Source organism: Specibacter sp. NPDC057265 (assembly GCF_042668835.1).
Classification (GTDB): Bacteria; Actinomycetota; Actinomycetes; order Actinomycetales; family Micrococcaceae; genus Specibacter.
The window spans coordinates 401,094-457,277 of sequence record NZ_JBHUYE010000001.1; the positions used below are offsets into that span (position 1 = coordinate 401,094).

Sequence of the window (56,184 nt, forward strand, 5' to 3'; positions counted from 1 at the left end):
GCCAGGACAATGGTGCGGCTGGCCTCGGGCCCGGTGCCCCGGTCGGCGGCCGTGGCCGGGATGGTTCCGGCAGTGACGCCCTGCACCTGGAAGGGCCCCGTCAGGGCGGGCTGCGCGGGCTGGGAAAACTGCTGCGCGCCCCACAGTCCCAGGGAGGCAAGGGGGGCCGCCAACAGCAGCACCGAAAGCACCACCGAGATTGTCCTGGCGCCGCGGCGCGCGGTGGCGCCGTCGGCTGAGCCTGCCGTGGTGCCGGCCGGGGCGTAGGCCCTGCGGTGGACGGCGTCGAAGGCTGTCAGGGCAGCGGCCAGCAGGGCGAAAAAGGCAAGGGAGACGGCGGGGCCGCTAAAAGGCGTGACCAGGGTGCCGCCGTCGAACGCCACGGCAATGAAGGCGCCGGCATGGGCGCCCAGCAATGCCAGCAGCGCCACCAGCCACATGGTGCGCACGGTTGCCGCGCGACGCAGGGGCAAAAGCAGGGCCGCCACAGCCGCCGCCACCACGGGGGCGCCAATGACAAACGCCGCCACCGGCGTCCACCAGGAAGCCGCAAACACCGAACCCAGCTCCAACAGACCGTCACCGGCAGCCAGCTGCTCGGGGAACCCCAGCAGCTGCTGCCAGAGCGGGCCGGCGGTTGAGGGCAGCGGCAGGCCCGGATCGGCCAGCAGCGCCCGGGGATTGCTGCGCGCGGACCACGCGAACGGCACAAAGAGCGCCACCGGCGGCACCAGGGCCCACCAGATGGTCCTGCCGCGGCGGCGCAAAAGCAGGGCGGCGGCCAAAATGCCCAGCAGCGCAATGGGCAGCAGGCTCGGAGCCGCCGCCGTCACCGCCGCCAGGGCCAGGCCCGCCGCCGCCGCGGCAGTCCACGAGGGGTTGCCGTCCACGCCGGGGCGTCCCAGCTTGGCCACGGGGGACGCCGACTCCACCACGCCGGGCACACCCAGCGCCGCGGGCCGGGGGCCAATGGCCCCGCCGGCTGCACGGACCAGGCCCAACATGACCAGCGGAATCAGCACATGGGCCAGCAGCGCGCCCAGCCGGCCCTGGCCCATGGCCACGAGCAGGGCCGGCGCACCGGCCCAGGCCAGCGCCGCCACAATGCGCGGCCAGCGCTGCCGGGTGAAGGCCCCGGTGGCCAGCCAGGCGGTCAGAGCGGACAGCGGCAGGGCGAGCAGCACCAGCCACAGCGCAGAAAGCGAACCGTTGCCGCCGGCGCCGGCCAGCAGCGCCAGCACAAAGTTAAAGGGGTTCCCGCGGCCCGGCATGCCCGAGCCCAGGGACACCCACCAGTCGGTGGCGTGGCGCCACACTGCCGCGCCCTGCTCAGTGACCGGCAGCAGGGCGCCGCCTGTCAACGCCGGGGCGGTGAGAAAACGGCCCAGCGCCAGCAGGGAAAACACGCTCAGCAAAGCCACCAGGGCCAGGGCACTGACAACGGGCGCCGTCTTGACGTGGGCCAGCGGCGCCACGGTCTCCTGGTGGCTTTCACCCGTGGGCTCCACGAGGGAGGGGCCAGCGGTCACTTCCGTGGGCGCCTCCACATCGGGGCCCACGGTTTCACGCAACATCTTTAAATGGGCGCGGGCTGAACGGTTGTCCACCAGCACGCCCTTGTGCACCGAACGCGGCTTGGTGCGCTGGGCGGCCAATTCACGCCGGGAACGCAGCAGCTGCCGCGGCCTGGCCAAGCCGGCCAGGGTGGCGGCAAACATGCGCAGGGCGTGGCCGGGGGCCTTGAGCACAAATCCGGCAATGAGCCAGTAAAAGGCCGCCACAAAAGTGCCCAACACCAGCACCGGCACCATGGCGGCCGGTGCGTGCTTCAGGCGCAGGAACACGCCGGCCTTGCGGGCGGCCACGGCCGAACCCAGGCCGTGCGGGCGGTCCACCACGTGGTGCATGCGGGCCGCAGGCACCACCAGGACGCGGCCACCTGTCAGCCGGACGCGGGCACAGAAATCCAGGTCATCGCCCGGGCCGGGCACGGCAACGTCGAAGCCGCCCAAGCGGTCAAAAACGTCGCGGCGCACCAGCATGCCGGCGGTATTGACGGCGAACACATCGGCCCTGTTGTCATACTGGCCCTGGTCCTGCTCGTCCAGGCCCACCAGCGTGAAGCGGTCAAAGTGGTTGTTGGCCCACAGACCCACGTCCACCAGGCGGCGGCGGCTGTCCCAGTCCAGCTGCTTGCAGCCCACCACGGTGGCCGTTGTGGCCCGCTCGGTGGCTTCGAGCAAAAGCTGCAAAGCATCCGGGGCGGGCGCGGCGTCATCCTGCAGCAGCCAGATCCACTCGGCGCCGCCGTTTTCGCCGCCAACGGCATCCGCGCCGTCGTGGGGGGCGGCGCCGCCGTGCGGGGCCGTTCCGTCGTGGGGGGCCGTGGCGGCGGCGCCGTCGTGGGGGGCCGTTCCGTCGGCGGCGCTGGAGCTGCGCACCGAGGCGCCCTGATGGGCCAGTTCCAACTTGCCCTGCTGCGCCAGCACCGCGTCCACGGCCGCGCCGTAGCTTTTGACGCCGTCCAGGTAAATGACATGGCGTTCGCCCAGTTCCCTGCGCAACAATTCCCCCGAATTGTCTGTGGAAGCCAAATCAGCGGCCACCACGTGGTTTGCTGGACGGGTCTGCGCGGCCACTGCGGCCAAAACGCCCGGGAGATAGGCACCACCGTTATGGGCAACCAAAACGGCAGTGACTTTTACTGCATCAAGAATTAGACCGCTCGCTTCCGCAGCCGCCGGCGCTCACGCTCGGACAGGCCGCCCCAGATTCCAAACCGCTCATCATTGGCCAGAGCGTACTCAAGGCACTGCGCCTTGACGTTGCATGCACCACACACCTTTTTAGCATCCCGGGTGGACCCGCCCTTTTCAGGGAAAAAGGCCTCAGGATCGGTCTGCGCACACAAAGCATCGCTCTGCCAGCCTAGTTCACCTTCGTCGGAGAATTCGTCGGGACGGGATTTCAGGCCTATCCAAATGGCCTCCGCGGCCCCCCGTTCAGGCGCCGGCGCATGGCTGGGCTGGGACCCGGCGTCGTCTTCGGAGTCCAAAAACGCCGTCGCGGCAGCGTCCAGCAGACGCTGGTTTTCACGCTCATGGAACTCGGCAGCAGTGGGGTCCGCCGGATCCACGTACCAGTCGGTGGGGATGCCCCGGGAACGATACGTGGCCGCTGCTTGTGCCTCCATTGACATTGCTGATGTTGAATCCTCTTGCACAGCAGTCACACTTGGACGCACCTGCCCCATAACTGTCCTCCTGAATGTTGCCGCCGTTGAAGCCCTGGTTTCGTGACCGCGCGGTGCGGCCGGGGCAGTGTCATTTTGTACGGTTCGTGCGTCTAATTACATCGATGTAATCCGCGCGCGTCAAGCGGCGGCGAATCATAACCAGTGCAGGGCGTGAAATTCAGGCACGCCACGCCCGACACTTTCATGGCAATACATTCCCTCCATGGCGGCGGTGGGGCGCCGCAATGGTGAAAACGTTGGCGTTCTGGGAATTAATGGCCCCATTTTCCGCTCCGGCCGGCACCGGGGGTAATGCAGATCACTGAAATTTTTTCCGCCGGCGCAGGAAACCGCCGCGGCGGGACCGCGCCTGCGCCCCGGCTGCGCCCCGTCTGCGGCAAGGCCCCTGGCGGCCACCGGCGTGGAATGATGGGGGCCATGGATACGCCGCCCCAGACCCCCGCCGAACTGCTCCATGCACTGCGCACCGTGGAGCCCACCTCCCCCCGGTTGACCTGGTACGGACCAGGGGGCGAGCGGGTGGAATTTTCCGGGCGCGTGCTGGAAAATTGGGTGGCCAAAACCGCCAACTACCTGGTGGATGAGCTCGACGCCGAAGCGGGGACCCTGGTGGCCCTGGAAGTTCCCCTCCACTGGCGTTCCCTGGTGTGGCTGCTGGCCACCTGGGCCGTGGGTGCCACCGCCGCGACCGCCGACGCCCCCGGCGTCCTTCCGGCCACCGGGGAACTGCCGCAGATTGTGGCCACTGTGGATCCGGCGGCAACGCAGCAGCAGCTGGCGGGGATGAAGCCGGCGCCGCTGGTGGTGGCCGTGGCACTGCCGGCCCTGGCCATGCGCTGGATGGGGCAGCTGCCTCCGCGCACCCTTGACTATTGCGGAGAGGTGCGGGCGCATGCCGACGTCTTCTTCGCCGACGGGCAGGCCCCACCCAGCGACCTTGCCTGGCGGCACGGGGCGCACACGGTCAGCTATGGGCAGCTGCTGGACCAGGAGCCCGCCACGGACGGACCGCAGCGGCTGCTGCTGCAGGCCGCCGGCGGCTGGACCAAGGTGGTCGGCGCCGCCTTGGGAACCTGGGCGGCTGGCGGATCAGTGGTGCTGCTGGCCGACGGCGTTGCCGCCACGGAGCAGCTGCGCAGCAGCGAAAAGGTCACCGCCGGATAAGGCGGCGGGCGCCGTCAGCTCTTCGGCGCACCATTGACGGGCGCGGGCTCCACATCAAGGAGTTCGTGGTCCTTCTCAAAGCCGGGCTCCTGATCGAGCTCTTCGCTGAAGACCCAGAAGCGGTAGGCAAAGAAGCGGAAGATCGTGCCAAGGATCAGGCCCACCACGGAGCCGGCGATGATGTCGGCCGTGGCCGATTCAAAGCCCAGCACCCAGTGGGAAATGTACACGCAGGCAGCCGCGATGCCCAAGCCAATGCCGTTCATGATGATGAACAGCACCACTTCACGCAGCACATTGGCCCGGCGGCGGTGGCGGAACGTCCAATAGCGGTTGGCCAGCCAGGAGAACACGGTGGCCACGGCAGCTGCAATGATCTTTGCCTTGGTGGGGTGCCCGGCCATGCTGCCGGAGAGCAGCCAGACGTAGATGCCGGTGTCAATGACAAAGGCCACGCCGCCCACGACGCCGAATTTGGCCACCTCACGCCAAAAAAGGCCCATCAGGCCCTTAACGCGGTCAACTAATTTTTGGTACATGTTCCTCCGTTGGGCAATTGGCCGCAAAACGGATAAACCACGCCACAGCCTCGCTAAAATTCTAAGCCCATTATTCACTGCCCCCTTCGCAAAATGCCTTCGCACGGCTGGCAATTGGCCCTGCATAAGTGGGGAAAGGGCGGGGAAAACTGCGTAAAGGCAGGGTATTGGGCAGACTTTCGGTACGCTGGGCACTGTGACTTTTCCTATAATTGGTGTGGTGGGCGGCGGACAGCTGGCCCGCATGATGGCACCGGCCGCAGCGGCCCTTGGTTTTGAACTGCAGGTGTTGGCCGAATCGGCCGAGGTCTGCGCCGTGCCCGTGGTGGCGAAGGCCCCCGTGGGCGACTACCGGGACTTGGAGGCGCTGCGTGAATTTGCCCGCGGCGTGGATGTGCTGACCTTTGATCATGAACATGTCCCCACCGGGCACCTGCGCACACTCATTGCCGAGGGCGTGAATGTCCAGCCGCGGCCCGATGCACTGGTCAACGCCCAGGACAAGTTGGTGATGCGCGCGGCCATCGCGGAGCTGGGCCTGCCCAACCCGGAATGGGCCGCGGTGGACTCCCCGGCCGGGATTGTCGGCTTTGGCGACAGGCACGGCTGGCCCGTGGTGTTGAAGATGCCCCGCGGCGGCTATGACGGCAAGGGTGTGCGGGTGCTGCACTCCGCCGCACAGGCCCAGGACACCGGCGATTGGTTCGCCGCCATGAGCCCGCTGCTGGTGGAGGAGATGGTGGACTTTTCCCGCGAACTTTCAGCCCTGATCGCCCGCACACCCTCCGGGGAAGCCCGCGCCTGGCCGGTGGCGGAGTCCATTCAAGTCGCCGGCGTCTGCGATGAGGTCATTGCCCCGGCCCCCGGGATCCTCCCGCAGGTGGCCGCCGCGGCGCAGGCCGCCGCATTGCAGATTGCCGACGCGTTGGGCGTCACCGGCGTCATGGCCGCCGAGCTCTTTGAGACCCCTGGCCGCGCGCCGGGATTCCTCGTCAACGAACTGGCCATGCGCCCCCACAACACGGGCCACTGGACCATGGACGGCGCCGTGACCGGCCAGTTTGAACAGCATTTGCGCGCCGTGCTGGACCTGCCCCTGGGAGACACGGCAGCCCTGGGCGGGATTGTGGTCATGAAGAACATCCTGGGCGGAGCCAACGCGGACTTGTTTGCCGCCTACCCCGCGGCCCTGGCCGCCGAGCCCACGGCCAAGGTGCACAGCTATGGCAAGTCCGTGCGCCCGGGACGGAAAATTGCGCACGTGAACGTCATTGGCTCCGCGCACGACGACGTGGCCGCCGTGCGCGCCCGCGCCACCACTGCCGCCACCATCATCCGAGACGGAAAGTAGCATCCCTTGAACAGCTTCAGCGCCCCTGTGGTGGGCATCGTAATGGGTTCGGACTCCGATTGGCCCGTCATGGAGGCCGCCGCCGCCGTTTTGGCGGACTTTGGCATTGCCTTTGAATGTGATGTTGTCTCCGCGCACCGGATGCCCACGGAAATGATGGCCTATGGCAGCGGCGCCGCAGCCCGCGGCCTGCGCGTGATCATTGCCGGGGCAGGCGGCGCCGCGCACCTGCCCGGCATGCTTGCCGCCGTGACCACCCTGCCGGTGGTGGGCGTGCCGGTGCCGCTGAAAACCCTCGATGGCATGGACTCGCTGCTGTCCATTGTGCAGATGCCCGGCGGGGTCCCGGTGGCCACGGTCTCCATTGGCGGAGCCCGCAACGCAGCTCTGCTGGCCGTGCGGATGCTGGCCGCCGGCACCGACGCGCCGGCCCAGGAGCTGAGCCAAAAACTGGCGGACTTCGCCCAGTCGCTCAATGATGAGGCAACCGCCAAAGGTGCAGCCCTGCGGGCCAAGGCCGACGCCGGCTACCCGCTCTCCCGCAGCAACGCCGCGGGGGCGTGATTTACCCACCATGAGCTTCAGCAGCCCCAAAGTCAGCCACGCCTCAAACCGTCCGCAGGTCCTGACCAACCCCGTGCGGTTCCCCGAATCGGCGTCGGCCCCCGCGCGCTCCAAGAGGGCCTGGCTCCTGTTGCTGCTGACACTTCTGGCCCCCGGATCCGCCCAATTGGTGGCCGGGGACAAACGGTTTGGCCGCCTGGCGCTGCGCGTGACCTTCACGGTGTGGGCGGTGGCGCTGGCCGGCGTCGTCCTGTTTTTCCTGCGGCGCGAGACGGTGCTGAATTTTTTCACCAACCCGCTCACTTCCATGGTCATCATTGTGGCCCTGGCGGTGGCGGCCCTGGGCTGGGCGGTGGTGTTTTTAAACACCCTGGCCATCATCAAGCCGGGGCTGCTGGCGCCGGGAATGCGTGCCCTGGTCAGCGGCGCGCTGGTGGTTCTCATGGTGCTCACCAGCGGCACGCTGGCCTATGGAGCGTATTTGATAAATTCCGGACGCAACGCCATCACCTCCATCTTTCAGGCCGGACCGGAAATGGATCCCGTGGATGGGCGCTATAACTTCCTGGTCATGGGGGGCGACGCCGGCGAGGAGCGCACCGGCCGGCGCCCGGATTCCATTGTGGTCATCAGCGTCGACGCCGCCACAGGGCAGGCAGCCACCATCAGCATCCCCCGCAACTTCCAAAACGCGCCGTTCTCCCCCGGCTCGCCCCTGTGGGAGGTCTACCCCGACGGTTACAGCTGCGGGGACGAATGCATCATCAACTCCCTCTACACCGACGTCACCGGCCAGCACGCCGAGCTGTATCCGGATGCTCCCGATGTTGGCGCCGCGGCCATGATGGATGCCGCCGGCGGCATTTTGGGTCTGGAAATCCAGGGCTATGTGCTGGTGGACATGGCAGGCTTCTCCGAGCTGATCGACGCCCTGGGCGGAGTGAAAATCAATGTTGGCGGCTGGGTCCCGCTCAGCGGCGACGACGTGTACGGAACCGGCGATCATTTGCCGCCCACCGGCTGGATCACGCCCGGGGTGCAGACCCTCGATGGCTACCACGCGCTGTGGTATGCCCGTTCGCGCGAATGGGTCACCGATTACCACCGCAGCCAGCGGCAGCAATGCATCCAGGCCGCCATGCTCGCCCAAATGGACCCGGGCACGGTGCTGACGAAGTTCAATGCCATTGCCGCCGCCGGTTCCAAGGTCATTGAATCCGACCTGCCCTCCGGACAGCTGGGAAGTTTTGCCTCCCTGGCGCTCAAATCCAAGCAACAGCCACTGAGCCGCCTGACCCTGGGCCCCCCGGACTTCCCTTTGGAGTTCTCCACCTACCCGGACTTTGAACTCATCCACACCCGGGTTCAGGAACTGCTCAACCCCGCCCCCGTCGAACCGCCGGCCACGGCCGATTCCACCACCGCGGCGGACCCTGCCGCACCCGCGGACCCCGCCACACCCGCGGACCCCGTCGTTCCCGGCACGGATGACACCGGCGTCGAGGCGGACTCCGGCGCGCCGGGTGCACAGACACCGGCACCGCAGCCCAGCAGCTCCCCCGAAATCACTGCCGAATACCTGCAGGCCCTGGCGGTCGCCGGCGATGAGGCAACCCTGCTGTCCCTGCTGGACAGCAATGGCAACTGCTCGGTGGGTTAGCTACCCGCACCGGACGTTGATGGGTAGGCTGGTTGCTTTATGGGCAACCGGCCTGCTCGCCATGAATTAGGAGAACCTCCCCATGTTTGCACTCACCAACGTCATGCGTGACTATCCGTGGGGCTCCAGCACCGCCATTGCCCAGCTGCTGGGAACCACCCCCGGGGGCGGTCCGGAAGCCGAACTGTGGATCGGGGCCCACCCCGACTCGCCCTCCACGGCAGCCACCGCCGACGGTCCTGTGCCCCTGGATGAGCTGATAGCCGCACACCCCGGGTCCACCTTGGGCGGGGGCGTGCATGCGGCCTTTGGCGCCAAATTGCCCTTCCTAATGAAACTGCTTGCCGCCGATCAAGCCCTGTCCTTGCAGGTCCACCCCACACTGGCACAGGCACGGGAGCGGTTCGCGGCCGAGGAGGCCGCCGGCATTCCCCGCGATGCCGCGCACCGCAACTACAAGGACCAGAACCACAAACCGGAAATGATCTTTGCCCTGACCCCCTTTGAGGCATTGTGCGGCTTCCGTCCCAGCGCGGAGTCGGCGGCCCTGTTCCGCGCCGTGGCGGCCGCCATCACTGCCACGGGGGCACAACCGCCGTCCCTGCTGGGCCGCGTGGAGATGACGCTCAATTCCCGCATCGAGGAGTCCACCGCGATCCGCCAGGTCTTTGAAGCCCTCATGGACGGCGGAGACCAGACCGCCGCCCTGGTTGGCTTGGCAGCCCAGGCCCTTGGCGGGGCATTGGAGCACAGCCCGGAAGCCGGGGTGGCCGGACTCGCCGGGATTGCCGGGGGCGGGCCCCTGCCAGGCAACGCCGAGGCGGCCCTGCGCACGATGGTTGATTTGGCCAGGGACCATCCCAAGGATCCCGGTGTGCTCCTGTCCCTGCTGCTCAATCGCGTGTCGCTGCAGCCAGGCGAATCCATCTACCTGCCGGCAGGTAATATTCATGCCTATCTCAGCGGCTTGGGACTGGAAGTCATGGCGTCCTCGGACAACGTGCTGCGCGGGGGTTTGACCGGCAAGCACGTGGATGTGCCGGAGTTGTTGGCTACGGTGAACTTCTCCCCCGGCAGCGTTCCCCAGGTGCCCACGCGCGTGACGGACCTGGGCCAGCACGTCTGGGAGCCGCCCTTTGCCGAATTTGCACTGCAGCGGGTGGAGATCACTGCCGCCTCCGGCCCTGTGCCATTGGTCCAAAACGGCCCGTTGCTGGTCCTGGTGGTGCAGGGATCGGTGCTGCTGGACACGCCCCGCAACGACATGGCTCTCAGCCGCGGTGGCTCGGCGTTCATCCCGGCCATGGAAAGCCCGGTGCTTGTGCACCCACACATTGATGAAAACGAACAAGCACCAGGCAGCGCAGTGCTCTTTGCCGTGACCGTCGCAGGCTGAACCGCCGCCGCCGCGAACCGCCGCCGCGGCGAACCGCCGCGAACCCGTAGATAATGTCCCTTTGATCGCCTTGAGGGGACATTATCTGCGGGTTGGCGACGAAGAAGCCGGGGGCAGCGTAGAAGTTGTCCACAGATTTGGCTAAATGGGAGCATTTGGGCCGTTTCGACGTCTCTAATTTGTCCTAATGGAACCATGAAGACTCCCAAACCGCTTCCGGTGGCGCTTTCCCGGGCTCCCTTCACCTTGGAGACGGCCCGCAGCCTCGGCATCACGGGTGGCCGTGTCCGGGCGGCGGATCTGAGCGTCCCCAGCAGGGGCATCCGGGTGCCCAAGGACGTTCCTGTTGAGCTTCTGGACCATTGCCGGGTCCTGACGCAGATCACTCCAGGTGGGATCATCAGCCACATCACCGCGGCAAAAATCTACAACTTCCATCTGCCCCGTAGATTTGATGCCCAGAGCGCCATTGACATTGCCCGGCACGCCGGCCAGGACCTTCCCCGGCGACGAAACGTCAAGGGCCATGAATTGCATCTGGGTCCACAGGATGTTCAAAATTATGCCTTCCCCATCACCAGCATGCTGCGGACGCTGCTCGATATTGCTCCACTGTTGACCGTGGACGAATTGGTCATCATTATGGACCAGCTTGTCTGTGAGCATCACCGTTCCTTCGGCAGACACGTGTATCCACGGGTTGCCTTGGACTCGCTCAAGGACCACATAGTGCAGCATCCTGGAAACCGCGGAGTGCGCAAGCTGCGCGCCGCCGTGGATCTGGCTCGCATTGGTTCGGACTCCCCGCGCGAAACCATGCTGCGATTAATCATTGAGCGCTCCACGCTGCCACGCTTCGAACACAATGTGGAGATTCTTGATTCCCTGGGTAGGGGAAAAGTCAGTCCGGACCTTGCCTGCAAACAGTACAGGACGTGCGCCGAGTATGACGGTCTGCATCATTTCACTGCATCGCAGCAGGTGAAGGACCATGACCGTGACTTCATTACAAAGTCCTTGGGCTGGCACCAAGTGCTCATCAATGCCGATGACATGCGGGCCGGCGAGCAGCTGGTCATTGCCAAACTGGCCCGGGCCTTGAAGCTGGGTGGCTGGCCCGATCCCGAAAACCTCGCAAACCGATCGCTCCATGGCCTGTTGCCTGCACGCAAAGACTTCAGCTGAAGGGACGGACCACCCCATGGGCTCGTCAAACCCGCAGCTAATGTCCCTTTCCCAACGTCAAAGGGACATGTGCTGCGGGTTCGGCGCAGCGACGGCGCGCGGCGCGCTCCGTTCGGCGCAGCGGCGGCGCGCTCCGCTCGGCGCAGCGGCGGCGCACCCACCCCGCGCAGCGGTCCTAGCGTTTGAGCGCGCTGCGGAGCCGGCGCACCCCGCGGCGTGCCAGGGGCAGCGCCTTGGCGAACACCGGGTAGAGCGGGGAGAGGGCCAAATCCCAGGTTCCGGCAAGCATGTCCTCGTGGTCGGCAAAGCCGAACTTGAACTTGGACACCCCGTCATTGAGCAGGCCATTGAAGTCATAGCGGGTAATGCCGCGGGCCTTCATCTCCTGGATGGCCAGCCACTTCAGGGCAAAGTTGGCGCGCAGCCGGCTGCCTTCCTCGCTCATGCCGCCGTACAGTTCAAACGCCGTGGAACCACTGGTGGCAAGCCACAGGAAGGAGACCAGCGTGCCGCCGTCGAACGCACCGTAAATGGGTGAATTGTCGCCCAGGTTGCGTGCAATGTCGGCGTAGTAGCTGTCCTGGTGAATCCCGAAGCCGGCGCGTTCGGCCGTGTCCTTGTAGACGGCCATAAGCTGCGGCAGCTCGGCGGCCAATACGGGCCGGTATGTCAGCGCCTCCCGGCCGGACTTGCGGATGTACTGGCGCGTCTTTTTGGACATGGCGCCGAGCAGTTCATCCTCCGTGCGGGTCAAGTCCAAAATCAAGGTCCGCGGGATCAGGATCGTTGAGGCGCTTTTGACCCAGCCGGCCGCCGGCAGGGTGGCCACTGCGACGGTGTCGGCGGCCCAGTCGGGTTCAATGCTCAGGGCCACGGATTTGTGGTTTTCCCGCACATAACCTCCGACGGCGGCCAGCACCTCATGTTCCCGGCCCGCCTCGGCCTGGGGTCCGCGGGGCAGATAGGCGAGCGAGCGGAACGGGAACGGCAGCGTGCGCACCAACACCTGGGCGGAACCAATGAGCTCCTGACCCTCCTTGACCAGCACGCGGTCCACGCGCCAGTGGTGGGCCGCCTTGGTCTCTCCCCAGCCCCACAGCTGCATGGGGTGCCCTTTGTGGGAATTCACTGCGGCATCCCACTGGTCACGGACACGGCACGGCACAACGGTTAAAGTCATGATTCAACCCTACCGGGGCGCACGGCCGCTCCACACCGCTTAGCCGAGGCGGGCGTACGTCTCCCACTTGTGGGCCTGGTGCTCGCCCTCGACAAAGCGGATGGTGCCGGACTTGGAGCGCATGACGATGGACTGGGTCAGGACCCGGCCCTTGTCGTAGCGGACCCCGCGCAGCAGGTCGCCGTCGGTGATGCCGGTGGCCGCGAAGTAGCAGTTGTCGCTGGTGACCAGGTCGTTGGTGGACAGGACGCGGTCCAGATCGTGGCCGGCGTCAATGGCTTTTTGCTTCTCGTCATCGGTGGTGGGCCAGAGCCGGCCCTGAATGACACCGCCCAGGGCCTTGATGGCGCAGGCCGTGACAATGCCTTCGGGCGTTCCACCAATGCCCATGAGCGCGTCCACGCCGGTGCCGGTGCGGGCGGCGGCAATGGCGCCGGCCACGTCACCGTCAAGGATGATCTTGGTGCGGGCACCGGCGTCGCGGATTTCGCTGATCAGCTGGCCGTGGCGGTCGCGGTCCAGGACCATGACAGTGAGCTGGTTGACCTTCACACCCTTGGCCTTGGCGATCAAGTGCAGGTTTTGCTTCACGGGCAGACGCAGGTCCACCATGTCGGCGGCTTCGGGACCTGTCACCAGCTTCTCCATGTAAAAGACCGCGGAGGGGTCGAACATGGTGCCGCGTTCGGCAACTGCCAGCACCGACAGGGCGTTGTTGATGCCCATGGCCGTCAGCCGGGTGCCGTCAATGGGATCCACGGCCACGTCGCACTCGGCGCCGGAACCATCACCCACCACTTCCCCGTTGTACAGCATGGGGGCTTCGTCCTTCTCGCCTTCACCAATGACCACGACGCCGTTGAAGTGCACGGTGGAGAGCAGGGAGCGCATGGCGTCGACGGCGGCGCCGTCCGCCAGGTTTTTCTCGCCAAAGCCCACCCAGTGGCCCCCGGCAATGGCTGCGGCCTCGGTGACGCGCACCAGTTCAAGGGCAAGGTTGCGGTCCGGCTCGTCGTCGCCCACGGCAAGTGAGCGGGAGAGCTGCGAATAATCCATCTGTGCTGCTTTTTCAGCCACGTGAAAACCCCATTGTTCGGGTAGGCGCAGTGATTCACCTGCGCGACGGTGCGCAGCCTGCCGTTTTTGCCTACTTTGCCATCATAGGGGAACAGCGCCCGTGAACCCGCGTGAGCTGCGCCACGGATGCCCGGGGGCGTGAAATTTTGCCCGCTGCGGATCTGGGAAGATGGAGAAGTGAGTGAACCCACCCCTGCCTTCAAACCCGTCATTGCCCCCGGGGCTGCCAAGCGCGCCAATGCCTCCATTGTGGGCATGCTGCTGGCAGTGTTTTCCACGGTGGCCATTGTCTTGACAATTGTGTGGCTCAACCCGGAGCCCAAACCCGGCGCGTACCGCCAAAACGTGGACGTGGCGCAGGTGGCCGGCTACGCCGCGGACACCGCGGGATTCGTTCCGGTGGCTCCCATGCCTGAGGGGTGGAGCGCCAACTACGCCCGGTGGAACCCGCCCGGATCCGACGGCGTGTCCTATTGGGACGTGGGCTATGTCAGCGCCAACAACAGCTTCATTGCCTTGCGCCAGTCCATTACGGCAAACCCCACCTGGACGGCGGAGCAGGCACAAAATGCCCCGGTGACGGGCGTGCGCACCATTGCCGGGCGCGACTGGGAGCTGCGGGACAAGCCCAAGGGCGAACGCAGCCTGGTGTTGACCAGCGGGCCCGCCACCATCATTTTGACCGGCGCCGCCGGGTTCGAGGACTTCGACGTCCTCGCAGCCGGCGCCGCGGCGCAGCTGGATGCCGCAGCCGCCCCCTCCAGCGCCAGCACAGCCAGCAGTTCCCCGACAGTTACGGAAGGTAAACAGTGAGCGTTTCAGTACACCCCAGCACGCCTGCACAGGCATTTTCCACCTTGATGGACGGCAATGCCAGATTCGTCGGTTCGGAGTCCAACCACCCCAACCAGGACGCTGCCCGCCGCACCTCCCTGGTCACCACCCAGCACCCCTTCGCCGTGATCTTTGGCTGCTCCGACTCACGCCTGGCTGCCGAGATCATTTTTGACCTGGGCCTGGGCGATGCTTTTGTGGTCCGCACCGCCGGACACGTCATTGACAACACCGTGCTGGGCTCTTTGGAATACAGCGTCGATTATTTGAACGTCCCGCTGATTGTGGTGCTGGGGCACGACAGCTGCGGCGCGGTCACCGCCACCAAGGAGGCCGTTGCCACCGGGCAAATGCCCGCCGGCTTTGTCCGCGACCTCGTCGAACGCATCACCCCTTCCGTGCTGACCTCGCTGCGCAGGGACCAGGACAGCGGCTTGAGCGACATGATTGAAGAACACGTCAAGCAGACGGCCGCCCGCCTGGTGGAAAACTCCCCCATTCTGGCCAGCGCCGTGGCCCGCCAGCGCACGGCCGTGGTGGGCCTGACCTACCGGCTCAGTGATGGCCGCGCCGATCTGGTCTACAGCAACGGCTCCATCGGCTGACGGCCTGGACCACGCCCGCGCCAAGGAATGCAAGGAAGTTTTTTGGCTCGGGCCGTGGCGGCGATATGGTGGAGGGCATGACTGAAACTGCCGCGAACCCCGCACAAGAATTCCGCATTGAACACGACACGATGGGCGAGGTCCGGGTTCCGGCCAAGGCCCTCTACAGCGCGCAGACACAACGCGCAGTGGAGAATTTCCCCATTTCCGGGATGACCTTGGAATCGGCGCACATTGCCGCCCTGGCCCGGATTAAAAAGGCTGCCGCCACCACCAACGCGGAGCTGGGGGTGCTCGACGCCGAGCTGGCCCGCGCCATTGAAGGCGCGGCGGACGCCGTGGCCACCGGGGAATACGACGGTGACTTCCCCATTGACGTGTTCCAGACGGGTTCGGGCACCTCCAGCAATATGAACATGAACGAGGTGCTGGCCAATTTGGCCAACCAGGCCCTGGCCGCGGCCGGTTCAAGCAAAAAGGTCCACCCCAACGACCACGTCAACGCCTCACAGTCCTCCAATGACGTGTTCCCCACCTCCGTGCATGTGGCGGCAACCTCCGCCCTGGTCAATGACCTGATCCCGGCACTGGCGCACCTGGCTGAATCCCTGGAGCGCAAGGAAGCCGAATTCGCCTCCATTGTGAAGTCCGGACGCACCCACTTGATGGATGCCACCCCCGTCACCCTGGGCCAGGAGTTCGGCGGCTACGCCGCCCAGATCCGCTATGGCATTGAGCGGGTTGAATCGGCGCTGCCCCGCGTCGCCGAGGTCCCCCTGGGCGGCACGGCCGTGGGCACGGGCATCAACACCCCCGCCGGTTTCCCCCAGCGCGTCATTGCCCTGTTGGCACAGGACACCGGCCTGCCGCTGACCGAAGCCAGGAACCACTTTGAGGCCCAGGCCAACCGGGACGGACTGATTGAGGCCTCGGGCCAGCTGCGCAACATTGCCTACTCGATCATGAAAATCAACAACGACCTGCGCTGGATGGGCTCGGGCCCCAACACCGGCCTGGGCGAAATTTCCATTCCGGACCTGCAGCCCGGCTCCTCGATCATGCCGGGGAAGGTCAACCCGGTGATCTCCGAGGCGGCCATCATGGTCGCCGCCCAGGTCATTGGCAATGACACCACCATTGCCCTGTCCTCCACCAACGGCGCCTTTGAGCTCAATGTGGGCATCCCGGTCATGGCGGCAAACCTGCTGCAGTCCATCCGCCTGCTCACCAACACCTCGCGCGTGATGGCCGACAAGATGATTGACGGCCTCAGCGCCAATGTGGAACGGGCACGCTTCCTGGCCGAGGCCTCCCCCTCAATTGTGACTCCGCTGAACAAGCACATTGGCTATGAAAATGGCGCCAAGATTGCCAAGCACGCAGTGGCCCACGGTTTGACCATCCGCGAGACCGTGCTGGCCATGGGTTTTGTGGACCGCGGCGAAATCACGCTGGAGCAGTTGGACAAGGGTCTGGACGTGCTCGCCATGACCCGCCCCCCGCAGTAGACTTCCCTCTCAGGCGACCGCCGGATCCGGCGGGTCCACGGGCGCAACGCCCCTTCAAGCAGTGCAGCCGGCAGCTGGTGCCGGCCCTGTGCGAAGGGGCGTTTTGCGTGGCCCCGGCAGTTGGCGGGTCGGGGTGATCAGCATTACTGCGCCAGAAGTTTGCACTTTTCATTCCATAGTGCAAAATTGTACTTCGTGACCGAAAGTGCAAAATGTCAAGCTTCAGGCCTTCGCGCGCGCAAACGTGCCGCGACCCGCTCCGCCATCACCACGGCAGCGCGGATCCTCACTGCCCAAAATGGCCTCAACGGCTTCACCATTGAACAAGTGTGTGAAGAAGTGGGCGTCTCCCGGCGCACCTTCTTCAATTACTTTCCCAGCAAGGAAGACGCCATTTTGGGCCATTTCCAGGATGACTTCCCCGCACAGGCGCTGGAGGTCTTCCTCCATGGTGCCGGGCGGGGCGTCGACGCCGGACATGGCCGCCAGGAGCCCGGTGAGTCGCTCATGCAGGCCTTGTTCCGGCTCACGTGCGCCGTGGTGGAAGAGATGTCACTGACCCGCGCCGACCAGCAGGACCTGATAGCAGTAATGCAGAAGGAACCCCAGCTGATCATGAAGATGCTGGGCAATGTGGAAAACCGTGAGAAGGAATTTGCCGCGTTGATCGCCCGGCGCGAGGGTCTTTCCGCCCACGATCCGGCGGCTGCCCTGGCCGCGGCTTTTTTTGGCCTGTGCTCGCACAAGGCCGGCCAGGCCTTCTTCCGCGCGGAGAACACCTCCACTTTTGCCGACCTTTTGGCCAGCAACCTCCAGTACGCCCAACAACTTTTCAACTCTGCATCCGTAACCATTGAAGGACCCCGATGAGCACAGCACTAAAGGCAGGGCAACCGCTCCTGCTGACCCAAAAGAGGATCTGGATCATCTTCTCCGCCCTGATTGCGGGCATGCTGCTTTCCAGCCTGGACCAGACCATTGTCTCCACCGCCATGCCCACCATTGTGGGTCAGCTCGGCGGTGTGGCGCATCAAACCTGGATCACCACCGCGTACCTGCTGGCCACCACCATTGTCATGCCCATCTACGGCAAACTCGGTGACGTGTTTGGGCGCCGGCAGTTGTTTCTTGCCGCCATTGCCGTGTTCACTTTGGCTTCGGTGGGCTGCGCCTTTGCCACCGACTTTTGGGGCTTCGTCATTTTCCGTGCCATCCAGGGTCTGGGCGGAGGCGGCTTGATGATCCTTTCCCAGGCCATCATTGCCGACATTGTCCCGGCCAATGAGCGCGGCAAGTACCTGGGCCCGTTGGGCGCCATTTTTGGACTTTCCGCAGTGGCCGGCCCGCTGCTTGGCGGCTACTTTGTGGATCACCTGACGTGGGAGTGGGCCTTCTACATCAACATCCCCATTGGCATTGCCGCCTTCGTGGTGGCCTACTTTGCCTTGACGCTGCCCACTAAAACGGCCAGCAGCAAAATTGACTACCTGGGTGTGGTGTTCCTGTCCATTGCCACCACCTGCCTGATTTTCTTCACCGACTTTGGCGGCAAGGTGGACGGCTGGACCTCGCTGACCACGTGGACCTGGGGCGCCGGCATGCTGGTGGCCATTGCCCTGTTCATCTTCACCGAGACCCGCGCCGAAGATCCCATCATTCCGCTGAGCTTGTTCAAGAACCCCATTTTCCTCAACACCACCGCCATTGGCTTTGTGCTGGGCATGGGCATGTTTGCCGCCCTGGCGTTCATTCCCACCTTCCTGCAGATGGCTTCGGGCACCTCGGCCGCCGAATCCGGCCTGCTCATGCTGCCCATGATGGTGGGCTTGATGGGCACCTCCATCTACTCCGGCATCCGTCTGACCAAGACTGGCAAATACAAGTCGTTCCCCATCATTGGCGCCGTGTTCACCATTGTGGCCATGCTGTGGATGACCACCTTGTCCGCGGAGACGCCCATTTGGGTCATTTGTGCGCAGCTGTTTGTCTTTGGTGCCGGCCTCGGTTTCATCATGCAGATTGTGGTCATTGTGGTGCAGAACTCCGTGCCGCCGGCCCAGCTGGGCACGGCCACCAGCACCAACAACTACTTCCGTGAGGTGGGTTCGGCACTGGGCGTGGCGGTCTTTGGCGCCATGTTCACCACCCGCCTGTCCGAGTCCCTGACAGGCGTGTTTGCCGGGGCCGGCGCTTCCCCCGAGGAGGCCGGCAATGCCATGGCCACCCTGGACCCCAAGGCCATGTCGGCACTTCCCGCCGAAATCCGGGACGGCATTGTCAATGCCTACGCCGATTCGCTGGCCCCGGTGTTCTGGTACTTGATCCCGTTCATGGCCATTGCCCTGGTGCTGGCGATCTTCCTGAAGGTCATTCCGCTTTCCGACGTGGCCGGCATGGTGGCCCGCGGCGAAGCCGTCGGCGGCGAGGAGGCCAACCGCCTCGAAGCCGAACGCCTGACGGGGATTTCAGCGGGCGCCGATGCCGCTTCGGGCCAGGACACGGCCGTGAAGGATCCGGCAGGCAAAGCCTAGAAACCCCAATGGCGCGTGCCGCCGCCGTGCTGTTGCGCACGACGGCGGCACGCGCCTTTTGCGTCCCTTCGCACCGGGCGCCGCGGCGGTCACCTTTGAAAATGTGCCGTGCCATCGTAGGTCAGGGCGCGGTGGATGCACTCCAAGTGCCCCGGGCGCAGCGGCGGGAGGCTGTCCACCTCAAACCAGCCCACGGCAAGGGATTCGTCGTCGTTCACCCGCGCCGTGCCGCTGACGTGGCGGCAAATGAACTCAATGTTTAAAAAGTCGCACACATCGCCGTTGGGGAAAGTCACCGGACCCACGGCGGACACCCCCAGCAACTGCTCGATCCGGGCCACCACAGCCGTTTCCTCAAGGATCTCCCGCAGCAGTCCGGGCCCCGGCTCCTCCCCCGGTTCCAGGATCCCCGTGATGAGGGCCCAGCCGCCGGTGTCGGCGCGTTCACCCAGGAGCACGCGGCCGGCGTCGTCAAACACCACCCCGCGCACGCCCGGCAGCCACAGTGGATCATGGCCGATCTTTCCGCGCAGCTTCACAATGAATTCCGGTGATCCCATGACCTCACCCTAGCGGGCGGCAAAACGGGCAACAATGCGGGCCGGGTCCGCCACTGCCTTCCGTAGCGGACCCGGCCCCGCGGTGGTGCGCCTAGCCCCAGGGAACCACGCCGATGCCAATGGCCACCACCAGCATCACCAGGGACACCACCAGCGCACGCCAAAGCACCAGCTTGTGGTGGTCGCCCAGCTCCACGCGGGAGAGCGAGACCAGCAGCAGGATGGCCGGAACCAGCGGGCTTTGCATGTGGACGGGCTGGCCGGCAATGGAGGCCCGTGCCATGGCTGCCGGGTCGATCCCGTAGTGTGCCGCAGTTTCACTGAGCACGGGCAGAACCCCAAAGTAGAAGGCGTCGTTGCTCATGAAGAACGTCATGGGAATGCTCAACAGGCCGGTGATCACTGCCATGTACGGCCCCATGGAGGTGGGGATGACGCTGACCAGCCACGCGGCCATGGCATCCACCATGCCCGTGCCGCTGAGGACGCCGGTGAGGACGGCCGCGGCCATGACCATCGACACAACGGCCACAATGCTGCCGGCATGGGAGACCAGGGCATGGGCCTGGTCCTTGACCTTGGGGAAGTTCACCAGCAGCGCCACGGCGGAGCCCACCATAAACACGTACGGCAGGGGCAGCACGTCCATGACCAGGACCACCATGACCGCCACTGTCAACAGCAGGTTGAACCAAAATAGCTTGGGGCGCAGGGTGGAGCGGTTGGGGTTCAGCTGGGAGTCGGCAAGGCTCGCGTCAACGGCATCGAGATCCTGGGCGGCGGCCGCGTGGACCTGCGCATCAAAGCGGGCCTGGGCTGCCGAGCGCGGCTTTTCCACAGCCAGCACGGCCACGGAACCGCCGGAGCTCCCGCCACCGGCCTTGCTGCCGGCCTTGGCGAAGCCGGCCTTGGAGCCGTTCCCGGCGCCGCCCTCGCTCCAGACGCTGCCGGCCACGGCCAGGCGGCGGCGTTCACGGATGCCCAAATGCCAGGCGAAGAGGAAAATCACAATCATGCCGGCCAGCAGCGAGGGGACCATGGGCACAAACACCTCGCTGGGCGAGACCTTCAATGCCGCGGCGGCGCGCGCCGTGGGTCCGCCCCACGGCAGGATGTTCATGGTGCCGTTGGCCAGGCCGGCCACGCAGGTCAACACCACCGGGCTCATGCCAAGACGCAGGTAAATGGGCAGCATGGCCGCGGTGGTCAGGATGAACGTGGTGGAACCATCGCCGTCCAGGGATACGACGGCGGCCAGCACGGCCGTGCCCACCACCACCTTGGCGGGGTCGTTGCCCAGCGTCTTCAAGATGAGCTTCACCAGCGGGTCGAACAGGCCCACGTCGATCATCATGCCAAAGAAGACAATGGCGAACATCAACAAGGCAGCCGTGGACGTCAGGCTCTTCATGGACTCCATGACCATGTCGCCCAGGCCCAGGCCGGCGCCGGCGAAGAGGCCGAAAATGGTGGGCACCACTATCAAGGCCACCACGGGCGTCAGCTTTTTTGTCATGATCAATGCCATGAACACCGCAATCATGGCGAATCCGAGGATTACCAGCATGTGAACTCCTTTGTACAACGGCCGCATCCACGGCCTGCACTTATGAGACTAAAGTGGCGTGGATCACTGCCGGGGGTTTATCCCACTTGCCCCAACTAGTGCCCATTGAGTACGTTTAACCCGTTAAGCCCACGGATGTTCACTGCGGGCCATGTCCGTTGGAGGCTTCCGTTGGCGCAGGCCCGCACCACCCCCAGGCTGCGTTTTTCCACGCGCGTGCTGCTGCTGCAATTGGCGGTGGTGTTTGCCGTGGTGCTTTTGACTGCCGGCACCTTTGCCGCCCTGAGTTACCAGTGGCTGGGCCACCAGGCCGAAGAACGTGCCCTGGCGGTGGCCCGCACCGTTGCCTCCGCCGAGGATGTGCGCCGCGAAACGGCGGCGCTTGCCCATGCACCCGCCGCTTCGCTGACCCAGGCATCGCTGGCGGGCGGGCCGCTGGAGGATTTTGCACGCTCCGCCCAGGACCGCACGGGGGCCCTGTTCGTGGTCATCACCGACGACGCCGGACTGCGGCTTGCGCACCCCAACCCGGCCCTGCTGGGCCAAAAGGTGTCCACCGATCCCTCCGTGGCCCTCTCCGGCGGTGAGGAAACGTCACAGCAGCGGGGCACGCTGGGACGATCGGTACGGGCGAAGGTTCCCGTCCATGCCCCCGGTGCGGGCCAGGCCGTGGTGGGGGAAGTCAGCGTGGGTTTTTCCAGTGATGACATCATTGCCGGCATGGCGCGCAACATTGTGCCGGTGACCTTGATTGCGGGGGTTTCCCTGGCCTTGGGAGCCGCCGCTTCCGCGGCCATGGGTGCCCGCCTCCGGCGGCTCACCCTGGGGTTGGAGCCGGAGCAGATCTCCGCGCTGGCGCAGGACCAGGAAGCAGTGCTGCGGGGAGTGGACGAAGGTGTCATTGGACTCTCCGGCAAGGGCATCATCACCGTCTTCAACGAGGGTGCGCGCCGTTTGCTGGTCCCGGATTCCACTGTTGACTACGGTGGCCTCGCCCTGGCCGGCAGCGGACTGCCGGAAGTCCTCACCGCTGCTGCGGCGCCGGGTGAATACGGTCCTGCCGAACACGTGGTGGGCGACCGGGTGGTGATTGTCTCCGCCCGTCCCGTGCAGGCCACGGCTGATGGATCAGCGCCGCCGGGGCGGGTGATAGTGGTGCGGGACCGCACCGAGGTGCAGGCGTTGACGCGGCAGTTGGATGCCGTCAATGCCCTGGGCACCGCCCTGCGGGCGCAACGGCACGAGTTCGCCAACCGCCTGCACACCGTTGCGGGCCTGTTGGCGATCGACCGTGCGGCGCAGGCGCGCAGCTACCTTGCCGAGATCATGGACAGTGGCCCCCTGCAGTACCCGGTGGGCAAGCTGGGCCTGCTCAATGACCCGTATTTGGAGGCCTTCATTGGCGCCAAAAGCATCGAAGCCCACGAGCGCGGCGTGCAGCTGCGGATCGGTGACGGCACCTCCATCCGCGGCCATGTCACCGACCCCCAGGATGTGACGGCCGTGCTGGGCAACCTTTTGGACAATGCCATGGCCGCGGCGGTCGCCGGGACTTCCCCGCACCGGTGGGTTGAGGTGGAACTGCTGGATGAACACACCCCGGCAGGCAGCGCCCTGCACCTGGTGGTTGCCGATTCCGGCGACGGCCTGGCCGGCGGCGCAGGCAGCGGCGAAGCCACCGACGCCGAGCTGGTCTTCACGGCCGGCTATTCAAGCAGGCCGGCTGATCCGGCAGGCGGAGATCCCGTCAACGGCCAAGGGGTGGGCCTGGCCCTGGTCAGGCATTTGGCGCGCCGCCGGGGCGGCGAGGTATGGCTTGCCGATGCAGGCTCCCCCCACAGCCAAGGCGCCGTTTTTTGTGCCCGCTTGCCCGGCGTTGTTGCGCTGGCGCCCCCCATCAAGGAGCAGCCATGAGCGGAGATTTCAGTGTCCTGATCGTTGAGGACGACTTTCATGTGGGGCGCCTGCATGCCGGCTTCGTGGACGCCGTTCCGGGTTTCCGGGCCCTGCCGCCGGCTCCCACCGCGGCCCAGGGACTCAATGCCATCCATGCCGGGCGCCCCGATTTGGTCCTTTTGGACGTGTACCTGCCGGATGCCTCCGGATTGGATCTGCTGCGCACGGTTGATGTGGATGCCATGATGCTCAGTGCGGCCTCCGATCCGGAAACAATCCGCAAGGCGCTGCGGCATGGAGCCCTGGCGTACTTGATCAAGCCCTTTTCCGCCGAGGCACTGCAATCGCGGCTGCGCGGCTATGCCTGGTACCGGCGCCTGCTGGCCGAGTCCGGCGCGGTGGGGCAGGACCGGCTCGAAGGCGCCTGGCAGGCCCTGCATCCGGGCGCACCGGCTGCAGGGCCGAAGACCGGATCGGCCACGGAAGCGGCGGTCCTGGCGGCCCTGGCCTCCCGCGGGGACCAGTCAACGGCTGACGTGGCGGCCGCCGTCGGAATTTCCCGGACCACGGCCCAGCGCTATTTGTCGGTACTGGCCGACGACGGCGCCGTGGCCATTTCACTGCGTTACGGCACCACAGGCCGGCCCGAGCACCGCTACAGCGCAGCTCCCGGGCAGGGCTGACGCGGACCGGCCAAGGCTAGAGGCGTCCGGCCACCAGCGCCCCCGCCCGGAACACCGGACCTGCCAGGTTCATGCCGGGCCGGTAGGCCAAGTGCGCCACGGCCGGGGCATTGAGCAGCTGGATGTCGGCCCGTTTGCCCACCTCAAGCGAGCCCACCAGATCCTGCACACCCAGCGCCAGTGCTCCCCCGTAAGTGGCGGCGCTGATGGCTTCCGCAATCCCCAAATGCATCTGCAACACCGCCGTGGCCACACAAAAGGCCATCGATGAGGTGTAGGAGGTGCCGGGGTTGCAATTGCTGGCCAGCGCGATCTGCACCCCAGCATCGAGCAGTTCGCGTCCGCGGGCCAGCGGCTGGCGGGTCGAGAGGTCGCAGGCCGGCAGGCAGGTGGCCACGGTGCCCGGCGTCCCGCTGCGGGTTCTGGGATCCCACTGGCCCCAGGAACCGGCCAATGCCGCCATGTCCGCCTCATCCAGGTGGTTCACGTGGTCCACGCTGCTGGCGCCGAATTCCACCGCCAGCCGCACTCCCGGACCTTGGCCCAGCTGGTTCCCATGCACCCGCAGGCCCAGTCCGGCATCCCGTGCCGCGGCGAGCACCTGGCGGGACTGCGCTTCAGTGAAGGCGCCGCGTTCACAAAAGACATCGGCGAACTGCACATAGGGCAGCACAGCTTTGAGCATTTCGCCGCAGACCAGCTCGGTGTATTCCTGCGCATCCATGCCTGGTGGCACCAGGTGGGCACCCAGGAACGTCACCTTGTCCACCACGGTGGAGGCGATGCGTGCGTGGCGTGCTTCCTCCTCGACCTCCAGGCCATACCCGGTCTTGGTTTCCAGGTACGTCGTCCCTGCGGCCAGTGCCTCCGCGGCCCGGCCCAGCACCAGTCGCGTCAGCTCGTAGTCGCTGGCTGCGGTGGTGGCAGCTGTGGTCACCGCGATCCCGCCGGCGGCGTAGTCCTCCCCCGCCATGCGGGCGGCGAATTCGCGGCTGCGGTCCCCGGCGAACACCAGGTGGGTATGCGAATCCACCCAGCCCGGCAGTGCCGCCCTGCCCCCGGCGTCAATGACGGTGCCGGCTTCCGGGGCGTCGGCTGCCTTTCCGATCCAGGCAATTTTCCCGCCCTCGAGAAGAATCGCCGCGTCGGTGATGAGGGTGCCGTTGGCATCGGCGGTGTAGGCCTCGGACAGCTTGGTGATCAACGTGGTGCTCATGAAAACTCCGGGTTCGCTTTAAAGAAGGCCGCATAGAGCCCGGCCGGGTCCCCCAGCCTGAAGTGGATGCCGTCGCGGGCCACCAGCTGGCCGTTGATGTGGACCTCGGTGATGTCCGCGGCCGTGGCGGTCAGTGGAAGCTGCGCGGCGCGCGAGCCGGCGGTGCGCACGCTGTCGGTGCGCACTTTTAGATAATCCTCGTTCTCCCCCAAGCCCAGCGAGCGCAGGCCGCCGGTGCGGGCGGCGGCGGAGAGCTCCGTGGGCGAAAAACACCCGCGCTCCCCGCTGCGCAGCCGTGCGCCGTGTTCCAGGGCGCGCTGCTCCAGGTAGGGGTCAAGCACCGCGTGCTGGTCGCTGCCCAGGGCGATGACGGCCCCGGCGTCGGCCAGTTCGCGGGCCGGGCCGATCCCGTCGCCCAAATCCGCCTCGGTGCTCGGGCACATCACAATGCCCGCGCCCGCCGCGCCGAGGGCGGCGATGTCGGCCCCGGACAGGTGTGTGGCATGCACGGCCGACAGCCGCGCCGTCAGCAGGCCGGCGCGTTCCAGCAGCCCGGTGGGGCTCAGCCCGTAGGCCGCCTGGCAGGCTTCGTTCTCGGCCGGCTGCTCGGACAGGTGCACGTGCAGGGGCAGGGCCGGATCCAGGCCGGCGGCGATGTGTTCCAGGGCGGCCGGCGGGACAGCGCGCACCGAGTGGATGGCCGCTCCCAGGCCCACCAGCCCCTCCCCCGCATCAACGGCGGCCAACGCCGCTGCCAGTCTGCCGTGGCGTTCCAGCCAGCGGGCCGCATCGCCATCGGAGAAGCGTTTCTGGGTTTCATTCAGCTCCAGCACGGTGCCGGAAGCAGCCAGGCCGCCCTGCAGATAGCAGCTGTCCAGCAGCACCAGGCGGATTCCGGCGGCCTGCGCGGCACGGGCCAGCGCGAGCTCCATGCCGTGTTCGGCCGCCCCCGCATACGGGGCGCCATCGACGTCGTGGTGCACGTAGTGGAATTCGCCCACCGCGCTCCAGCCGGAAACCACCATCTCGGCAAACACCGCGGTGGCCAACTGCTCGTAGCTGGCCGGGGTGAGCCCGGCGGCGGCGTGGTACATTTGCCCGCGCCAGCTCCAGAAGTTCCCGGCCCCGCCGGGCGCGCCCTGGTGGGTGCGCCCGCGCAGGATCCGGTGGAAGGCGTGCGAGTGCGCGTTGACGGGGGCCGGGACCCGGGCAAAAGACCTGCTCACAGCAGCTCTGCCAACGCGTCGGCCAGTGCCAGCACGCCGGCGGCGGCGTCGTCGTCCTCAACGTGTTCCTGGGGCGAGTGGCTGATGCCGGAGGGGTTGCGCACATAGAGCATGCCTGCGGGGACTTTGGCGGCGAGCACCCCGGCGTCGTGGCCGGCCCCCGTGGGCAGCAGCGGGGCGTCGGGGACCTGGCGGCGCACCGAGTTGGACAGCGAGCGGACCAATCCGGAATCGAAGTGCACGGTGTTGGAGAAGGATTCTTCGGTCAAGTGCACGCTGCAGCCCTCGAAGGCGGCCAGCTTTTGCGCCTGTCCGTGGATCTTCTCCACCAGCATCGCGGTCACGGCGTCGTCGGGGTGGCGCACGTCCAGCCACATGTCCACGCGGGAGGCAATGGCGTTGGTGCCCCCTGGCACCGGCTCGATCCGGCCCACGGTGGCCCGGGCGTCGTCCTGCGCTGCGGCGATCCGGCGCACCGCGACGATGGCCTGTGCCGCGGCGACCATGGGGTCGGCGCGGTCGGCCATGAGCGTGGTGCCTGCGTGGTTGCCCTGCCCAAAGAAGGACAGCCGCCAGCGGCCATGGCCCAAAATGCTGCCGCCCACCGCGACGGCCGGGCCGCGGCCGGCGTCATCGGTGTGCGCTGGGGAGTTCAGGCCCTGGCCCTGCTCCACGTGCAGCTCGATGAAGTCCCCGATGCGGGCCAGTGCTGCATCGTCGCGGCCCATGCGGGCCGGGTCCAGGCCGTTGGCGGCTGCAACCTCGGCGAAGGTGTTGCCTTCGCCGTCGCGCAGCTGCAACGCCCGTGCCGGGTCGATGGCGCCGGTGAGCAGTCGCGAACCCAGGCAGGCCACCCCGAAGCGCGAGCCTTCCTCCTCGGGGAACACCGCCAGGGCCAGGGCACGGTTGCGCACCAGGGAGCCGGTGGCAACACGCCCGGCCAGCTCGTCGTAGGCGGCCAGCGCGCTGGCGACACCCAGCGGGCCGTCGAACGCGCCGCCGCCGGGCACCGAGTCAAGGTGGGATCCGGTGACCAGGGCGCCGCGGCGCGAGGCCTCGTCCTTGGCCGAACCTGGCAGGTCCCACCAGGCCCAAATGATGCCGTTGGCGTCGGTGGAGACCTCCAGGGACCGGGCGGCGGCCTCAGCGGTGAACCATTCGCGCAGGGTGGTTTCGGCGCTGGAGTGGACCGGGCGCGTGTAGCCTCCGCGTCTGGCGTCCTTGCCGACGCCGGCGATGGCGCCCAGCAGGGTGTTGACGGTGTGGGTGTGCACGTTCATGATTCCTCTCTGCCGGTGCCGGCTGCCATGTTTTCCCTACTCCGACATGGGAATGCGCACGCCGCGTTCCTTGGCGACGTCGACGGCGCGCTGGTAGCCGGCATCGGCGTGGCGGATGACCCCCATGCCCGGGTCGTTGGTGAGCAGGGCTTCGAGCTTGGCCGCGGCCAGCGCGGTGCCGTCGGCCAGTCCGACCTGTCCGGCATGGATGGAGCGGCCAATGCCAACACCGCCGCCGTGGTGGATCGAGACCCAGCTGGCGCCGGAGCTGGTGGCGGTCAGGGCGTTGAGCAGGGGCCAGTCGGCAATGGCATCGGAGCCGTCCAACATGCCCTCGGTCTCGCGGTACGGGGAGGCCACCGAACCGGAGTCAAGGTGGTCGCGGCCAATCACGATGGGGGCGGAGACCTTGCCTGCGGCCACCAGCTCGTTGAACAGCAGGCCGGCCTTTTGGCGTTCGCCGTAGCCGAGCCAGCAAATGCGTGCCGGCAGGCCCTCGAACTCGACGTGCTCCTGTGCTGCATCCAACCAGCGGTGCAGGTGCCCGTTGTCCGGGAAGAGTTCCTTCAGCGCCTCATCCGTGACGCGGATGTCCTCCGGATCGCCGGAAAGCGCCACCCAGCGGAACGGGCCAAGGCCCTCGCAGAAGAGCGGGCGGATGTAGGCCGGGACGAAGCCCGGGAATTCGAAGGCGCGGGCAAAGCCGCCCTGGCGTGCCTCGTCGCGGATCGAGTTGCCGTAGTCGAAGACCTCGGCGCCTAGGTCCTGGAAGCCCACCATGGCCTCAACGTGTGCTGCCATGGAAGCCTGGGACTTCTTGGTGAAGCCCGCCTCGTCGGCCCTGGCTTCGGCATCCCACTGCTCGAGGGTGCATTCCACCGGCAGGTAGCTCAGCGGGTCGTGCGCGGAGGTCTGGTCGGTGACGATGTCGACGTCGATGCTGCCCGCCTTTTGGCGGCGCAGCAGCTCCGGAAAGACTGCGGCGGCGTTGCCGACATAGCCCACCGACAGGGCGCGCTTCCCGTTCTTCGCCGCGGTGACCTTGGCGATGGCCGCATCCAGGTCCAGTTCGACGTCGTCCAGGTAGCGCTTGCCCAGGCGGCGGCGCAGGCGGTCCTCGGAGACGTCGACGATCAGGCAGGCGCCGCCGTTGAGGGTGACGGCCAGCGGCTGCGCGCCGCCCATCCCGCCGCAGCCGCCGGTCAGCGTCAGGGTGCCGGCCAAGGTGCCGCCGAAGCGCTTCGCCGCAATGGCTGCGAAGGTCTCGTAGGTCCCTTGCAGGATGCCCTGGGTGCCAATGTAGATCCAGGACCCGGCGGTCATTTGGCCGTACATCATCAAACCTTCCGCCTCGAGCCTGCGGAACTCGGGCCAAGTGGCCCAGTCGCCGACCAGGTTGGAGTTGGCGAGCAGGACCCGTGGTGCCCACTTGTTGGTGCGGAAGACGCCGACCGGCTTGCCCGACTGCACCAGCAGGGTCTCGTCCTCCTCCAGGCCGGTCAGCGTCTTGATGATCGCGTCATAGGCTTCCCAGGAGCGGGCCGCGCGTCCCGTGCCACCGTAGACAACCAGGTCCCCGGGGCGCTCGGCGACCTCCGGGTCAAGGTTGTTCATGAGCATCCGCAACGGCGCTTCGGTCTGCCAGCTCTTGGCCGTCAATGTGGTGCCGCGGGGGGAACGGACGAGGCGGGAGGGATCATGTTGCGTAAAGCTCATGGCTGGTTCTCCTGTTGCTGGGCGGCCAATACCTTGCGGGCCTCGGCGGCGACCAGTTCGCCGATGGCGGTGATTTTCCCGGGGTTCATGCGGTAACTGGGGGCCACGACGCTCAGGGCCGCGATCACCCGGGTCCCGGTCACGGCACCGTCGGGGGCGTGGGTCTGCACGGCAATGGGTGCGGCAATGGCTGTCACGTCAGCTTCGACGCCGCGGTCAACAACCACGTACCCGGTCTCCGGCGTCCTGCCCGACAGCACGGCACCGGAGGCGCTTCCCGCCAGCGGGACTGTGCGCCCGACCCAGGAGGAATGGCGCACCGAATGGGTGCCTTCGCGCATGGCAATGTACAGTCCGTTCCCGCCTCCGGGCCCGTGGTGGGCGCGGACGTTGACGTAAGCCGATTCCCCGGTGGCCAAAACGATCCTCTCCAGCACGGACTCGGTGAGGGAGATGATGGATTCGTGGCTCAGCGCCTGGGCACCGAGCTGCACGATGCGCAGCCCCGGCCGGTAGGCGCCGTCGTCGTCCCTGCGGAGAAAGCCGGCGGATTCCAGGGTGCGCAGCAGCCGCAGCGCGGTGGATGCGGAAAGCTCCGTGCCGCGTGCTGCATCGGCAAGCGTCAGGGAACCTGCATCACAGACGGAGCCCAGCAGCTGCAGGGCCCGTTCGACGGTGCGGGTGGACGGTTCGGCCACGCTGGACTCCCGGTGGTTGAAATTGGAGGCTGGAACTGCCTCGGCGGCTTGCCCTTTGACACTGCTTGCGTTTCACTTATTGAAACGTGTATTTCACTCGATGGCAAGGTTTCGTCACCCGTGCGGGCGGAAACCGCTCCCGAAAGGACACCATGACCGTCACCGTCACCACCACAGCCCTAAGCCCCGCCGACGTCGTCGCCGTGGCCCGCCACCTGGTCCCGGTCGAGCTGTCCGCCGGGTCCCTGGCGGCCATGGCCGATTCGCGCGCCGTCATCGAGGCGCTGGTCACCGACACGGTTCCGCACTACGGGGTGTCCACCGGCTTCGGCGCCCTGGCCACCAAGCAGATCCCGATCGGGCTGCGCACCCAGCTGCAGCGCTCGCTGATCCGCTCGCATGCAGCGTCCTCCGGCACCGAGGCGGATCGGGAAATCGTGCGGGGGCTGATGCTCAACCGGCTCTCCACCATGGCCACCGGCCGCACCGGGGTACGCCCGGTGGTTGCCCGGAGCTACGCGGCGCTGCTCAATGCCGCCATCACCCCCGTGGTGGGGGAATACGGCTCGCTGGGCTGCTCCGGGGATCTGGCCCCGCTCTCGCACTGCGCGCTGGCCGTGATGGGCGAGGGCAAGGTGCGCAATGCCGAAGGCACCTTGCTTGATGCCGCCGATGCCCTGGCCGCCGCGGGCATCGAACCGCTCGTGCTGGCGGAAAAGGAAGGCCTGGCGCTGATCAACGGCACCGACGGGATGCTGGGCATGCTGCTGATGGCCGCCGCCGATCTGCACCTGCTGGCGTCCACCGCAGACATTGCAGCGGCCATGAGCGTCGAGGGCCTGCTGGGCACCGACGCGGTCTTCGCCGCCGAGCTGCATGCGCTGCGCCCGCACCCGGGGCAACGCGACTCGGCAGCCAACATGCGCGCCGTCTTGGCCGGCTCGCCCCTGATCGCCGCACAAAAGGCCGACGCCCACACGTTCACCCGGGTGCAGGATGCCTACTCGCTGCGCTGCGCCCCCCAGGTTCACGGTGCCGTGCGCGCCACGCTCGCCCACGCAGAGTCGGTCGCCGCCATTGAACTGGCCTCGGCCATCGACAACCCGGTGGTCACCCTCGACGGCCGGGTCGAATCCAACGGCAACTTCCACGGCGCCCCCATCGGCTACGTGCTGGACTTTTTGGCGATCGCGGTGGCGGATCTGGCCTCGATCTCCGAGCGCCGCACCGACCGTTTCCTGGACACGGCCCGCAACCACGGCCTGAACGCCTTCCTGGCCGACGACCCGGGGGTGGATTCAGGGCACATGATCGCCCAATACACCGCCGCCGGCATCGTCTCGGAGCTCAAGCGCCTGGCAGTGCCGGCCTCGGTGGACTCGATACCCTCCTCCGCCATGCAGGAGGACCACGTCTCCATGGGCTGGCATGCGGGGCTGAAGCTGCGCAAGGCAATTGACGGATTGGCACGCGTACTGGCCATCGAACTGCTCACCAACGCCCGCGCGCTGGACATGCGCGACGGCGGCCTGGAGTTTTCCAAGTCCTCGCCGGTGATCACCGCGGTGCGCTCGGTGATCCGCGGGCAGGTGCCGGGCCCGGGCACCGACAGGTTCATCGCCCCGGAAATCGAGGCAGTGCGCCTGCTGGTGGCCAATGCCGCCATTGTGGACGCAGCGAACTCCGCGCTGGAGACCCCGCTGGCCTAGCGCCGGCACCACACCACCCACTGCCCCGGCACCCCGGCCGGCCGGCAACAGTGCGCAGGCGGCGTGGGAGGCGTGGCGGAATTTAGCCGGGCGCCGGCAGCAATGCCATGACCATTCCTGCGCCCACCAGCATGGCGGGGCCAAAGGGGATGGCAGTCTTTGCCGTGCCCCGCCCGCTGGCCATGACGGCCACGCCCCACAGCCCGCCGGCCACAAAACCGGCCGCGGCCCCCCACAGCACGTGGCTCCAGCCCAGAAATCCCAGATAAAGCCCCAGCACCCCGGCCAGTTTAACGTCCCCAAAGCCCATGCCCTGCGGGTAAAGGGCCCACAGCAGCCAGTACAGGGCCCCGAGGGCCAGCGCGCCGCCAGCGGCATTGAGCGCGTGGTGCGGCTCTTTGGCTGCGAGCGCCGCAGCCAGCAGCAGCACCCCTGCCAGCGGATAGGCCGGCAGCACCAAGCGGTCGGGAAGCCTGTGGGTACGGATGTCAATGACGCTCAGCACCAGGGCCAGCCACAGGAAATATCCGCAGGCGGCAACGGCGCACAGCAGCGCCAGGGTGCTTTCCTCCCACAATTGAGCCAGGCGCGTGACCATAGCGCGATGCTACGCCACGTGGGCCGGCAGCGGGAGGGCGGCGGCACGCCTGGGGATAAGCTTGGAGCCATGAGCGCCGCCTTCATGTCAGTGACAGCCTTTAGGAACCTGTGCCGCTCATCGCCGTGGCGCTGGGAATCGCTGCGGTTCGAACTGCACCACACGGGCCTGGCCACCCCCGCCGTGCACTGCTGGGTGCGCCGGCCCGGAGCCCTGCGCGTGGAAGCTCCGGACGGCACCCTGCTGGCAGGCACCACCGGCATCAATGCCTCCAAAGGATCCCTGTACATCAGCGGCAGCCGCAAGCCGTGGCTGTTGCCGCCCGCCCTGGTCAACCCCATCAAGGACGACGACGGCTATGTGGTCCGCCGCCCCGAGGCCCTCTACGGCGAACCGGCCTACGGCACCGGCCGCGCCTCGGCGGCACTGGACCCGGTGGAACTTTCCGGCGAGCATCCCGTGCCCCTGGAAACACCCTTCGCCAACCCGGCGGACGTTTCGGCCATTACCGCTATCAGCCACTATGGCAGGGATGCCGTCGAGGCCATCCTCACCCCCGGCAGCAGCTACCGGCCGGTGTTTGCCGACGCCCCGCTGCTGTTTCCCGGCCGGACAAAAGTACGCATTGATCTGGAAACCGGCGTCTGTGTGGCGGCAACGTCACTTGAGGGCCCGAACCAGGGTGCCGGGCACTGGATGGTCTTGGTGGCTGTCAATGAATACATGCCCGATGAGCTCTTTGAATCCGGCATCGATCTGCCGTCCCCAGGCCGGGGAGGCTCTTGGTCATGAGCTGACCTGGACGCCGCCCCGGTCCGCCCACAGGTGGGCCAGGGTTGCGGCTCCGGCGCGGAGCATTTCCAAGGACACGCTCTCATCGCTGTCATGCCAGTTGTCCTGCACCAGCCCGGTGCCGAAGAAAATCACCGGGATGTCCAATGCCTTGGACAACAAGTCTGCCGGGCCACCCCAAACCCTTTGGCCATGGCTTGGGACAGTGCCTGCGAAAAGGGTTCTCCGGTGTGCGGCAAAACTCCTGGGCCGTCTCCATTGACACTGAAAGACTGTGGCCATAGCCGTCGCTGATGTTGCCCTCGACCCAGCGTCGCAATTGTCCGGCCACCCTTTCCACCTTTTGCCCCGCGACCGTGCGGAAGCCCAGCTCAGCGGCCGCCATGGACGGCACGGCTGCCCGGGCCACCCCGGCGGGGCCCCGCCGCCAGGGAAATGACTCTGACCGCCGGGCGCTCCCACAGTCGTTCCAGGACACTGCAGCCCTCTTCGCCCTCAATGCTGCGGGTGTGGGAGCGCACCATCGAGTCCTCCTCGTCAAAAGGGCAGCTGCGCCAGTTCAGCATGCCTGCGCCCGCCCACAGACGCAACGTCGTCGTCAAAGCCCGGAAGCGTGATTGCGCGGCGCCCGTCGTACAGCAGGCCCGGCAGCCTGCCGCGTTCAATTGCCGGATGGGGCGCGCTGCCTGAAACGGCCCCGCTGTGGATTTTCAGCCGGCACCGTCGCCAAGCCCGTACAGGACTTCCACGAAGGGAAAGACAATTACACGCAGCCCGGCTGCCAGCCAGTTCGCCGACAGGCGCAAATGAAGGCGCTCTGCGCTGTTCAGCTATTTCCTGTCATGGCAGCTTCACCACCTTTCATCAGCAAGTGGTCGTTGGCCGGCCGGCTGCTGAACTGAAAGGAAGACCTCCCCATTCCGCCGTGCCCTGCGGGCGTTGGTAAAGGGGGGCGGGTCTACATTTCGCTGCGCTCGAGCATGTCCGAAACCAGCGCGGCAATTGCGGAGCGTTCCGAGCGCAGCAAGGTCACATGCCCAAACAACGGGTGGCCCTTGAGGATCTCCACCACTGCCGCAATCCCGTCGTGGCGGCCCACCCGCAAATTGTCCCGTTGGGCGACGTCGTGGGTCAGGACAATCTTGGAGCGCTGGCCAATGCGGCTCATCACCGTCAGCAGCACGTTCTTCTCCAAAGACTGCGCCTCGTCCACAATGACAAAGGAGTCGTGCAGGGACCGGCCGCGGATGTGGGTCAGAGGCAGCACCTCCAACAGCCCACGCTCCACCACCTCCTCCATGACGGTGGCTGAGACCAGGGAGCCGAGCGTATCAAAGACCGCCTGCGCCCAGGGGTTCATTTTCTCGTTCTCGGATCCCGGCAAATACCCCAGCTCCTGGCCGCCCACCGCATACAGGGGCCGGAACACCACCACTTTGCGGTGTTCATTGCGTTCCAGCACCGCCTCCAGCCCCGCGCACAGGGCCAAGGCACTCTTGCCCGTCCCGGCGCGCCCGCCCAGGGACACGATCCCCACCCCGGGATCCATCAGCAGATCCAACGCCAGACGCTGTTCGGCGGAGCGCCCGTGCAGGCCAAAGACCTCCCTGTCCCCGCGCACCAGGTGCACCCGCTGGTCCTCCCCCACCCGGCCCAGGGCCGAGCCGCGGTTGCTGGCGATGATCAGGGACGTGTTGACGGGCAGCACCGCCGCCTCGGGAATCGCCACGGCTTCATGGTTGTACAGGGCGGCCACCTCGATCTCCGTGGCGTCAATGTCGGCCACGCCCGTCCAGCCCGAATCATGCACCAGTTCGCTGCGGTACACCTCCGCCGTCAACCCCAGCGCCGATGCCTTGATGCGCAGCGGCACATCCTTGGAGACCACGGTGACGTTTTGGCCCCCGTTGGCCAGGTTTTTGGCCACCGCCAAAATGCGCGCGTCATTGTCGGTGCCGCGCATGCCGGCGGGAAGCACTTCAAGGGATACGTGGTTCAATTCCACCCGCAGGGTCCCGCCGTCGTCCCCCACCGGGATGGCTGTGCTGAGGCTGCCGTGGCGTTCACGCAGTTCATCGAGCAGCCGCAGCGCAGCACGGGCAAAGTAGCCCAGCTCGGGGTCGTGGCGCTTGCCCTCCAGTTCCGAGACCACCACGATCGGCAACACCACGTGGTGTTCGGCAAAGCGCGTGATGGCGCGGGGATCGGCGAGCAAAACCGAGGTGTCAATGACAAAACTGCGCACTGCTGTTTCCAAGCGCGGGGTGTGCGGGAACTGCCCAAGGTTCAAGGTGTCGACCACGTGTGCTCCAGCCCTTTTCCGGACCGTTGCTGCGCCCCGGAAAATTCAGTCGGTGCGTTCAGGCGGGGTGCCTGAGCGATGACACCAAGCTACCCCTGTTCCTGCTCCTTAAGCAGGGCTGTGCCCGAAAAGTTGCAGTGAACTTTGCGCGGCGCCGGCCTTAACACCTTGGCCGCCACGGCTTGGCGGCGGCGTTCAGCTGCCAAAGCGGCGGCTGCGCCCGGCATAATCACGCAGTGCGCGCAGGAAATCAATTTTGCGGAAGGCGGGCCAGAGCGCCTCACAAAAATAAAACTCGCTGTAGGCGCTTTGCCACATGAGAAAGCCGGAGAGGCGCTGCTCGCCGGAGGTGCGGATGACCAGATCGGGATCAGGCTGCCCGCGGGTGTAGAGGAACTGGGAAATGTCCTCAACGGTGAGGCTCTCCGCGACGTCCATGATGGTGCGCCCGGCCGTGTTGGCGTCGCAGAGCAGCTCCCGGACGGCGTCGACAATTTCCCGCCGGCCACCGTAACCTATGGCCATGTTGACGTGGATGCGCTCCCGGGCCGGAACCCGGGCCGTCAGGGACGACAGCCGGGCAGCCAAGTAGTCAGGCAGCAGTTCCGGGGCGCCCATGGCGTGGACGCTGATGTCGGCGTCGGCATCCAACAGGTCCATGGTGTTGGCAATGATCCCCATCAGCTCGTCGAGTTCCTCCACCGAACGGTTCATATTGTCCGTTGAGAGCATGTACAGCGTCACCACCTTGATGCCCAGTTCCTGGCACCAGCCCAAAAACTCCAGGATCTTGTCCGCACCGGCCTGGTGGCCGTGGCCGGTGGGGGCATTGAACTGTTTGGCCCAGCGGCGGTTGCCGTCCACCATGACGCCAATGTGCGCCGGCACCTTCGCAGCGTCCAAGGATTTGCTCAGGCTGCGTTCGTAGAAGTTGTACAGAATTCTGGGCATCCGCATGGACGCGGTGGAAAACCGCATAAACGTGCACCGGACCTTTGCCAATCATGGCCCTGCGGCCGTACGAAGCTTGCTCGTTCCAGAGTACCCGCCTGTCCCGGAAAAAATATGCACGGCGGGCGCGGCAGCCAGTTACCGGTCAGTAATAAAGGAGCTGGCGCACGTTATGCTGTGTGCATGAACCCGACCCCCGATCTTGACCTGAAGCCGTCCTGGCGTGGTTGGCTCCATGCGGGCATGACGCCGGTGGTGCTCATTGCCGGGACAGTGCTGGTGCTGTTGGCCCCGGGAACGGGCGTGCGGGTGGCCTGCGCGATCTACGTGGTCACCGGGGTCCTGCTCTTTGGCACCAGCGCCCTGTACCACCGGGGAAGCTGGCAGCCCCGCACCCGGGTGCGGCTCAAACGGCTTGACCACAGCAACATCATGCTGGTCATTGCCGGGTCCTACACGCCCCTGTCCTACCTGATGCTGCCCCGTCCCACCGCAACACTGCTGCTGTGGATGATCTGGTCCGGTGCCGTGGCCGGGGTGTTGTTCCGGGTGCTGTGGGTGGGGGCGCCACGCTGGCTCTATGTGCCCATTTACGTCCTGCTGGGCGTGACTGCCCTGTTTTTCCTGCCCGATTTCTGGGCCGCGGGCGCGGTGCCCACGCTGCTCATCTGCGCGGGCGGGGCGATGTACATTGCCGGGGCCGTGATTTACGGCATCAAAAAACCCAACTTCAGCCACCGCCACTTTGGCTTTCACGAGCTGTTCCACGCACTGACGGTGGCAGCCTTCAGCACGCACTTTATTGCTGTGGTCCTGGTGGTCCTGGGCTAACGGCCGGGACTTAACGGCTGGCCAAACGGCCGGACCTTACGGCAGGGAACCCGGCGCACGGACGCGCCGGGTTCCCTGCCGTCCGGTGTGGGGTCCGCTATTTGCCCTCTGCGCCGGGGGCGCCTTTCCCTGCGCCGGGGGCTGGAAAGTCATCTTCAAAGGTGTAGCTGGCTTCCTGCATGGCGGATTCGCTCATCATGGGAATGCCCAGGTGGTCGGGCCTCTGGTTTGCGTCGCCGGGGCCCACCAGCTGCTCGCGGTAGCGGACCCGGCGGATGCGCTTGACCATGTCACGGATCAAGAACACCATGACGGCCACAATGAAAAAGGTGATGAGGAAGCCCAGCAGGCCCGGAGTGACCTGGTCTTCGGTGAGTCCCGGGCGCAACCCCGGGTCACTGGGAATGGCGGGGTCGGTGGCGGCAATTAAAATCAAAGTGTGCACAGTGGTGTCTTTCCTTTGCTCCCCGGCAGGCTGGGTGCCGTCCGGGTAACGTTCACTATCTATCGTAGGCCAGCAAAGAGGTCATGTTCCGGGGTCTGCGTGGGGACGCGGGATTCAATCAATGAATAGTCCTCCCAGGGCCACACCTTGCGCTGCAGCTCGGGGGTGACGGCAAAGAAGAAACCTTCCGGATCCACCTGGGTGGCATGGGCCCGCAGGGCGGCGTCCCGTTTTTCAAAGAAGTCGCCGCAATCAATTTGGGTGGTGGTGGGATGCGATCCCTCCAGGGGCGTGTGGCCCTCAGGGTCCGCTTCAAGCCAGTTGGCCAGCCGTGCGGCATACGGGGAGGTCAGGCCCGCTTCCTCCAGCGCAAAATGCAGGGCGCGGAAACGCTGCGGGTTGAAGGCCAGATCGTAGTACAGCTTGGCAGGCTCCCAGGGCTCCCCGGTGCCGGGGTACTGCAGCGGATCCCCCGCTGCGTGGAATGCCTCCACGGCAACCTTGTGCGCCATGATGTGGTCCGGGTGCGGGTAACCGCCGTTTTCGTCGTAGGAGACAATCACGTGCGGTTTGAACCGGCGGACCAGGCGCACCAGGGGTGCTGCGGCAATTTCCAAGGGCTTGAGGGCAAAGCAGTTCACGGGCAGTTCCGGCAGCGGATCACCCTCGGGCAGTCCGGAATCGGTGAATCCCAGCCACCGGTGGGAGATGCCCAGGATGTGTGCGGACTTGGCCATTTCCAGGTGCCGTGCACCGCCCATGTCGCGTGCGGAGTGGGGATCGCCCACCATGGCGGGATTTTGAATGTCCCCGCGCTCCCCGCCAGTGCAGCTTGCCACCATCACTTCCACACCAGAGGCGGCATAGGAGGCCATCATGGCCGCACCCTTGCTGGCCTCGTCATCGGGGTGGGCATGGACGGCCAATAGTCGCAGGCTCTGGCCGTCGGGGCTCTGGCTGGTGTTCACGGTGCTACCTTCATTTCTGTGAATCGCTGTGTACCGGGGGAAAACAGGTGGTTCAAAAAACGCTAAACTGGTGGCAGTCCAACGCCTCCAGCAAAGAGGCGCCCAGGCCGCTGCCAGCGGCATAGACATTAGTGGATGCAGTGACAACTTCTGATTCTCCAGCCCCTACCAGCCTAGTCAATCGTTACGGCACACCCAAGCGGGGACTGTCCAAAAAAACCCGCAACATTTGGCTAGTGGTGGCCGCTGCGCTGTCCGTGGGCTGGGTGCTGTGGGTCGTTGCAGGCTCCACCACGGGGGTTAGCAATAAACTCCTGGGCTACAACGTGGCGGACAGCACCATGACCACCGTGGAACTGACTGTGACCAAGGACCCGGACGCCACCGCCCGCTGCGCCCTCAAGGCCATGAACGGCAGCTACGCCGTGGTGGGCTGGAAGGTCATCACCATTGGTCCCAACGCCAAGGATGTGGGCAGCGAAGGCGGCCGCACCACAGTGGTCCGCGGCGAGGTGCGCACCGACTCCCTGGCCGTCACAGGGGTGGTTGAAGAATGCTGGATTGCGCAGGGCCCGTAACACTGGATTGCGGCTTTCTTGGGTTTATCGCCCGCATTGACTAAACTGGTTCCTATTACCTTCTGCCCCGCCGGGTGGATCTAAGGAAATTTCAGCGTCGGATTGTGCACCCGTTACACCGTGTGCAGGCCTGAGCTTCTCTGGATCACTACCTGCGGGGCCTTTGCTTTGTACATTCAAGGAGAACTACGTGCCTACAACCAACAGTGCGCCCTCTGCATGGCTGACGCAGGAAGCATATGACCGACTGCAGGCGGAGCTGACCCAGCTCTCCGGCGCGGGCAGAGCAGAGATTGTCAGCAAAATTGAGCAGGCCCGCCAAGAAGGCGACCTGAAGGAAAATGGCGGCTACCACGCTGCCAAGGACGAGCAGGGCAAGATTGAGGCCCGGATCCGTCAGCTCAGTGAAATGCTGCGCAACGCCCGTGTGGGCGAAGCACCGGCCGACGACGGCATTGTGGAACAGGGCATGGTGGTCGTTGCCACGATCGCGGGCGATGAAACCACCTTCCTGCTGGGAAGCCGTGAAGTGGGTGCCGGTGAGCTTGAGGTCTACAGTGAGCGCTCCGCGCTTGGCGCCGCGATCATGGGCCACAAGGTGGGCGACAAGCTCAGCTACCTGGCCCCCAACGGCAGGGAAATTGCCGTGGAAATTCTTTCCGCAAAGCCGTACGAGGCCTAACTGCCGGCATTGACGCGAAAAAGGCCGGGTGGAAAACCCCGGCCTTTTTCGTGTCCACCGTCAGTGCACCACGATGGGTTGGAAACCTTCGGAGCGCAATGCAGTAAGCACCAGTTCGCAGTGTTCATGGCCCTTGGTTTCAAGGTTCACGGTGATGGAGACGTCCCCCATGGAGATGGAACCGCCCACCCGGGTGTGGTCCAAGCCAGTGACATTCGCGTCGTTTTCGGCAATGATGCGCGAAATGGTGGCCAATGACCCTGGCCGGTCGTCCAGCATCATGCGCACCGTCATGAACCGGCCCGCTGCGGCCAGACCACGCTGAATGACCTTGAGCATCAGCATGGGGTCAATGTTCCCGCCGGAAAGGATCACGGCCGTGGTGCCGGGGTTCTCAATTTTGGCTTCCATGAGGGCCGCCACGCCCACCGCGCCGGCGGGCTCCACCACCATTTTGGCGCGCTCGAGCAAAAAGATCAGCGCCCGGGCCAAGGATTCCTCACTGACGGTGACCACGTCGTCGACAAGTTCGCGGATGATGGAAAACGGCAGCTGGCCGGGCCGTCCCACGGCAATGCCGTCGGCCATGGTGGACACCTTCTTCAGCGGCACCAGTGCGTCAGCTGCCAGCGAGGGCGGGTAGGCGGCGGCGTTCTCGGCCTGGACCCCAATGATGCGGATCTCCCGCCCCAGTTCCTTGGCCCGGGCCTTGACCGCCACCGCCACGCCGGCAAGGAGCCCGCCCCCGCCCACCCCCATGACAATGGTGTCCACGTGGGGAATCTGCTCCAGGATTTCCAGGCCAATGGTGCCCTGGCCGGCCACCACGTCAACATTGTCGAAGGGGTGCACAAAGACCGCACCGGATTCATTGGCGTAGCGTTGCGCCTCGGCCAGGGATTCGTCGACATTGAAGCCGTGCAACACCACTTCGGCCCCGTGCCCGCGCGTGGCGGCCAGTTTGGGCAGCGCCACGCCCATGGGCATGTAGATCCGCGCCTTGATCCCCAGGGCCTTGGCGGCCACGGCCACGCCCTGGGCGTGGTTGCCGGCCGAGGCTGCCACCACCCCGCGGGCCCGCTCGTCCAGTGACAATTTGGCCATGCGCACATACGCCCCGCGGACCTTGAAGGATCCGGCCCGCTGCAGATTTTCGCACTTGAAATACACCTCGGACCCGGTCATCCGGCCCAGCGCCCGCGAATTTTCAATGGGCGTGAGCGCAATGATCTCCTGCAGCAGTTCCCGGGCCTCTTCAACGGCGTTCAGGTTTACGGGCAGCTCGGGGGAGGCGTTCACAATACAGTTCTCTTTCTCATCACGGGTGGGAGGTGTTGGGGCAAGGTGGCGCATTCCGGCCACCGCCTTCAGGTGGGGTGCCGGCCGGTGGCTACTTGGCATCCCCGGCAGCAGGGGCATCGGACAGGGGCCGGGGCAGTCCGTAAATGTCCGGAAGCGCCGGATCGTGCTCCCAGCCCCGGTCCACAATGTAGCGGATGAAGGAGTTGGCCACGGCCAGCAGGGGCACCGCAAAGAGGGCGCCAAGAATGCCGGCGACGCTGGAGCCGGCGGCGACGGCAAGGATGACGGCCACCGGGTGCAAATTCACGGCGCGGCCCATGACCAGTGGCTGGAGCAGATGGCTTTCGGCCTGCTGGACCAGGAGCACAATGCCGAGCATGATCAGGGCGTTGACCCAGCCATTGGCCACCAGGGCCAGCAGCACGGCCACGGCACCGGTGACAAGGGCACCCACCACCGGGATGAAGGAACCAATGAACACCAAGACCGCCAACGGCAACGCCAAGGGTACTTGAATGATGGCCGCACCGGCACCAATGCCGACAGCGTCGACAGCGGCCACGAGGATCTGCACACGCACGTAGTTGCCCAGGGACAGCCAGCCGCGGCGGCCTGCGCCGTCGACGGCCGGACGGGAGCGGCGCGGCATCAGGTGCACCACAAAGGTCCAAATGCGCCCGCCTTCGAGCAGGAAGAAAATCAAGATGAACAATGTCAGGATCAGCCCCACGGCAAAGTGGCCAAAGGTGCTGCCAATGCCCACGGCCGAGGAGGCGATCGAGCCGCTGTTGTCCTGCAGGGCCTTCAAGGCATCGTCCAGGTAGCCGGAAATCTCATCGGTGCTCAAACTCAGCGGCCCCGATTTCAGCCATTCCTCAATTTGAATCAACCCGGTGATGGCCTGCGCGCTGAGCTCACGGATGCCTGAAACCATTTGACGGCCCACCAGGAACAGTCCGCCCACCACCACCACAATCAGGCCAAGCTCCGCCACGGCCACGCTCAATCCCAAGGGCAGCCCAATGCGCCTGAGCCCATAGACCACCGGGCTCAGCAGTGCCGCCAGCAGGGCGGCCACCATGACGGGGATCAGCAGCACGGTGATCTTGCCCATGATCCACACGAGGATGCCAACGGCCAGCAGGATAACGACTATCCGCCATGACCAGGCACCTGCCACGCGCATGCCAAAAGGTACCACTGACGAGTCGTTTTGGACTTCGCGCTCGGGGCGCAGCTGTTCGGGCGTCATAGCCCAATGATTCCCTATCTGGAAAAAATACGGTAACCGAAGTTATTGCCCCCGCATGCGCGCGTGCCGGCGTTCCTGCCGCGCCCTGCCGGGCAAAGAAGGGGCGGGGGTTTAGATCCCCGTGGAATCTATGCCCCAATTCATGGTGAAGGACTCCCCCGGCTCCAGCCAGCGCAGAGACTCCCCGGAATTGAAGGCGTTTGCCGGGCCCGTCATGGGTTCCATGGCCACGGCCACCGAACGGCCCGGAAAAAGGTCTGTGACATAGACGTGCAGGTACTGCACTGTGGCGTCATGCCACAGTCCCACGCGGCTGCCGTCCGGGGCCGAAAGCGTGTGCCAGGCTGCGCCGTCGTCCGTGATCAGTCCGGTGAAGGTGGCATCCATGTGGGACTCGGCCAGGGCCCTGCCGGCACGCAGATCGAAGGGACCGGCCACCGGCGCGCTGAAGGTGGGGATCATGCGTTCGTCCGCGCCCAGATACTGGTTGGCATGGACCTGCAGCATCAAGGTTTCCGGTTCCTGTCCGCCCAGGGTGAGGTAGGGGTGGGCGCCCAACACCCCGGGGGCGGACCGGGCGGAATCATTGATCAGCGTCTGCGCCACCCGCAGATGGCCGCCGGCAGTGAGCTCGTAGCGCACCTGGTGCCGGGCCAGAAAGGGGTAGCCGTGCTGCGGGTGGATGACGGCCTCCAGCAGCACATGCCTTGGGCTGCTTTCCAGCGCCTGGTAGCCGGTGTTGCGCAGCAGCCCGTGGATGGCGTTGCGCAGCGGAACCTCGGTGATGTCCAGCTGCTGCGGCTCGCCGTCCAAATGCCACAGGCCGTCCGCAATCCGGTTGGCGAAGGGAGCCAAGGTGATCCCGGCACCGCGTGGGGCGATGGCATCCTCCGGGTAGCCGGCCACCAGCTCCACCCCGTTGCGTTCGTAGTGGCGCAGGCCGGCGGCCAGCGAGGTGACAATGGCGGTGGCCCCGCCGTGGCGCAAGACATGCTGGGCGCCGGTGGCGGCTGGACGGGGGGCTGCAGGAGAAGTCATGGGCCCAGATTACAGGGCAGCGGCCCGCCACACTGCGCAAACCCCCGCCGAACGCGCCATTTTGTTCCACATAATGTAATATTTTGTTTGAAAGTGTTTATTTCAGTGCAAGTCCCTGTCAGCGGATTGGAGGAGAAGCCATGTTGGCCCCGGAACGCCAAGCCCGCATCCTGAAGGAGCTGCAGCTCCATGAAGCCGTGCGGGTGGCTGACATAGCCGCCTCGCTCAATGTCAGTGAAATGACCATCCGCCGGGACATTGAAGTCCTGGATCAAAGCGGCCTGGCCCGCAGGATCCACGGTGGGGCCACGCGTCTGGCCCGGCTGAGTTCGGTGGAACCGGGATTCCTGCTCAATGTGGATAAGGAGCTGGAGGCCAAACTGGCCATTGCCGAACAGGCGCTGGCCCTGGTCTCCCCCGGGATGACTGTGGCGTTCACCGGCGGCACCACCACCTATCAACTGGCCGTGCGCCTGGCCCCGGAACTGGACCGGCTGCGCGGCTTGACGGTGGTGACAAACTCCCTGAAAGTTGCCCAGCTGCTGTATTTGCAGCAGGGCGACCCGGATTTGAAGGTCATTCTCACCGGCGGTGAACGCACGGTGTCCGAGGCCCTGGTGGGTCCCGTGGCCCGCATGGCCCTGGACCGGCTCAACACCGACCTGTGTTTCATGGGTGTCCACGGCATTGACGCCGACCGCGGCCTGACCAGTCCCAACTGGCTGGAGGCGGAAACCAATGCAGCGTTTGTGCAGGCCAGCTCACGGCTGGTGGTGCTCGCCGACAGCACCAAGTTCCATGTCCGTTCGCTCGCCTCCATTGCCCCCCTGGCGGCGGTGGAGATCATCATCACCGATGCCAAGGTGGGTGCCGCCACGGGCACGCTGTTCTCCGGCCTCGTTCCCCGCTTCATCCAAGCCCCCCGGGCCGCCGCCACTGCAGGCCAGGCTGCCGGGACCATCCCCGCCCCCTCCACCAGGAAGACCTCATGACTACCGCTACCAGCACCCAACTCGCCGATGGCCGGGAGCTTATCTACTTTGACGACGGCGGTGTTGCCAAGGTTCACGGCGCCCCCGACACCCGGCCCCTGGATCCGCGTTCCATTGAGAACACCGGCGAGCTGCGTTTTGATGCGCTGACAGGTGACTGGGTGGCCATTGCCGCGCACCGCCAAACGCGCACCTACCTGCCCCCGGCCGATCAATGCCCGCTGTGTCCGAGCACCGGCAGCAACCTCTCAGAAATCCCGGACTCCAGCTACGACGTGGCTGTCTTTGAAAACCGCTTCCCCTCCCTGGGTTCGGCCACCGGAGAAATCCCGCCGGCCCCCGCCTGGGGCACCATGGGGCGCGCCTTTGGCCGCTGCGAAGTGGTGGCCTTCACCCCGGAGCACACAGCGTCCTTTGCCTCGCTGTCCACCGAACGGGCCCGGACCGTCATTGACGCCTGGGCACACCGCACCGAGGCGCTGAGTGCGCTGCCGGGGATCAAGCAGGTGTTCCCCTTTGAGAACCGCGGCCAGGACATTGGTGTCACGCTGCACCATCCCCACGGCCAAATTTATGCCTACTCCTATGTGCCGCCCCGCAGCCAGGTCATGGCTGCCACGGCACGCACCTTTTATGACGCCCATGACGGCCGGGAAACCCTCCTGGGGCACATCGTGTCCCAGGAGTCCGCCGCAGGTGAGCGCATGGTGGCCCAGGGCAGGCACTTCAGCGCCTACGTGCCGTTTGCCGCGCACATGCCCCTGGAAATACACCTCACACCGCACCGCCATGTGCCCGACTTTGCTGCCCTGACAGGGGAGGAGCGGGACGAACTTGCCCAGATGTACCTGGACCTGCTGCGGGTTGTTGACGGCATATATGACACCCCCACGCCCTACATTGCGGCCTGGCACCAGGCGCCGCTCGACGCCGTCCTGCGCCCGGCCGGCCGCTTCCACCTGGAATTGACCTCCCCCCGCCGCGCCGCCGACAAATTGAAGTTCCTGGCCGGCTCGGAAGCCGCCATGGGAGCCTTCATCAATGACACCACCCCCGAACAAACCGCAGCCGCGTTGCGCCAGGTTGCAGCCAGGATGAAAGCAGGACAGGCATGAGCATCCCCCCGAACCCGAACCCGAACCCGAACCCAGAGCAGCTTGCCGCGGAGCAGCTTGCCGCGGCCTTTGAAACCACCTTCGGAGACCGGCCCGAGGGCATCTGGGCCGCCCCTGGACGGGTGAACCTCATTGGTGAGCACACCGACTACAACGACGGCTTTGTGCTGCCCTTTGCCATTGACCGCACGGCCATGGTGGCCATCCGGCGGCGCAGCGGCAACACCGCGCGGCTGATTTCCAGCTACGGGCAGCCGGAGCTGGTGAGCGTGGACCTGGGCACCCTTTCCGCCGGGACCATGAACGGCTGGACCGCCTACCCCCTGGGCGTGGTGTGGGTGCTGCGTCAGATGGGCATTGAAACGGGCGGCTTTGACCTGTATCTGCATTCCACGGTGCCCTCGGGTGCGGGCCTGTCCTCCTCGGCGGCGATCGAATGCGCCGTCGCCACCGCCTTCAATGAGCTCGGTGCCGGCGGGCTGAGCCTGAACGAACTGGTGCTGGTGGGCCAGCGCGCGGAAAATGAAGTGGTTGGTGCACCTACGGGAATCCTGGACCAGTCCGCCTCCCTGCTCTCCACCGCCGGGCATGCGGTGTTCCTGGACTGCCGGGAGCAATCGTCGAAACTGGTGCCCCTGGATCTTGCGGCCAACGGTTTGCTCATCCTGGTCATTGACACCAAGGTCACCCACGCCCACGCCACGGGCGGCTATGCGGCCCGGCGGGCATCGTGCGAGCTGGGCGCCGAGGTGCTGGGCGTTGCGGCCCTGCGCGACGTGGCGGCATCGGAGCTGAATGAGGCTGCCGGCCTGCTCGATCCGGAGACCTTCCGCCGGGTGCGGCACATTGTGAGTGAAAACCAGCGGGTGCTGGACACTGTTGCCCTCCTGGACGACGCCGGACCGGGTGCCATTGGAGAGCTGCTCACCGCCAGCCATGCCTCCATGCGCGATGACTTTGAAATTTCCTGCCCCGAGCTGGACCTCGCCGTGGAGACGGCGCTGAACCATGGCGCCCTCGGGGCCCGGATGACAGGTGGCGGTTTTGGCGGCTCGGCCATAGCCCTCATTCCCGCGGCTGCGGAGGCCGGGGTGCGGGCAGCGGTGGAAAGCTCCTTTGCCGGCGCCGGCTTCACGGCACCGGACATCTTCACCGTCTCCCCCGCCGCCGGCGCCCACCGGGTGCCCTAGCACGGGCGTCGGACCGCAAGCACACAAAGGGTCCCGGACCTTCCTGCCACCGAAGTGGCCGGGAAGGTCCGGGACCCTTTGTGTGGACCCAGCCTTGAGGAAGGCCTAGGCGTTCAGGTGGTCCCGGTGGGCCTGGTGTGCCTGTTCAATCTGCACCAGGATCTCCTCGGATTCCGGGTGCTTGTCACGGAACTTGGGTTCCATGACGGCAATGGCCTTTTCCTCTTCCATGAGCTGGTTGTAGACGCGCTCGCGCTCCTGGGGATCGGCGGTGTACTCCAGCTCCAAGTAGCTCGTTGCGTGGCGGCGGGCATTGTTGAACACCGTCTGCGCCTTGCCGGACTTGCTGACCAGGGAAGCCACAATGGTCACGAACAGCACGCCAATGATCACCGACAGTGACAGGCCCGTGGTGATCTCAAAGACCGGCACGTGCTCACCGCCATTGATGAACGGCAGGGTGTTCTCATGCAGGGCGTGAAGCACCAGCTTCACACCAATGAAGGCCAAAATGGTGGCCAGGCCGTAGGAGAGGTAAATAAGCCTGTCAAGCAGTCCGTCCAGAAGGAAGTACAGCTGGCGCAGGCCCATGAGTGAGAAGGCGGTGGCTGTAAACACAATGTAGACGTTCTGCGTCAAACCGAAGATGGCCGGAATGGAGTCCAGGGCGAACAGCAAATCCGTTCCACCAATGGCCACCATCACCAACAACATGGGAGTGAGCAGCTTCTTGCCGTCGACCACCGTGATGAGCTTGTCGCCGTCGTAGTGTTCGGAGGTTCGCAGGAAGCGCTTGGCCAGCTTGATGACGAAGTTGTCAGCGTCGTCGTCGCCGCCTTCCTCACCCTTGAGCAGGTTCCCGGCGGTGATGAGCAGGATGATGCCGAAGATGTAGAACATCCAGGACCAGGTGTTGATCAGGGCCGCGCCGGCAAAAATGAACGCCGTGCGGGCAATCAGGGCAAAGACAATGCCAAAGAGCAGCACCTTTTGCTGATCTTCACGCGGAACCTTGAAGCTGGCCATAATGACCAGGAAGACAAACAAGTTGTCAACGCTCAGCGCCTTCTCGGTGATGTATCCGGCAAAGTACTCGCTGCCCATGGTGCCGCCGCCCAGGGCGAGCACCACAACACCAAAGATGACTGCCAGGCCCACATAGATGGAGGACCAGATGGCCGCTTCCTTCAGGGTGGGGATGTGCGCCTTGCGGATGTGGAAGAAGTAGTCAAAGGCCAGCAGGGCCAAAATGACAACAATGGTAATGCCCCAAACCGTGGGGGTAACGTTCATGGGCTGCTTTCGCTAGTTGTGAACAAATCTTCCGGTGCCGGACCTTTGGTCCGCGCACCGGGGTGCTGGTTGGTGGTGGTGCCGCTAGTCGTTGCCGCGAATGATGGCCAGCAGGCGCAGGATCTCCACGTACAGCCACACCAGGGTCACCGTCAGTCCGAAGGCTGCGGTCCAGGAGTACTTGGCGGGAACGCCGCGCTGTACGCCCTGTTCAATGGAGGTGAAGTCCACAATGAGGGAGAAAGCGGCCAGGCCAATGGCCAGCAGACCCAGGACGACGCCAAAGGGAATGTTGGTGCCGGGAATGTCCATGCTGCGCAGGCCCCAGGGGTTGTCAATGGCACCGAAGACCATCAGGCCAAAGTTCAGCAGGGAGAAGAGCGCGTAGCCGGCCAAGGCAATCACGAAAAAACGTGTCATCTTGGGTGTGGCCCGGATTTTGGCGTTGCGGAAGAGCACCAGGGTCACCACAAACACGCTGAGCGTACCCAGCAGGGCCTGGACCACGATGCCGGGAAGGCTGCTTTCCAGTACGCCTGAGATGCCGCCGAGGAACAAGCCCTCAAAGAAGGCATAGGCCAGGATCAGCGCCGGCGACGGCTCCTTCTTAAAGGCGTTCACCAGACCCAGGACCAAACCCACAATGGCCCCTGGCAGCATGAGCGCCGGCACGAACCAGCCAATGCCGGCACCCACCAGGACCAGCGCCAAGGTGAAGACGGTCTTCATGATGACGTCGTCGTACGTCATCCGCCCGGTCTGGGCGCTGTTGGCCGCGGGCTTGTTGTACATGTCCTGCAGCTGCTGCGCCGAATACTGGGCCGGTGCGGCCAGCGTGTCAGCACCGCCATTGAAGCGGCCGCGCTGGGAAGGCGTGTCCTTGAAGTTCTTGTTGTTCGCAAAAACCGGGTTGCCACCAAGAGCCATGGTGCTGATTCCTCCTAGATAGCGGGGTGGATAATGAATTCAACTCTACCAATACAGACGTTGCAGGGCCGCGTATTGTTCCACTGCCGGGCCATTGCCAGCCCATTCACAGCCAGTGTTCACGCAATGTTCGCTTAGGGTCCTGATTCAGACCCTGGGTGAGGGCTCCCGGCATTGGGCGCGCATCCTGCCGCCCTCCACCCACGGCAAACCCGCAGCACATGTCCCTTTGATGCGGTCATGGGGACATGTGCTGCGGGTTCGCGGAGGTTGCAGTTTCAGTGGTACCCCAGGTCGGACTCGAACCGACACTGAACAGATTTTAAGTCTGGTGCCTCTGCCATTGGGCTACTGGGGCCGGTTGCGGAACCACATCAATTTCCGGAACCATTCAACCCTACTGGATGAAATGGTTGGATAAGAAACCGCGGATCAGTGGTTTTTAAAGGGCTGCGCGTACTTGAACTGCCCATGTGTGCCTGCCGTGTAGGCGTTCAGCGCCCTGGCCATGAAGTGTGATCCCCAGGACGGGTCGGGGGATATGATGCCGAGGGAATCGGCGGGCACAAAGCCGAAACGTGGGTAGTAGGCGGTGCTGCCCAACAGGGCAATGCTGGATTCGCCCAGTTCGTTGGCCGCGGCGAGGGTGGCGGTCATCAGGGCGGAGCCCACACCCTGCCTTTGGTAGCCCGGCTGCACCGCCAGCGGGCCCAGGCCCAGTGACTGCGACGTGCCAACCCAGGCCCGCGTGGAGATGACATGGCCCAAAATGACGCCCTGCTCCGACTCCGCCACGAGTGAGAGCGCCGGAAGGTATTCACGGGCGGCAAAGAGTTCCCGCAGCAGCCTGGGTTCGGGCCCACCGGCAAAGGCCGCTGCCAGCACGGCGAAAATTTCGGGTCTGTCTTCGGCCCGTTCGCGTCGAATGATCATGCGGCAAGTCTATGCGTGCCCGCTCACCCACCCCCGTGACGCCGGGGTGCGTGAAAGCAAATGGCGGCGCCCCCCGAAACGGGAAGCACCGCCATCAAACCACGTCAAGTGGCCCTTTTGGTGCCTACTTGGCGGCGGACGCCGATTCCTTGACTTCCACCGGGGCTTCACGCTTGGGCTCGACCTTGGCGGCCGGTTTCGGCTTGGGGGTTGCCGCATCCACGAAGGTGGCCCGGGGGGTCTGCAGGTTCTCCAGCTGGGCCAGGTCGCGGCCGCCCACCACCGCGGCAAACCAGCCCAGGATGACACGGAGCTTGCGCTCCACGGTGGGCATGGCCAAACCGTGGTAGCCGCGGTGTGCGAGCCAGGCGGGCACGCCCTTGAGCTGCAGGCCCATGATCTTGGCAACGCCCTTGCCCACACCGAAGCCGGCAACGGCACCGAGGTTCTTGTGCTTGTAACCTTTCAGCGGCTTGTTGAAACGGCTGGCCCACAGGTTGGCGGCCAGGCGCTTGGCCTGGCGCAGCGCGTGCTGGGCATTGGGGACACAGGTGCCGTCGGGCAGGCCACCGGTGACATCGGGCACGGCCGCAACATCGCCGGCCGCCCAGGCGTTGGGAATGACCCCGAATTCGCCGCTGATCTGCAGGTTCACATTGACGGAAACACGCCCGCGCGGTTCAAGGGGGAAATCGGTGGAGCGGACCATGGGGTTGGCCATGACGCCGGCGGTCCAAATAAGCGTGTCAGCGTCAAACTGCTGCGCCACGGACTTGTCAGGCATGTTGATCAGCTTGAGGTTGTTGTCCTCGGCGTTGTCCAAGGAGGTGTTCAACAGCACCTCAATGCCACGGCTGCGCAGGTGCTCCACCACCCAGAGGGCCTGCTTCTCAGTGACCTCGGGCATGATGCGTCCCATGGCCTCCACCAGGACAAAACGCAGTTCGGACTGGTCCACACGGGCATTCTGCTTCACGGCCGCACGGGCCATGTCCTCGAGTTCGGCAATGGTTTCGATGCCGGCAAAGCCGCCACCGACCACCACGAAGGTCAGGGCGCGCTTGCGCAGGGCCGGGTCGGTCTCCGTGCCCGCCTTCTCAATGTGTGACAGCACCTGGTTGCGCAGGGCCACGGCCTCTTCAATGGTCTTCAGGCCAATGCCTGTCTCCGCCAGTCCCTTGATGGGGAAGGTGCGGGTGATGGCGCCTGCGGCCACCACCACGTCATGGTACTGCAGTTCAAAGGGGGTGCCGCCGTCGGCGGGAGCAACAACCGCGGTGCGGTTTTCGTGGTCAATGGCAGTGACCGATCCCTGAATGAGCTCGGTCTGCTTCAGGTGCTGGCGGTGCAGCACCACGGCGTGGCGCGGTTCAATGTTGCCCGCTGCCACCTCCGGAAGGAAGGGCTGGTAGGTCATGTAGGGCAGCGGATCGACCAGGGTGACAATGCCACCGGCCTTTGCGATCTTCTTCTGCAGTTTGAAGGCCGTGTAGAGGCCGACGTAGCCGCCGCCTACTACAAGGACGCGCGGTCGTGCTGAAAAGGTGGGAGTGATTGCCATACCTCCATACTACATATGTTTGTGAAAACATTCACTAGCAAATTTCACACTTGCGTCATGCGGCGCCCCGCGGCAGGAAACGGACCCCGTGCGGGCGGCAAGCCGTCCGCTCAGCCCCGGTGGGCGTGGGATCTGCGCCGCACCAGCAGCAGGTGGCTGGTGCCTGCGGCGGCTATCAGCAGCAACATCCCGGCCGATCCCAGCACCAGTGCCTGCGGCAAGGCGTCAGCCTGCTCGACGCCGGCGGGCACGGGCGCGGCGGCATCCAGCAGTGTGGGTGCCGGCAGGGGAACGCCGGCCGCGGGCGTGCCCTCCAGGGTGGCCGGGGCAGGCGCACCACGCCGGTGCACCCGGATCCATTCGGCGATGCTGCCCAAGGGATTGGCCTCAACTGCCGGCACCTCGGCATTGAGTGCCGCGGCGGCGTCGAGGATGCCGTAGCCGTAGATGGCATTGGGGCGGCCCTCGCCCTTGGGTGTGGCGGTGGAAATGATGCGGTTGATGACTTGGGGCGCCGTGAGTTGCGGATATTTGGAGCGCACCAGGGCAGCGACGCCGGCGACTATGGGCGTTGCGCCGCTGGTGCCGTTCCACTGCGCGTACCCGCCGCCGGGCAGCCCGCCGGTGAGTTCCTCCGCCGGCGCGCTCACCCCGATGCTGATGCCCTGGGAGGAGGAATCAACGCTGGCCGAGCCGTCACGGTCAAGCCCGCCCACCGTCAAAACCCCCGGTATGGTGGCGGGCGCACCCACCTGCTCGCTGCCGGACTTGCGGTTTCCGGCCGCCGCCACAATGACCACATCCTTGGCCTCGGCGTAGGCGAAGGCGTCATCCCAGCTTTGCGGCCAGGCCGTGGAGGTGCTGCCCAGGGACATGTTGATCACCGAGGCACCCTGGTCCACCGCCCATCGGACGGCTGCCGGAATTTGATCGTCAATGTTTTTTCCGGACGGGTTCACGCTTCCGAGCCAGAGTGAAACTGTGAGGAGTTCAGCCTTGGGGGCGACGCCAATGACACCGGAGTCTCCGGCGCCGGGCGCTGGTGGCGCCGGCGAGGTGTTGGACGGCGTGGGGCTGGCCGTGCCTTCCCTGTGTCCGCGGCCGGCCAACATGGTGGCCACCAGCGTGCCATGTTCGGGTTCCGCGCCAATGCCCTTGCTGCCGTCGGGGCTGCCGGCGCCGGAGACGTCAATGCCGCCCACCACGGCGCCCTTCAGGTCCTTGTGGGAGGTGTCGATTCCGCTGTCAATGACGGCCACCTTCACACCCTCGCCCTGGGAAACCTCCCAGGCTTTGGCAATACCGCTTTTTTCCAGCCAGTACTGCCGGTTGCGAATGTCATCGGCGTTTGCGGCCGGGGCCGCTGCCACGGCCAGGAGTCCAGCCAGGGCAAGCGCCAGCAGCGCGGCTGCGGTTTTTTGCAGCCGTGGAAGCAACGTCATAAAGGCTCGTTTCCAGAAACGGGGCACAGGCTAAAGACCGGCAGCACCCAGGGCAATTCCGTCAAGAATATCGTGTTCACTGGTGGTTGCCGACTTCAGCCTGCCGTCGGTGGCAGCCACCAGCCGTTGCAGCACGGTGCGCCAGATCAAGGCACCGGCACCAATGACATCCACCCGGCCCGGATGCATGAAGCCAAGTGCCGCCCGCTGCCCGCGTGTCATTTGCACCAGTTCCGTTGCCGCCTGCAGCAGGGTTTCAACGGGCACGACGGCGGCATGAATGGAGCTGGGCTGATAACTGGGCAGCCCCAGGGCGTGGGCCGTGATGGTGGTGATGGTGCCGGCGACGCCCACCACGGCGTCGACGGTGTGAAAGGGCACGGCGGCGTCCGCGTCCGAAAGCTTGTCTTCAATGGCGGCCACTGCGGCGTTGATTTCCGCAGCCGTGGGCGGGTCCGAGGGCAGGTAGCGCTCGGTGAAGCGCACGCAGCCCATGTCGGTGCTCAGGGCCGCGCTGACGCCTCCGGTGCCGCCAAGGACGAATTCGGTGCTGCCGCCGCCGAGGTCAACAACGAGCACATTCCGTCCGGCCACCGGCGGCAGGACACTGGCGGCACCGGCGAAGGACAGCGCAGCCTCCTGGGCACCGCTGACCACCTCGGGGACAATGCCCAGGCGGGCCTGGATGCCGGCGGTGAAAACGTCACGGTTCCGGGCATCCCGGGTGGCGCTGGTGGCCACAAAACGGATGTGCTGCGCGCCGGCGGCACGGATCAATGCCGCGTAGTCGTCCACGGCCGCGAAGGTGCGCGCCAGGGCCTCTTCGGCCAGCTCCCCCGTGACGTCCACGCCCTGGCCCAGGCGCACCACACGCATCTCCCGATGCACCTCGCCCATGCGTGGCCCGCCCGCGCTGGCCGGTGGCGCGTCGGCACCCGCCACGTCGGCTATGAGCAGGCGGATGGAATTGGTTCCACAGTCAATGGCGGCTACGCGCATGGTGCTTATTTCCCCTGCTGGTTCAAATGTTTGACGTGGCGGCTCAGATCCTTGTGCGGGACCGGTGCGGAGATGTCCCAGGCACCGGCGCAGCGGCAGGAGTCGGCGGTCCACCACTGGGCCACCTGCGCCAAGGCTTCATCCCCCAGCGGGTTGACGCCGGGTCCGGCCGCCAGGGCGTGGCCAATGAGGACGTGCAGGCATTTGACGCGGGTCGGCATGCCGCCGGCGGAAATCCCGGCAATTTCCGGCACGGGCCCGGTGCCGGCGCGTTCACCAATGGCTTCGCGGGCCGCAATGTAGCTCTCGTGCGCCCTGTGATAGGCGGCGGCGAGCTCCGCGTCGGCGCCCAGACGCTCGCTCATCCGAGTCATCAATCCCGCAGCTTCCAAGCGCGAGGCGGCGGCGGTGAGCACGGGATGGGTGAGGTAGTAGGTGGTGGGAAAGGGAATGCCGTTGCTGAGCCTGGGCGCCGTGGCTGCCACCAGCGGGTTGCCGCACACGCAGCGGGCAGGTATTTCCACCACATCGCGCACGGGCCGGTTGAGCTGCAGGCTGAGCGTATCAAGGTCGCTTTGGCTCGGGACACGGCCGGCGGCAGTGGTTTGGCTGGACACGCTCCCCGCGGAGGCGGAGCTTTGCGTTGCGGACACTGGGGGCCTTTCATGGTTCGCTCTGGCGCGTCCGGTCAAGACCGGAAAGGCAAAAACTGGAGGGGATCAACTGGCAATTTTAGCCTGCTTGCCGCGGGGCCGCCATCAGGGGGCCGCGGGGGCGGGTGTGGGGGCGGGCTCCACCGGCGTTGCCTGGACCTGCCCCGATTCCCGCACGGCCTGCAGCAGGCTGTCCACCCACGGCTGTTCCGTGACACTGGTGGCATCCTTGGCGGTGGTGGAGGCGGCGCCGGGGTCCTTGGCGGCATCGGCAGATCCAACCGGCGCCCCGTCCTTGGCCTTGAGTTCCTCGGCGCCGTAGACCCAGTAGCCTGTTTCCCCGGGCATCAGCATGCTGACCCGGTCGCGGGCCTGCTGCTTGATGTAGGCCGGATCGTCCCAGCGGGCCAGCTCGGCGGTGTAAATCTCCTGCTGGGTGGCCCGTGCGGCAATGTCCTGGCGAAGAGCGGAAATTTCCGCACGCTGTTCCAGGTACGTGTGCACATTCGGGGCCAGCAACAAGGTCACCACGCCCATCGCCAAGCCCAGCACCAGCAGCCGGCCGGAGAAGGACCGCGCGGGGACGGGGCTGTGCCCGGCGTCGTCGGTGCCGTCTTCGGCGCGCTGACGGGCCGGGGCCGAAGCCGGGCGGCGTTCGCGCCCCGGGGCGCCCTTCTTCCGGCCCTTGCCGGGACCGTCGTGCCCGGGCTGTGGCTGCTGCGCCGCGGGGGCGGCCTGGGGCTTGCCGGTGGGACTGCCGAGGCCGCCGGTGAACTGGGCCTTGGGCACTGAGGGCCGTCGTGTCACTATGGTTCTCCTCATTGGTTTACAGCTGCGTGCACACCCCGGCAGCCTGTGCCGTTTTAAACAACGACGCCGCGGCGGGCCGGCTGAAGGTGTGTTTTACCACCTTAGCCAACCGCCGCGGCTGCCGGTGGTTATTAGCCCTTGAAACGCGGGAACGCGCTGCGGCCTGCGTAGCGTGCGGCGTCGTCGAGCTCTTCTTCAATGCGCAGCAGCTGGTTGTACTTGGCCACGCGCTCGGAGCGGGCCGGTGCGCCGGTCTTGATCTGGCCGGCATTGGTGGCAACGCAGATGTCGGCAATGGTGGTGTCCTCGGTCTCGCCGGAGCGGTGCGAGGTGATGGTGGTGAAACCTGCGCGCTGGGCCATGGACACGGCGTCGAGGGTTTCCGTCAGGGAACCAATCTGGTTGACCTTGACCAGCAGCGAGTTGGCGGTCTTGGTCTCCACCCCGCGGGACAGACGCTCGGGGTTGGTGACGAAGAGGTCATCACCGACGATCTGCACCTTGTCGCCAATGGCGTCGGTGAGCGTCTTCCAGCCCTCCCAGTCGTCCTCGTCCAGCGGGTCCTCAATGGACACCAGCGGGTAGTCCGCAACGAGTTCGGTGTAGTACGCGCTCATGTCCGCGGCGGAAAGTGCCTTGCCCTCGAACTGGTAGGCGCCGTCCTTGAAGAACTCGGAGGAGGCCACGTCCAGGGCCAGGGCAACGTCCTTGCCGGCTTCGTAACCGGCACGCTTGATGGCTTCGAGGATCAAGTCCAGGGCTGCACGGTTGGAGGGCAGGTTCGGCGCGAAGCCGCCCTCATCGCCCAGACCCGTGGAGAGTCCCTTTTCCTGCAGCACGGCCTTGAGGTTGTGGTAGACCTCAACGCCCCAGCGCAGACCCTCGGAGAAGGTGGCCGCGCCCAGGGGCACCACCATGAACTCCTGGATGTCCACGTCGGAATCGGCGTGCGAGCCGCCGTTGAGGATGTTCATCAGCGGCACGGGCAGCACATGGGCATTGGGGCCGCCCAGGTAGCGGTACAGCGGCAGGCCGGCGGATTCCGCGGCGGCACTGGCCACGGCCAGGGAAACGCCGAGGATCGCGTTGGCGCCCAGCTTTCCCTTGTTGGCGGTGCCGTCAAGTTCAA

The 56,184-nt window shown here is 65.9% G+C and carries 52 protein-coding genes and 1 tRNA gene (2 of these 53 running past the window's edge); 21 read left to right on the forward strand and 32 right to left on the reverse strand.

Translation table 11 applies throughout. From position 1 onward, the window contains the following. Nucleotides 1–2,687, reverse strand: partial view of a glycosyltransferase gene (locus tag ACFUCV_RS01655; protein ID WP_380811315.1) — the 5' portion only. 766 nt of this gene lie to the left of the window's left edge; only the first 2,687 of its 3,453 coding nucleotides appear in the window; it begins with the start codon at nucleotides 2,685–2,687; the stop codon falls past the left edge of the window. 29 nt (nucleotides 2,688–2,716) lie between these two features. Then, nucleotides 2,717–3,253 carry a WhiB family transcriptional regulator gene (locus tag ACFUCV_RS01660; RefSeq protein WP_380811317.1) on the reverse strand — a complete coding sequence of 179 codons (537 nt, stop codon included), beginning with the start codon at nucleotides 3,251–3,253 and terminating at the stop codon, nucleotides 2,717–2,719. A 294-nt stretch (nucleotides 3,254–3,547) separates the two neighbouring features. On the opposite strand from ACFUCV_RS01660, the gene ACFUCV_RS01665 reads away from it, so the two are divergent. Then, complete coding sequence (locus ACFUCV_RS01665; protein WP_380811319.1) at nucleotides 3,548–4,420, forward strand: TIGR03089 family protein; 873 nt, start codon at nucleotides 3,548–3,550, stop codon at nucleotides 4,418–4,420. Between the two features lie 14 nt (nucleotides 4,421–4,434). Here the strand turns inward: ACFUCV_RS01665 and ACFUCV_RS01670 are convergent, their stop codons facing one another. Next, entirely contained in the window at nucleotides 4,435–4,959 is a 525-nt protein-coding gene (locus ACFUCV_RS01670) for a GtrA family protein (protein ID WP_380811321.1), read from the reverse strand. 196 nt (nucleotides 4,960–5,155) lie between these two features. Between ACFUCV_RS01670 and ACFUCV_RS01675 the strand changes: the two genes are divergently transcribed. The 5 genes from ACFUCV_RS01675 to ACFUCV_RS01695 all read left to right on the forward strand — a co-directional run bounded on the left by ACFUCV_RS01675 (nucleotide 5,156) and on the right by ACFUCV_RS01695 (nucleotide 11,115). Beyond that, complete coding sequence (locus tag ACFUCV_RS01675; RefSeq protein ID WP_380811323.1) at nucleotides 5,156–6,310, forward strand: 5-(carboxyamino)imidazole ribonucleotide synthase; 1,155 nt, start codon at nucleotides 5,156–5,158, stop codon at nucleotides 6,308–6,310. A gap of 42 nt (nucleotides 6,311–6,352) precedes the next feature. Continuing rightward, complete coding sequence (purE, locus tag ACFUCV_RS01680; protein WP_380811468.1) at nucleotides 6,353–6,874, forward strand: 5-(carboxyamino)imidazole ribonucleotide mutase; 522 nt, start codon at nucleotides 6,353–6,355, stop codon at nucleotides 6,872–6,874. Between the two features lie 10 nt (nucleotides 6,875–6,884). Beyond that, the gene (locus ACFUCV_RS01685; RefSeq protein ID WP_380811325.1) at nucleotides 6,885–8,534 is read left to right on the forward strand and encodes an LCP family protein; all 1,650 of its coding nucleotides are present in this window, start codon (nucleotides 6,885–6,887) and stop codon (nucleotides 8,532–8,534) included. Between the two features lie 82 nt (nucleotides 8,535–8,616). After that, nucleotides 8,617–9,930, forward strand: coding sequence for a mannose-6-phosphate isomerase, class I (gene manA, locus ACFUCV_RS01690; RefSeq protein WP_380811327.1), 1,314 nt, complete (start codon nucleotides 8,617–8,619; stop codon nucleotides 9,928–9,930). Between the two features lie 195 nt (nucleotides 9,931–10,125). Beyond that, the gene (locus tag ACFUCV_RS01695; RefSeq protein ID WP_380811329.1) at nucleotides 10,126–11,115 is read left to right on the forward strand and encodes an endonuclease domain-containing protein; all 990 of its coding nucleotides are present in this window, start codon (nucleotides 10,126–10,128) and stop codon (nucleotides 11,113–11,115) included. Between the two features lie 175 nt (nucleotides 11,116–11,290). On the opposite strand, the gene ACFUCV_RS01700 is transcribed toward ACFUCV_RS01695, so the two are convergent. Both ACFUCV_RS01700 and glpX read right to left on the reverse strand, forming a co-directional pair. Continuing rightward, on the reverse strand, nucleotides 11,291–12,295 hold the full coding sequence (locus ACFUCV_RS01700) for a lipid II:glycine glycyltransferase FemX (protein ID WP_380811331.1): 1,005 nt from the start codon (nucleotides 12,293–12,295) through the stop codon (nucleotides 11,291–11,293). A gap of 39 nt (nucleotides 12,296–12,334) precedes the next feature. After that, nucleotides 12,335–13,351 carry a class II fructose-bisphosphatase gene (glpX, locus tag ACFUCV_RS01705; protein ID WP_380811470.1) on the reverse strand — a complete coding sequence of 339 codons (1,017 nt, stop codon included), beginning with the start codon at nucleotides 13,349–13,351 and terminating at the stop codon, nucleotides 12,335–12,337. A gap of 198 nt (nucleotides 13,352–13,549) precedes the next feature. On the opposite strand from glpX, the gene ACFUCV_RS01710 reads away from it, so the two are divergent. The 5 genes from ACFUCV_RS01710 to ACFUCV_RS01730 all read left to right on the forward strand — a co-directional run bounded on the left by ACFUCV_RS01710 (nucleotide 13,550) and on the right by ACFUCV_RS01730 (nucleotide 18,850). Next, complete coding sequence (locus ACFUCV_RS01710) at nucleotides 13,550–14,185, forward strand: DUF4245 domain-containing protein (protein ID WP_380811333.1); 636 nt, start codon at nucleotides 13,550–13,552, stop codon at nucleotides 14,183–14,185. Nucleotides 14,186–14,232: 47 nt separating this feature from the next. Then, a complete protein-coding gene (locus tag ACFUCV_RS01715; protein ID WP_380811472.1) occupies nucleotides 14,233–14,811 on the forward strand; it encodes a carbonic anhydrase in 579 nt (192 codons plus the stop codon). 77 nt (nucleotides 14,812–14,888) lie between these two features. Continuing rightward, a complete protein-coding gene (locus tag ACFUCV_RS01720) occupies nucleotides 14,889–16,319 on the forward strand; it encodes a class II fumarate hydratase (protein ID WP_380811335.1) in 1,431 nt (476 codons plus the stop codon). Between the two features lie 195 nt (nucleotides 16,320–16,514). Beyond that, on the forward strand, nucleotides 16,515–17,189 hold the full coding sequence (locus tag ACFUCV_RS01725) for a TetR/AcrR family transcriptional regulator (protein ID WP_380811337.1): 675 nt from the start codon (nucleotides 16,515–16,517) through the stop codon (nucleotides 17,187–17,189). Further along, on the forward strand, nucleotides 17,186–18,850 hold the full coding sequence (locus ACFUCV_RS01730) for an MDR family MFS transporter (protein ID WP_380811339.1): 1,665 nt from the start codon (nucleotides 17,186–17,188) through the stop codon (nucleotides 18,848–18,850). Before ACFUCV_RS01725 ends, ACFUCV_RS01730 begins: the two co-directional genes overlap by 4 nt. Nucleotides 18,851–18,939: 89 nt before the next feature. On the opposite strand, the gene ACFUCV_RS01735 is transcribed toward ACFUCV_RS01730, so the two are convergent. Both ACFUCV_RS01735 and ACFUCV_RS01740 read right to left on the reverse strand, forming a co-directional pair. Continuing rightward, entirely contained in the window at nucleotides 18,940–19,410 is a 471-nt protein-coding gene (locus ACFUCV_RS01735) for an NUDIX domain-containing protein (RefSeq protein ID WP_380811341.1), read from the reverse strand. A gap of 91 nt (nucleotides 19,411–19,501) precedes the next feature. Then, nucleotides 19,502–20,977: a CitMHS family transporter gene (locus tag ACFUCV_RS01740; protein ID WP_380811343.1), complete on the reverse strand. Its 1,476-nt coding sequence runs from the start codon at nucleotides 20,975–20,977 to the stop codon at nucleotides 19,502–19,504. Between the two features lie 171 nt (nucleotides 20,978–21,148). On the opposite strand from ACFUCV_RS01740, the gene ACFUCV_RS01745 reads away from it, so the two are divergent. After that, nucleotides 21,149–22,891 carry an ATP-binding protein gene (locus ACFUCV_RS01745; RefSeq protein WP_380811345.1) on the forward strand — a complete coding sequence of 581 codons (1,743 nt, stop codon included), beginning with the start codon at nucleotides 21,149–21,151 and terminating at the stop codon, nucleotides 22,889–22,891. Then, on the forward strand, nucleotides 22,888–23,556 hold the full coding sequence (locus tag ACFUCV_RS01750; protein ID WP_380811347.1) for a response regulator: 669 nt from the start codon (nucleotides 22,888–22,890) through the stop codon (nucleotides 23,554–23,556). The genes ACFUCV_RS01745 and ACFUCV_RS01750 overlap by 4 nt, the downstream gene beginning before the upstream one ends. Before the next feature lie 16 nt (nucleotides 23,557–23,572). Here the strand turns inward: ACFUCV_RS01750 and hutI are convergent, their stop codons facing one another. The 5 genes from hutI to ACFUCV_RS01775 are packed head-to-tail and all read right to left on the reverse strand — an operon-like array spanning nucleotide 23,573 to nucleotide 29,692. Beyond that, a complete protein-coding gene (hutI, locus tag ACFUCV_RS01755; protein WP_380811349.1) occupies nucleotides 23,573–24,772 on the reverse strand; it encodes an imidazolonepropionase in 1,200 nt (399 codons plus the stop codon). Next, on the reverse strand, nucleotides 24,769–25,998 hold the full coding sequence (locus tag ACFUCV_RS01760) for a formimidoylglutamate deiminase (protein ID WP_380811351.1): 1,230 nt from the start codon (nucleotides 25,996–25,998) through the stop codon (nucleotides 24,769–24,771). Before ACFUCV_RS01760 ends, hutI begins: the two co-directional genes overlap by 4 nt. Next, complete coding sequence (locus ACFUCV_RS01765; protein WP_380811353.1) at nucleotides 25,995–27,278, reverse strand: allantoate amidohydrolase; 1,284 nt, start codon at nucleotides 27,276–27,278, stop codon at nucleotides 25,995–25,997. The genes ACFUCV_RS01760 and ACFUCV_RS01765 overlap by 4 nt, the downstream gene beginning before the upstream one ends. Before the next feature lie 36 nt (nucleotides 27,279–27,314). After that, a complete protein-coding gene (gene hutU / locus ACFUCV_RS01770) occupies nucleotides 27,315–28,994 on the reverse strand; it encodes a urocanate hydratase (protein ID WP_380811355.1) in 1,680 nt (559 codons plus the stop codon). Further along, on the reverse strand, nucleotides 28,991–29,692 hold the full coding sequence (locus ACFUCV_RS01775; RefSeq protein WP_380811357.1) for an IclR family transcriptional regulator: 702 nt from the start codon (nucleotides 29,690–29,692) through the stop codon (nucleotides 28,991–28,993). Before ACFUCV_RS01775 ends, hutU begins: the two co-directional genes overlap by 4 nt. Before the next feature lie 152 nt (nucleotides 29,693–29,844). Between ACFUCV_RS01775 and hutH the strand changes: the two genes are divergently transcribed. Then, nucleotides 29,845–31,401, forward strand: a complete 1,557-nt coding sequence (gene hutH, locus ACFUCV_RS01780; protein WP_380811359.1) for a histidine ammonia-lyase — start codon at nucleotides 29,845–29,847, stop codon at nucleotides 31,399–31,401. Between the two features lie 82 nt (nucleotides 31,402–31,483). Here the strand turns inward: hutH and ACFUCV_RS01785 are convergent, their stop codons facing one another. Then, nucleotides 31,484–31,999: a prepilin peptidase gene (locus ACFUCV_RS01785; RefSeq protein ID WP_380811361.1), complete on the reverse strand. Its 516-nt coding sequence runs from the start codon at nucleotides 31,997–31,999 to the stop codon at nucleotides 31,484–31,486. Between the two features lie 69 nt (nucleotides 32,000–32,068). Between ACFUCV_RS01785 and ACFUCV_RS01790 the strand changes: the two genes are divergently transcribed. Then, a complete protein-coding gene (locus ACFUCV_RS01790) occupies nucleotides 32,069–32,791 on the forward strand; it encodes a hypothetical protein (protein WP_380811363.1) in 723 nt (240 codons plus the stop codon). Here the strand turns inward: ACFUCV_RS01790 and ACFUCV_RS01795 are convergent. From ACFUCV_RS01795 to ACFUCV_RS01810, 4 genes are all read right to left on the reverse strand, one after another. Then, nucleotides 32,786–32,950 carry a hypothetical protein gene (locus ACFUCV_RS01795; protein WP_380811365.1) on the reverse strand — a complete coding sequence of 55 codons (165 nt, stop codon included), beginning with the start codon at nucleotides 32,948–32,950 and terminating at the stop codon, nucleotides 32,786–32,788. The two genes, ACFUCV_RS01790 and ACFUCV_RS01795, sit on opposite strands and share 6 nt — an antisense overlap. 212 nt (nucleotides 32,951–33,162) lie before the next feature. After that, complete coding sequence (locus ACFUCV_RS01800; protein WP_380811367.1) at nucleotides 33,163–33,357, reverse strand: hypothetical protein; 195 nt, start codon at nucleotides 33,355–33,357, stop codon at nucleotides 33,163–33,165. Nucleotides 33,358–33,749: 392 nt separating this feature from the next. After that, complete coding sequence (locus ACFUCV_RS01805) at nucleotides 33,750–35,081, reverse strand: PhoH family protein (protein WP_380811474.1); 1,332 nt, start codon at nucleotides 35,079–35,081, stop codon at nucleotides 33,750–33,752. Nucleotides 35,082–35,288: 207 nt separating this feature from the next. Continuing rightward, nucleotides 35,289–36,050, reverse strand: coding sequence for an isoprenyl transferase (locus ACFUCV_RS01810; RefSeq protein WP_380811476.1), 762 nt, complete (start codon nucleotides 36,048–36,050; stop codon nucleotides 35,289–35,291). Between the two features lie 177 nt (nucleotides 36,051–36,227). On the opposite strand from ACFUCV_RS01810, the gene ACFUCV_RS01815 reads away from it, so the two are divergent. After that, nucleotides 36,228–36,875, forward strand: coding sequence for a hemolysin III family protein (locus tag ACFUCV_RS01815; RefSeq protein WP_380811369.1), 648 nt, complete (start codon nucleotides 36,228–36,230; stop codon nucleotides 36,873–36,875). Between the two features lie 97 nt (nucleotides 36,876–36,972). Here the strand turns inward: ACFUCV_RS01815 and ACFUCV_RS01820 are convergent, their stop codons facing one another. Together ACFUCV_RS01820 and mca are read right to left on the reverse strand one after the other, a co-directional pair. Then, the gene (locus tag ACFUCV_RS01820; protein ID WP_380811371.1) at nucleotides 36,973–37,320 is read right to left on the reverse strand and encodes a hypothetical protein; all 348 of its coding nucleotides are present in this window, start codon (nucleotides 37,318–37,320) and stop codon (nucleotides 36,973–36,975) included. Between the two features lie 59 nt (nucleotides 37,321–37,379). Then, a complete protein-coding gene (gene mca, locus ACFUCV_RS01825; RefSeq protein WP_380811373.1) occupies nucleotides 37,380–38,288 on the reverse strand; it encodes a mycothiol conjugate amidase Mca in 909 nt (302 codons plus the stop codon). Nucleotides 38,289–38,428: 140 nt separating this feature from the next. Here mca and ACFUCV_RS01830 point away from each other — a divergent pair, with 140 nt between their 5' ends. Together ACFUCV_RS01830 and greA are read left to right on the forward strand one after the other, a co-directional pair. Beyond that, entirely contained in the window at nucleotides 38,429–38,866 is a 438-nt protein-coding gene (locus tag ACFUCV_RS01830) for a DUF4307 domain-containing protein (protein ID WP_380811375.1), read from the forward strand. A 190-nt stretch (nucleotides 38,867–39,056) separates the two neighbouring features. Next, complete coding sequence (greA, locus tag ACFUCV_RS01835) at nucleotides 39,057–39,548, forward strand: transcription elongation factor GreA (RefSeq protein WP_380811377.1); 492 nt, start codon at nucleotides 39,057–39,059, stop codon at nucleotides 39,546–39,548. A 60-nt stretch (nucleotides 39,549–39,608) separates the two neighbouring features. On the opposite strand, the gene ilvA is transcribed toward greA, so the two are convergent. From ilvA to ACFUCV_RS01850, 3 genes are all read right to left on the reverse strand, one after another. After that, complete coding sequence (ilvA, locus tag ACFUCV_RS01840) at nucleotides 39,609–40,847, reverse strand: threonine ammonia-lyase (RefSeq protein ID WP_380811379.1); 1,239 nt, start codon at nucleotides 40,845–40,847, stop codon at nucleotides 39,609–39,611. Between the two features lie 91 nt (nucleotides 40,848–40,938). Next, nucleotides 40,939–42,102: an AI-2E family transporter gene (locus tag ACFUCV_RS01845; RefSeq protein ID WP_380811381.1), complete on the reverse strand. Its 1,164-nt coding sequence runs from the start codon at nucleotides 42,100–42,102 to the stop codon at nucleotides 40,939–40,941. Between the two features lie 111 nt (nucleotides 42,103–42,213). After that, entirely contained in the window at nucleotides 42,214–43,140 is a 927-nt protein-coding gene (locus tag ACFUCV_RS01850; RefSeq protein WP_380811383.1) for an aldose 1-epimerase family protein, read from the reverse strand. Nucleotides 43,141–43,280: 140 nt separating this feature from the next. On the opposite strand from ACFUCV_RS01850, the gene ACFUCV_RS01855 reads away from it, so the two are divergent. The 3 genes from ACFUCV_RS01855 to galK are packed head-to-tail and all read left to right on the forward strand — an operon-like array spanning nucleotide 43,281 to nucleotide 46,437. After that, nucleotides 43,281–44,132: a DeoR/GlpR family DNA-binding transcription regulator gene (locus tag ACFUCV_RS01855; protein WP_380811385.1), complete on the forward strand. Its 852-nt coding sequence runs from the start codon at nucleotides 43,281–43,283 to the stop codon at nucleotides 44,130–44,132. Continuing rightward, on the forward strand, nucleotides 44,129–45,247 hold the full coding sequence (galT, locus tag ACFUCV_RS01860) for a galactose-1-phosphate uridylyltransferase (RefSeq protein ID WP_380811387.1): 1,119 nt from the start codon (nucleotides 44,129–44,131) through the stop codon (nucleotides 45,245–45,247). The genes ACFUCV_RS01855 and galT overlap by 4 nt, the downstream gene beginning before the upstream one ends. Beyond that, a complete protein-coding gene (gene galK, locus ACFUCV_RS01865; RefSeq protein ID WP_380811389.1) occupies nucleotides 45,244–46,437 on the forward strand; it encodes a galactokinase in 1,194 nt (397 codons plus the stop codon). Before galT ends, galK begins: the two co-directional genes overlap by 4 nt. Nucleotides 46,438–46,542: 105 nt before the next feature. Here galK and ACFUCV_RS01870 read toward each other — a convergent pair whose 3' ends face one another. The 10 genes from ACFUCV_RS01870 to eno form a co-directional block, all read right to left on the reverse strand. Further along, nucleotides 46,543–47,730, reverse strand: coding sequence for a TerC family protein (locus ACFUCV_RS01870; protein WP_380811391.1), 1,188 nt, complete (start codon nucleotides 47,728–47,730; stop codon nucleotides 46,543–46,545). Between the two features lie 84 nt (nucleotides 47,731–47,814). Further along, the gene (locus ACFUCV_RS01875; RefSeq protein WP_380811393.1) at nucleotides 47,815–48,657 is read right to left on the reverse strand and encodes a Bax inhibitor-1/YccA family protein; all 843 of its coding nucleotides are present in this window, start codon (nucleotides 48,655–48,657) and stop codon (nucleotides 47,815–47,817) included. 282 nt (nucleotides 48,658–48,939) lie between these two features. Next, nucleotides 48,940–49,015 (reverse strand) — tRNA-Leu (locus ACFUCV_RS01880). Nucleotides 49,016–49,089: 74 nt separating this feature from the next. Beyond that, entirely contained in the window at nucleotides 49,090–49,590 is a 501-nt protein-coding gene (locus ACFUCV_RS01885; RefSeq protein ID WP_380811395.1) for a GNAT family N-acetyltransferase, read from the reverse strand. A gap of 124 nt (nucleotides 49,591–49,714) precedes the next feature. Next, entirely contained in the window at nucleotides 49,715–51,151 is a 1,437-nt protein-coding gene (locus ACFUCV_RS01890) for an NAD(P)/FAD-dependent oxidoreductase (protein ID WP_380811397.1), read from the reverse strand. Nucleotides 51,152–51,261: 110 nt separating this feature from the next. Beyond that, a complete protein-coding gene (locus ACFUCV_RS01895) occupies nucleotides 51,262–52,593 on the reverse strand; it encodes a S8 family serine peptidase (RefSeq protein ID WP_380811399.1) in 1,332 nt (443 codons plus the stop codon). Between the two features lie 30 nt (nucleotides 52,594–52,623). Continuing rightward, nucleotides 52,624–53,592, reverse strand: a complete 969-nt coding sequence (locus tag ACFUCV_RS01900; protein WP_380811401.1) for an exopolyphosphatase — start codon at nucleotides 53,590–53,592, stop codon at nucleotides 52,624–52,626. Nucleotides 53,593–53,597: 5 nt separating this feature from the next. After that, nucleotides 53,598–54,209 carry a DUF501 domain-containing protein gene (locus tag ACFUCV_RS01905; protein ID WP_380811403.1) on the reverse strand — a complete coding sequence of 204 codons (612 nt, stop codon included), beginning with the start codon at nucleotides 54,207–54,209 and terminating at the stop codon, nucleotides 53,598–53,600. A 141-nt stretch (nucleotides 54,210–54,350) separates the two neighbouring features. After that, nucleotides 54,351–55,052, reverse strand: a complete 702-nt coding sequence (locus tag ACFUCV_RS01910; protein WP_380811405.1) for a septum formation initiator family protein — start codon at nucleotides 55,050–55,052, stop codon at nucleotides 54,351–54,353. A 134-nt stretch (nucleotides 55,053–55,186) separates the two neighbouring features. Continuing rightward, a protein-coding gene (gene eno / locus ACFUCV_RS01915; protein WP_380811407.1) for a phosphopyruvate hydratase crosses the window boundary here: on the reverse strand, nucleotides 55,187–56,184 show its 3' portion. It continues 283 nt past the right edge of the window; 998 of the gene's 1,281 nt are visible here — the last part of the coding sequence; its start codon lies beyond the right edge, outside the window; it ends in the stop codon at nucleotides 55,187–55,189.

Excerpts from the sequence above, each read along its gene's own strand:
- ACFUCV_RS01660 (WP_380811317.1), bottom strand. The coding sequence starts at position 3,253 with ATGGGGCAGGTGCGTCCAAGTGTGACTGCTGTGCAAGAGGATTCAACA.
- ACFUCV_RS01665 (WP_380811319.1), top strand. The coding sequence starts at position 3,548 with ATGCAGATCACTGAAATTTTTTCCGCCGGCGCAGGAAACCGCCGCGGC.
- ACFUCV_RS01670 (WP_380811321.1), bottom strand. The coding sequence starts at position 4,959 with ATGTACCAAAAATTAGTTGACCGCGTTAAGGGCCTGATGGGCCTTTTT.
- purE (WP_380811468.1), top strand. The coding sequence starts at position 6,353 with ATGGGTTCGGACTCCGATTGGCCCGTCATGGAGGCCGCCGCCGCCGTT.
- ACFUCV_RS01685 (WP_380811325.1), top strand. The coding sequence starts at position 6,885 with ATGAGCTTCAGCAGCCCCAAAGTCAGCCACGCCTCAAACCGTCCGCAG.
- manA (WP_380811327.1), top strand. The coding sequence starts at position 8,617 with ATGTTTGCACTCACCAACGTCATGCGTGACTATCCGTGGGGCTCCAGC.
- ACFUCV_RS01695 (WP_380811329.1), top strand. The coding sequence starts at position 10,126 with ATGAAGACTCCCAAACCGCTTCCGGTGGCGCTTTCCCGGGCTCCCTTC.
- ACFUCV_RS01700 (WP_380811331.1), bottom strand. The coding sequence starts at position 12,295 with ATGACTTTAACCGTTGTGCCGTGCCGTGTCCGTGACCAGTGGGATGCC.
- glpX (WP_380811470.1), bottom strand. The coding sequence starts at position 13,351 with ATGGATTATTCGCAGCTCTCCCGCTCACTTGCCGTGGGCGACGACGAG.
- ACFUCV_RS01715 (WP_380811472.1), top strand. The coding sequence starts at position 14,233 with ATGGACGGCAATGCCAGATTCGTCGGTTCGGAGTCCAACCACCCCAAC.
- ACFUCV_RS01720 (WP_380811335.1), top strand. The coding sequence starts at position 14,889 with ATGACTGAAACTGCCGCGAACCCCGCACAAGAATTCCGCATTGAACAC.
- ACFUCV_RS01730 (WP_380811339.1), top strand. The coding sequence starts at position 17,186 with ATGAGCACAGCACTAAAGGCAGGGCAACCGCTCCTGCTGACCCAAAAG.
- ACFUCV_RS01735 (WP_380811341.1), bottom strand. The coding sequence starts at position 19,410 with ATGGGATCACCGGAATTCATTGTGAAGCTGCGCGGAAAGATCGGCCAT.
- ACFUCV_RS01740 (WP_380811343.1), bottom strand. The coding sequence starts at position 20,977 with ATGCTGGTAATCCTCGGATTCGCCATGATTGCGGTGTTCATGGCATTG.
- ACFUCV_RS01750 (WP_380811347.1), top strand. The coding sequence starts at position 22,888 with ATGAGCGGAGATTTCAGTGTCCTGATCGTTGAGGACGACTTTCATGTG.
- hutI (WP_380811349.1), bottom strand. The coding sequence starts at position 24,772 with ATGAGCACCACGTTGATCACCAAGCTGTCCGAGGCCTACACCGCCGAT.
- ACFUCV_RS01765 (WP_380811353.1), bottom strand. The coding sequence starts at position 27,278 with ATGAACGTGCACACCCACACCGTCAACACCCTGCTGGGCGCCATCGCC.
- hutU (WP_380811355.1), bottom strand. The coding sequence starts at position 28,994 with ATGAGCTTTACGCAACATGATCCCTCCCGCCTCGTCCGTTCCCCCCGC.
- hutH (WP_380811359.1), top strand. The coding sequence starts at position 29,845 with ATGACCGTCACCGTCACCACCACAGCCCTAAGCCCCGCCGACGTCGTC.
- ACFUCV_RS01785 (WP_380811361.1), bottom strand. The coding sequence starts at position 31,999 with ATGGTCACGCGCCTGGCTCAATTGTGGGAGGAAAGCACCCTGGCGCTG.
- ACFUCV_RS01790 (WP_380811363.1), top strand. The coding sequence starts at position 32,069 with ATGAGCGCCGCCTTCATGTCAGTGACAGCCTTTAGGAACCTGTGCCGC.
- ACFUCV_RS01800 (WP_380811367.1), bottom strand. The coding sequence starts at position 33,357 with ATGCTGAACTGGCGCAGCTGCCCTTTTGACGAGGAGGACTCGATGGTG.
- ACFUCV_RS01810 (WP_380811476.1), bottom strand. The coding sequence starts at position 36,050 with ATGCGGATGCCCAGAATTCTGTACAACTTCTACGAACGCAGCCTGAGC.
- ACFUCV_RS01815 (WP_380811369.1), top strand. The coding sequence starts at position 36,228 with ATGAACCCGACCCCCGATCTTGACCTGAAGCCGTCCTGGCGTGGTTGG.
- ACFUCV_RS01845 (WP_380811381.1), bottom strand. The coding sequence starts at position 42,102 with ATGACGCCCGAACAGCTGCGCCCCGAGCGCGAAGTCCAAAACGACTCG.
- ACFUCV_RS01850 (WP_380811383.1), bottom strand. The coding sequence starts at position 43,140 with ATGACTTCTCCTGCAGCCCCCCGTCCAGCCGCCACCGGCGCCCAGCAT.
- ACFUCV_RS01855 (WP_380811385.1), top strand. The coding sequence starts at position 43,281 with ATGTTGGCCCCGGAACGCCAAGCCCGCATCCTGAAGGAGCTGCAGCTC.
- galT (WP_380811387.1), top strand. The coding sequence starts at position 44,129 with ATGACTACCGCTACCAGCACCCAACTCGCCGATGGCCGGGAGCTTATC.
- galK (WP_380811389.1), top strand. The coding sequence starts at position 45,244 with ATGAGCATCCCCCCGAACCCGAACCCGAACCCGAACCCAGAGCAGCTT.
- ACFUCV_RS01870 (WP_380811391.1), bottom strand. The coding sequence starts at position 47,730 with ATGAACGTTACCCCCACGGTTTGGGGCATTACCATTGTTGTCATTTTG.
- ACFUCV_RS01875 (WP_380811393.1), bottom strand. The coding sequence starts at position 48,657 with ATGGCTCTTGGTGGCAACCCGGTTTTTGCGAACAACAAGAACTTCAAG.
- ACFUCV_RS01885 (WP_380811395.1), bottom strand. The coding sequence starts at position 49,590 with ATGATCATTCGACGCGAACGGGCCGAAGACAGACCCGAAATTTTCGCC.
- ACFUCV_RS01890 (WP_380811397.1), bottom strand. The coding sequence starts at position 51,151 with ATGGCAATCACTCCCACCTTTTCAGCACGACCGCGCGTCCTTGTAGTA.
- ACFUCV_RS01895 (WP_380811399.1), bottom strand. The coding sequence starts at position 52,593 with ATGACGTTGCTTCCACGGCTGCAAAAAACCGCAGCCGCGCTGCTGGCG.
- ACFUCV_RS01900 (WP_380811401.1), bottom strand. The coding sequence starts at position 53,592 with ATGCGCGTAGCCGCCATTGACTGTGGAACCAATTCCATCCGCCTGCTC.